Origin of the sequence: Francisella sp. Scap27 (assembly GCF_013394105.1) — a bacterium.
In the GTDB taxonomy this organism is placed as follows: Bacteria; Pseudomonadota; Gammaproteobacteria; order Francisellales; family Francisellaceae; genus Francisella; species Francisella adeliensis.
On the sequence record NZ_CP041326.1, the window covers coordinates 1730143 to 1787813 of the forward strand.

The following is a 57671-nucleotide window of genomic DNA, read 5'->3' on the forward strand; positions in this document are numbered from 1 at the left end:
CAACAGTTTTGCTAAATAAAAGTTAAGATATAAAACTTTCTTTTGGGTCTTAGTTTAGATAAGCATGTTTTTTTATAAATTTATTGTCACCAAATATGTTAGTATAATTTGTATATTAGAAAATGTGATTATAATGATATTTCAATGAATAATTTTATACCTAAATTTGCTCTTCCTATATCTAAACAAGTGTATTTAGATGGTTCAAAAAGTATAGCTAATAGAGTACTAATAATTGCTGCAATGGCAAAAGGCGAGGTTAAACTTAGTAACTTACCAAATAGTGCAGATGTATTAGCTTGTGTACAAGCTTTAAAAGAGCTTGGTTGTAAGCTTGAGCATGACAGGCAAGCAAAGTCGCTGATTATACAGGGCTGTGATGGAGTGTTTCCAAACTCTCAAGCTGAAATTTTCTGCAATGAATCTGGAACTTTGACTCGTTTTATAATACCAATGTGTGCTACTCAAGATAATGCTAGCTATCATGTAAAAGCAACAACTCGAATGATGGATAGACCATTAGCAGACCTTCTAGTACCACTTGAATCTTTAGGTATGAAAGCGTCATACCATACGAAAAATCACTCGATGCCACTTACTATAAACGCAAATTCACTTGCAGGTGGTACGGTAAGTGTAGATGGTAAAAAAAGCTCACAGTTTGCTTCAGGACTACTAATGGCGGCACCATATATGCAAGATGGATTGAAGCTAAAATCAATAACAAACCATAAGCAACCGTACCTTGAAATGACAGCAAAGGTTATGGCAGAGTTTGGTGTGCAGGTATGTATAGATGGTAGTGATTATAGTACAGATAAAACGAGCTATGTATCTCCGCTTGAATATGTCGTAGAGCCTGATGTTTCAACAGCATCATACTTTTGGGCATTAGCTGCAATTACAAATTCAAAAATTAAGGTTATGAATATAACCAAAAATTCTAAACAGGGCGATATCCGCTTTTTAGAGGTACTTGAGCAAATAGGTTGTTCTGTAAATTATTGTGATGATGGTGTTGAAGTTATCGGTACAGAGAATTTAAATGGTATAACTGTAAATATGCGTAATTTCTCAGATACTTTTATGACACTAGCAGCTATTGCTTGTTTTGCTGATAGTGATACACATATATCTGGACTTACTCATACTAGAGGGCAAGAGTCAGACAGGGTATCTGCGATGGCAGAAGGGCTCACTAAGCTTGGTGTATATGTAGAAACTACTGAAGATACTCTACTTATTTCACCAGCTAGAAGTAATCTTAGATCAGCAGAAGTTGATAGCCACAACGATCACCGTATTGCCATGTCATTAGCACTATTAGGCTTAAAGCAAGAAGGTGTAATGGTTACAAATGCCCAAGCTGTTACTAAAACTTGCCCTGATTATTTTGAACGTATGATAAAGCTAGTAGATTGTGATGGAAGCTAAAGAGAAGATTATCTCAAGATATTTACATAATCGATGGTATAAAAAAGCCTTGATTATTAGCTCAAGTGAACCAAAATATTTGACTAAGATACATTCTTTAAGTCTTGTATTTTGTAGTGGGTATTTAAAGCAAGCAAAGTCTATAGGATGTAAGTTTGATGCAGCATCATGGCCATTTGATCATAAGTTTTTTGATTTGATTGTCATTGATCATGCTTTTTTTGATGATAAGGATGATGCAAATATTTTTTTAAAACAACTTCACTTTTGTATGGCTGATGATGGCGATATAATAATTGCAGATACAAAAAACATTCGAGCTTATAATTTGGTATCAAGGTTTTTAGTTAATGGTTTTTTGAGTAAGAACCTTCAGTTGATAAATAAAAGTGATAGTATTGCACTCAACCTTATGAAGAGATTAGTTAGTAAGAATTTTATCGCTGTATTCAAAAAAGATATATTTTTTAAGTTTGATGGTTTAGAGGCAAAAAAACTTATTGAGAGAAAAATTGTTTGTAAGAAAATATATAGCAATGCAAATATAAAACAGGTTAATAAAAAAATATGAAAAAAAGTATAGTTGCATATACTGATGGTGCTTGTAAAGGCAATCCAGGTATAGGTGGTTGGGGTGCCGTCTTGAGCTATGGAGATGTATCAAAAGAAATTTACGGTGCGGAAGAAGAAACTACCAATAATCGTATGGAGATAATGGCAGCTATAGCAACTTTGAGAGCATTAAAAAAAACTCATCCAATAAAAATATACACAGATTCAAAATATCTTCAAAATGGTATAAATCAATGGTTGAAAGGCTGGAAAGCAAATGGATGGAAAACAGCAGCTAAAAAGCCTGTGAAAAATCAAGATCTATGGCAAGAGTTAGATGAGCTTGTACAAAAAAATGATGTAACTTGGGCATGGGTAAAAGGTCACAGTGGTAATGCTGGTAATGACAAAGCAGATGAGTTGGCAAACAAAGCCATAATTGAGCTAATGGAGAGTAAAAAATGAAAGATCTTAGCCATAAGAAGATCCTAGTAATATACACTGGTGGTACCATTGGTATGGTAAGTACAGAGCAAGGTTATGATATTCAAGAAGGTTATTTAACTGGAGCTGTTAAAAATCTTATAACTTCGGCAAACTTCAATATGCCCGAGTTTGTTATAAAAGAATACACAAACCTTATAGACTCATCAAATATCAAGCCTAAAAGCTGGTTCTCTATAGCTTCAGATATTATAGAAAACTATGAGCAGTATGATGGTTTTGTTGTTTTACATGGTACAGATACTCTAGCATATACAGCTTCAGTATTATCATTTATGCTTGGTGAAATTCAAAAACCTGTAATAGTTACAGGTTCACAGATTCCGCTTTCAAAGGTTAGATCTGATGGTGTTTCAAATATAATGAATAGCCTTATTTTTGCCTGTAGTGACTACATAACAGAAGTTTGTGTGTATTTTAATCAAAAGCTTCGCCGTGGTAATCGGACAACGAAAGTTTCAGCTACTGATTTTGATGCTTTTATCTCTCCTAATTATCCGAGTCTTGCATATGTTGGTATTGACCTTGATCTTAAAAAAGAACGACTATGGTCACGTAAAAAAGCAAAGCAGTTACCAAAAATAGAGGCTCTGAGTGTACCAAAGGTGGCTATTTTAACTATATTTCCAGAAATGGATAGTGATATTTTTGATGTTGTACTTAAACCCTCATTACAAGGTTTGATTCTTAAAACTTATGGGGCTGGTAATATTCCAAATGACCCAAATATACTTGAATCTTTAGCTAAGGCTAGTGATAGAGGTGTTGTGATAGTTAACTGTACACAGTGCTTGTATGGAACAGTGAAAATGGGTGCATATAAGGCTGGAAGTGGACTTGCTAAGGCTGGAGTTGTTTCAGGTCATGATATGACGGATGAAGCTGCATTTGGCAAGCTTTTTTATCTTTTAAGTCAACCAAATATATCTCCACAAAAGGTGAAAGATGCTTTTAAGATTTCTTTGCAAGGAGAGGTTAGTTTATAGAATTTCAAATATTAATATGATTTTTAGGATAGTAGAGCGTTTTGATTAACTTTCTAATATTTAATAGGAGCTTTATACTAATTAACTTGTTAATTTAAATAATTGAGTAAAAAAGGATATAAGAATGAATAACTTAGCAAATAGAATATCAATCGGATATGTAGCTGGTCTTGTTAGTGCGTGCGTGATACAGACTCTCAGAGTTATTATTTTTGATATAGATACTTTGCTGACAGATGATTTTAAATATAATTTGTATAGGCAAATGATTTGGGGAGGAGTATGGGCGACTTTATTTATTATCCCATTTCATAAGAATGTTATAGCTCGAGGCTTTATAATAGGTGTTATAGTTATTATGTTTAACTTTATAATTAAAATGCCTGTTGTAGGGTTAGGTTTTTTTGGTGTAGATGCACCAATGATTAAGATATTGGCTAACATAAGTTTTAATATACCTTGGGGAATATTAGCTGGGATAATATATTATCTACTGATGTTACGCTCAAAACCTAAAATTTAGGTTTTGTCCTTTAGCTGAGTTGTTTAAGGTGCTTTATTATTCTTAAGTTTTAAAAAAATATTCGTAAAAAAAAATGCTTATGATAATATGGAGGTTCATGTATATATAATTCAAATCAATATGAGTGTTATAAAACAGAACTTTTCAAATTTTAAAAAATCATTTAAAAAACCTAAAATACATGATTTTGGTGTATGTAAGTTTTTACAGCTAAAATATACTTTCATACCTATTGCACTGCTAGTTATTTATTTATTCTTTAATGTTGATACACCAGTTGAGAACTATATAAAACATGATATGCCTAACTATATACCCCCATATTTTGAGATAATTACTCGTTTTGGGCTGGCTTTATACTTGTTGATACCTTTGGTGATTATAGTGATTGCTAGGTTGTTCATTGATGGTGATAAGTTATCTGAAAAACCACGTAATTTGTTTAACTGTGTAACATCTTATTCTTGGTTTTTGATTGCTACAGTAGCGATAAGTGGAATTGTTGGACAAATACTTAAATTTATAATCGGTAGAGCAAGACCTAAGTTTTTCTTAGAATATGGTTCGCATTATTTTCAGCATTTTCATAAGCCAGGTTACGACTTTGCAAGTATGCCATCTGGACACTCAATAACTATTGCAGCATTTTCTTTGGGATTGTTATATTTATTTCCTAAACTTAGAGTCTTCTGGGTGTTTTGTGCTTTACTTGTGGCATTTAGTCGAGTTGTATTAGGATCTCATTACCCAAGTGATGTGGTTTTTGGCTTATCAGTAGGTTTTTATACAACAATATTTATATATTATTGGATGAAAAATAGAGAATTAATTTAAGATTAGTGCGTAATTTCAGTTATAAGTTTGTTATAATCTTGCTTATCAAAAAGTATTTTAAAAAGTATATTAATTCATGACCTTAATAGATGGTAAAGCTCTCTCATTAAAACTTAAATCTCAATTAAAAGAACAAATCCAAGAATATAAGTCTCAAACTGGTATAGTACCTAAGCTTGTGGCTGTAATTGTTGGTGAAGATGCTGCAAGTAAAACTTATGTAGCTTCAAAAGAAAAAGCTTGTGCTAAAGTAGGAATTGATTCTGATATTATAACTCTACCTAGTAGCACTACAGAAGAAGAGTTATTGAGTTTAATTGAAAAATTAAATAATGATGTTTCTGTTAATGCAATATTGGTACAGCTTCCATTGCCAGAGCATATAAACAAACATAAGGTTATATACAAGATTTTACCAGAAAAAGATGTTGATGGCTTTCATCCTGCAAATGTTGGTAGGCTACAGCTTAGAGATAAAAAGTGCCTAGAATCATGTACTCCCAAAGGCATAATGACTATGCTTAGAGAGTATGGTATTGATCTTGTTGGAGCAAATGCTGTTGTTGTAGGTGCAAGTAATATTGTAGGCAAACCTGTTTCTCAATTACTTCTAAATGCAAAAGCAACTGTAACGACTTGTCATAGATTTACTAAAAACCTTAAAGAAATCACTAGAAATGCGGAAGTGTTAATAGTAGCTGTTGGTAAGCCTGGCTTTATTACAGCTGATATGGTTAAAGAAGGTGTTGTTGTGGTAGATGTAGGTATTAACTATGTAGATGGTAAAATATGTGGTGATGTTGATTTTGATGCTGTTAAAGAGAAAGCTGGTGCAATTACCCCAGTTCCAGGTGGAGTTGGTCCTATGACTATCACCGAGCTTCTTTATAATACTTTCCAATGTGCAAGAGATCAGCATTCAAATACATAAATCTTTTTTCTAAAATTAATGTCAAAATGGTATGATTGTCTTTAGATAAATACTAAGGCATTTCAATGATTAGATCTTTAAAAAAATTAGCGGAACAAGCGGGTTTTGAATATTTTGGTGATGATACTGAGATACAAACTGTAGCGATAAATTCAAATGATATCCAAGATAACTGTTTATTTGTAGCAATAGTTGCTAATCGTGATGGTCATGAGTTTATTCCTCAAGCTCTATCTAGTGGAGCAAAAGCAGTTTTAGTATCGAAAAAACAAGATTTAGATATTCCACAAATAGTTTGTGGCAATACAATAAAAGGCTTGCGAAAGCTTGCGACAAAGTATCGGAAAAGTCTGAGTATGCCGATTATTTCACTAACAGGAAGTTGTGGTAAAACAACGGTCAAAGAGATGATTGTAACACTACTTGGTGATAAAAAAGTACACTTTACAAAAGGCAATCTAAATAACTACTTAGGTGTGCCAATGACAATACTTGAAACTCCACAAGATGCTGAGTATGCCGTTGTTGAAGCAGGTACCAATGTTGGTGGTGAGATAAAAGCAGCAGCTGAAGTTATCCAACCGGATATTGCTTTGATTACAAATGTTGGAGCTTGTCACCTTGAAAATCTAAAAACTCTTGATGGTGTGATGACAGAAAAAGGTGAGCTTCTGAAAGCCTTACCTAAAAATGGCTGTAGTGTTATAAATCTTGATGATGAGAGGATTTCTGACTATGCAGAAAAACTGGAATGTAAAAAAATAACATGCTCAATGCAAAATTCAAAAGCAGATATTTATATAAGAAAATATGAGCTTATTGATAATGTGTATTGTGTTGATATTATTATTTTTGATAGACAGTATAGTTATAAACTAGCAAATATCGGTAAACATAATTTATTTAATAGTATTTTAGCAATAGGATCGCTTATAGCTGCGGGTCTTACTCCAGATGAAGTTTTAGCGAACACACAAAATATTAAGAACTATGCAGGAAGGTTCTCTAGTGAAAAAATTACAAAAAATATAACACTTGTTGATGATAGTTATAATGCTAGTGTTTCAGCTGTAGAAGCTGCTATAGATGATTTGAATGAGTTTGAAGGTAATAGTATTCTTGTACTAAGTGCAATGAGAGAGCTTGGTGAAGAAGCAGAATACTATCATCGACATATAGGTAAAACTCTTAAAAACTCCAATATAGATAATGTTCTTTTATATGGTGATAATGAGTATGTTTCGATGATAGTCGAGGAAGCTAACAAACCATCAGTAGTACAATATAAAGCTAAAGCAGAATTGGAAGAAGATTTATATAGTACCTTAAGAAATGAAAACTCAGAATTTAAAATCATAGTTAAAGGAGCTAGATTTTATAAGATGGAAGAGATTATTGAGTTTGTGAAGATAAAGTTTAGTAAATGAATTATAAATTACATTAGGAATTGAAATGAAAAAAATAGCAATATTAGGTGCAATGGAAATAGAAATTCAACCGATACTATCAAAATTAAGTAGTTATAAAGAAGTTGAATACGCAAATAATAAATATTATATAGCAGAGCATAATGGTAATGAGCTAATTATAGCTTATAGTAAGATTGGTAAGGTATTTTCAGCAATGACAGCTACTATTATGGTTGAGCATTTTGGTGCAGAAACACTACTCTTTACAGGTGTTGCCGGAGGCTTACAAAATTTAAATGTAGGAGATGTTATGATTGCAACTTCTACAGTTCAGCATGATGTTGATATTACAGCATTTGGCTATCCACATGGTAAAATTCCAACTTCAGAAGTAAATATCCCAACTTGTAAGAATTTGTTTGAAAAAGCTCAAGAAGTAGCAAAAGAACAGAATCTTAGCTTAAAAACTGGGGTTATAGCAACTGGAGATCAATTTATACATTCTTTTGAAAGAAAAGACTTTGTTATAAAAGAGTTTCAAGCTAGTGCTATCGAGATGGAAGGTGCGAGCGTAAACCTAGTATGTAATGAATTAAATGTACCGAGCCTTATATTGAGAAGTATATCTGATACTGCAGATGGCGATGCTCCAGATGATTTTGATGAGTTTGCAAAAATGGCAGCTGAAAGGTCAGCAAGCTTTATTCTAAAATTGGTAGATAGGGTTTAAGTTTATGAAAAATTATCTTGTAACTGGCGGATCTGATGGTATTGGTAGAGCGGTAGTTTCAAAACTTATATCTAAAGGTCATAAGGTTATAAACTTAGATATTAAAAAACCTCAAAAGATGCTTACTAATGAGATTTTTATAGAGATTAATTTGAGCCAGTATCATGATGTGGATAAGTATATTCCATTAGGGTTTAAGTATGATGGAGTATTTTTAAATGTTGGGGTGCATACTAGTGGCTCGGTATTTACACAATCATTGAGCAATATTGAGTCTAGCATTGCTATAAACTTGATGTCGAATGTAGCCGTAATTAAGGCACTTGAGCATAATTTTGCACATGGGTGTTCTATTGTTTTTAATGGTTCTGATCAGTGTTTGGTGGGTAAGCCAAATAGTTTTGCGTATGGTATGACAAAAGGAGCTATTGCTCAAATAACTAAATCATTAGCATTAGATTTAGCTGATAGGAATATACGAGTAAATACTATTTGCCCAAGTACAACAAATACAGGGCTTTATAAAGATGCTATAGCAAGGTTTGCTCAAAGGGAAAAGATATCATTAGCTGAGGCTGAAAATATAGAGGCTAATGAATTTCCTTTAGGTAGAATAGCTGAACCTAGTGAAGTTGCTAACGTAGTATACTTTCTTTTAAGTGGTGGTAGTAGTTATATGACAGGAACTCTAATACCTATTGATGGTGGTTACACAGTAAAATGATGAAAGTTGTAGACTCTCATATACATTTTTGGGATATAGCTAATGGCTACAATGATTGGGTTAAAAATACTGATCTGCCAAGACTAGTAACACCTGATAATTTTGATACAAAAGCTTATGTACATATAGAGGCTCATAGTGATGCTTTCTCACCATTGTGTGAATACGAGTGGCTTAAAGAAAATTTTCCAAATAAAAATATAAAAATAGTCGCTTGTGCTGACTTTACACTAGAGCTTCAAGATTTTGAAAATAGTATCTCTAAACTTGTAGAGCATAAAGATATCGTCGGAGTCAGACAAATTATGTCAAGCTCTGATAAATCAAGTTATAGCCCATTTGAAAAAGCTATACCAAAAGATTTGCAAGCTAAGTTAGAAGTGCTTAAACAGTGTGATTTAGTGTTTGAAGCTCAAATGTATCCTGAGCAGTTTTTGCCACTTTTAGATAGTATAAATAACTCAGGCGTGAAGATGGCTATTGAGCATTTTGGGTTACCTTTATATGCTGAAAATGGCAATGTTAAAGAATGGCAGACTTTTATCAAAAGTATATCTCAAAATCAAAACTGGTATCTTAAGCTATCAGGGTTTGATTTAAACAATGATATTTGCGATGTAGATAGAGCTTTAGATTTTATTTTTGATTATATAAATCAAAAGCAACTTTGTTATGGCTCAAACTATCCAGTTTCATATACACAAGATTATAAGTTTTGGCAGAGTTATTTGAGAAAATATATTAATGATGAAAAAGTTTCACAGAATATGTTTTGTAAAGTAGCTAGTGAGATTTACTCAATTAATGATTGATAATAAGGATAAATAATGAAAATAATAGCAGTAGAAGTATTTGATGTTTATTGTGATAAAAGACCTGCTTGGTCACCGGTATTTGTAAAGGTAATTACAGATGAGGGGATTACAGGAGTTGGTGAGGCAGGACTAGCTTATGATTTAGGTCATTCTGCTGCTGCAAATATGATCCAAGAGTTTGCTCAAGCTATGGTGATAGGTACAGATCCGTTTAATAGTGAAAAACTATGGGATAGGATGCTCCGTGAAAGTTTTTGGGGCTTAGGTGGTGGACCTGTTGTTTATGCTGCTATGAGTGCTATTGATATAGCTCTTTGGGACATTAAAGGCAAAGCTTTAGGATTACCTGTTTATGAGCTTTTAGGTGGTAAAACTAACCCTAAGTTGCGTACTTATGCAAGTCAACTTCAATTTGACTGGGATCAGTATGAGAGAAAAGCATTATACAAGCCAGAAGATTATGCAAAAGCTACAGAAAAAGCTGTCACAGAAGGCTATGATGCGATTAAAGTAGACCCTATGATGTTTGATGATAAGGGTGAAACTTTATATGATTGCACTTTACCATTTCGCAGAAGTCATCTTAATCTTATTCGTGAAAGAATGCAGGCTATCCGTGATGTACTTGGTGAAAATGGCGATATTATTTTTGAGTGTCATAGTTTACCAAGTCTTACATCAGCATTACAGTTAGGTGAGATAGCTGAAGACTTTAATTGTCTTTATTTTGAAGAGCCGGTGAATTACTTAAACAGTAAATTACATGAGCCACTTAAACAAAAGCTTGATGTGCCGATTGCTGCAGGTGAGAGGTTATATTTGCGTCATGGTGTGAGAGAATATATCGAAAAACAAACTATAGATATCTTACAACCAGATATCGGCTTGTGTGGTGGCTTAACTGAAGCTAAGAAAATTTGTGACTATGTTGATATGTATGATGTGAAAATTCAAGCACATGTTTGTGGCGGTCCAATAGCTACAGCAGCTAGTTTGCATCTTGAAACAGCTATACCAAACTTTATGATACATGAACATCACACCTATGCTTTAAAAGACTTTAACAGAGAGCTTTGCATTCAAGATCCTCAACCTGTAAATGGCTTTTTTGAGGCTCCTAGTACTCCAGGTTTAGGCATTGAAATAAATGAAAAAGCTTTATCTAAAAAAACAATTAAAGTTGTTGTCAAATAGTACGGAAGATTTTTTTTAAATTTCATCATAGGTAAAAGATTTTTAAATATTTATCTCAACTTCATATGAGCAGTCTTATCATAGCTGTTTGTGAATCCTTATTTTTCTTATATAATTAAGTAAACTTTCTAAGTATTTATATGATATGAAACAAGATAAGCTCCCAGTTTTAGATATATCCAATAAACTAAACCAACTTATAGATCTATTTATTAATGATCTTCGTCAAGATGGTTTTAGAGGTGATCTTCACGAAGATTACGCTTCTAGAATATCAACATCAATGGATAACAGTGTCTATATGGTGGTTCCTGAGCTAGTTGTTTTTCCAAGCTCAAAATCAGATGTTGAAATTGTATTTAAACTAGCAAGTTTAGAAAAGTATCGTGAAATGAAATTTGCACCAAGAGGTGGGGGCACAGGAACAGCAGGGCATTCATTATGTGCGGGTGTGATAGTTGATAGCAGTCGTTATATGAATCAAATTTTAGAAGTTAATCTAAAAGATGAGTTTGTTGTTGTGCAGCCTGGTGTGGTTTTAGATCAGTTGAATGATAAGATCGCTGATAGTGAGTATTTCTTTGCACCAAATCTTTCACCAAGTAATCGTGCTACTTTAGGTGGTATGGTTAATACTGATGCGTGTGGTAAAGGTTCAAGAATTTATGGTCGTACTAGTGCTCATATTTTAGAGCTAGAATGTATGCTAATAACTGGACAAAATATTCGTACAAAAACTATCTCAGTTGATGATATTCATAGTAGTGATTTAAGTGATGTTGAGAAAAATATTTATAATACTATAGAAGAACAAATAGTAGATAATTATTATCAAATAGAAGCAGAAATGCCTAAATTAAGTAGGTTTCTTACAGGATATAATCTTTCTAAGACTTATGATAAACCAAGTAATAAAATAAATCTAAGCTATCTGATTTCAGGATCTGAAGGTACGCTTGCATTTGTTACAGAGATGAAGTTAAAACTTACTAAAAAACCGAAGTTTAAAGCATTGTTTGCTGTATCGTATGCTAAGTTTGATGAGGCTTTAAAAGCTGCTAGAGATTTATTGGTTTATGAGCCATCAGCGATAGAAACTATTGATGATAATATTGTAAGACTAGCAAAAGAAGATGAAGTGTATCATCGTATCAAGCATATGATAGAGAAAGATAGTTCTCAAGAAGTTGCTGCAATAAATTTCATTGAGTTTATCGGTGATACTCAAACTACTGTAGATAATAAAACTGCCGGATTAGAAAAACTGCTTTTAGATGATAATAAGATTTATCATTTAACTGAAGATACTGCTGAGATGAACAGCTTATGGGAGTTGCGTAAAAAAGGAGTTGGCTTGCTTGGTGCTATGAAAGGAAACCGCAAACCAATACCTTTTATTGAAGATACAGCTGTTGCTCCAGAAAATTTAGCAGACTATATTAAAGATTTATCTAAACTTTTAGATAGTTATGATGTTAAGTATGGGATGTTTGGTCATGTAGATGTTGGTTGTTTACATATTCGACCCGCGTTAGATATGAGTGATGAAAATGATGCTAAAAAAGTCTCAGAAATCACTAAGAAAGTAAGCCAGTTGGTAAAAAAACATGGTGGTATACTTTGTGCGGAGCATGGTCATGGTTATCGTAGTGAATATCTTAAAGATTTTTTTGGTGAAGATCTGTATAAGAGTCTAGGGCATATTAAACAAGCATTTGACCCATATAACCAACTTAACCCTGGTAAAATCACAACTCCAGCAGATAGTAAGGATGATATAGTCAAAGTAGCAGGTCCTTTTAGGGGAGCTGTAGATAACAGTGTTTCAAAAGAAATGCGTGAGCAATTTTCAGGTGCTTATAATTGTAATGGTAATTCTCAGTGCTTAAATTATGATTATGATACTGCTATTTGTCCATCTGCTAAGGTAAGTAGAAACTGGCTGTATTCACCGAAAGGTCGCTCAGCGGTATTACGAGAGTGGTTAAATCAACTTTCAGCTAAAGGGTATTCAACAGTAAGTAATGATTATAAAGTAGGCATAGATAGACTAAAAGATTTTAAGGAAGACTTTTCACATGAAGTTTATGATTCATTAGATAAGTGCTTAGGTTGTAAGGCTTGCGTTACAGGGTGCCCGATAAAAGTGGATATTCCAAGTATGAAGTCGCAATTTTTAGCACATTACCATTCTAAATATCGCCGTCCAGCAACTGATTATTTCGTGAAATTTAGTGAGAGTATACTTAGTATGAACTTATCTGCACCAAAGATGTTTAATGATATTTTTAATACTCAATTTGTGAGAGCTGGCTTAGGGAATATTATTGGATTTGTGGATACTCCTGTTATTAGTAGCTTAAATCTTCGCAAAGAGCTTAGTCGTCGAGGTGCATTTGAATTTGATCTTAAAGAAATGCAAAAATTAACGGAAGATGAAAAGTCAAAATCAGTATGTATTGTGCAAGATATTTTCACATCTTTATATGACACGCATATAGTACTAAGTTTATATGATCTACTTACAGCTTTAGGTTATCGGGTATATTTAGCACCATTTAAAGTAAATGGTAAGCCTTCACATGTAAAAGGTTTTTTAAAGTACTTTGATAAGCAGGCAAATAAAGCTACGAAACTTTATAACAAAATATCTGGTATCGGTATAGATATGATTGGAGTCGATCCTGCTATGACCTTAGTTTATCGAGATGAATATAAGAAATACTTGAAAGGTAAGGTCGAGTTTAAAGTTAAAATGATTCAAGAATGGCTGTATGAGCAATTACCAAATTTACCAACAGTATCAACTAAATATGAAGGTAAGATAAATATATTTAATCACTGTACCGAAAAATCATTATCTCCAATATCGGTGGATCAGTGGCAAAAAGTCTTTAAACATTTTGGTATAGAAGCGGAAGCTGTAAAAGTTGGTTGTTGTGGAATGTCTGGAAGTTTTGGGCATGAAGTTAAGCACCTTGAAGCATCAAAACAAATTTATAATTTAAGCTGGAAAGATAAAATTGAGAGGTTCGGAATTAGAAATTCTGTGGTCACAGGTTTTTCTTGTCGTTGTCAAATTAAAAGGGTTGAAGGGCACACTATAAAACATCCGATCGAGTTATTAGAATTAAATTATAAAAAGTCGCAAAAAGCGTTGACATAAAAAAATTAAAAAGTATAATACTTCTCATCTACCGGGATGTTAGCTCAGTTGGTAGAGCAGTTGGCTTTTAACCAATTGGTCACAGGTTCGAATCCTGTACATCCCACCATTATTTTCAAAAAATCCCCCTTTAAAATAAATAGAAAACAAGTAGCAATTTTAGTGTCTAAAAATAGATGCATTATTCTGTTATTGATAATTATAATGTTATTCAAGTATAAATCTATCAGGTAGCAATTCATCAATTGTAGTTTCTTTTATATCTGATTTTGCATTATTTGAAAATAGTACAACACATTCAGTAGTTAGTAGTTCAGCCATTACTTGTCTACAAGTTCCACATGATGATGAAGCTTTTGGAGTATCTGTGATAGTTGCTATCATTTTGATATCTTCTTTTCGAAAGCCTTGGCTGTAAGCCGCAAATAAAGCAGACCTTTCGGCACAATTACTTGGACCATAAGCACAATTTTCGACATTAGCACCTAAAATATAGCTACCATCTTTCATAAGAAGGGCAGCACCTACTTTAAAGTTTGAATATGGAGCATAAGCATTCGCTGAAGCTTCGATAGCTTTGTCTATTAGTTTGCTTTTATTTGCTGATGTCATTTTTAATTATATTTATATGATTCATAAATTCCATTCTATCTTATGTTGTAATTAATACAACTAATTTAGTCTAAACCAAATCCAAAAGTTTAAAATATTTTTAATTGTAATTAAATTTCGCTTGTGATAGTTTTGATATCAATAATTTTTCCTAATTTTAAGTAAAGAGTCGTGCCAATTATTAATTCAATACTACCAATTTTGGTACTTTTGATTTCAGGCTTTATGATAGAGAAATTTTGGCTTAAAGATAAAGCTTTTTGGTCAGCTATAAATAAACTTGTTTACTGTATATTTTTTCCATCACTAATAGTTTATGATGTCGCAAATGCTAGTATTGCATATTCAAGCTCGGGATTTATTGTAGTCTTAATCGTTCTAGTTTTTATTCTACTGTTCTTTTTAAGAGTATTTAAGTTTCTTTTCAAAGATGAAAAGTTTTGGGTGGTTTTTGTCCAAGGTTCTTTTAGGTACAACAGTTATGTCTTTATAGGTGTTACGGTTTCGTACTTCAACCCTGCAGAAGCTATGCCTGTTATTGCAATTATTACAGCATCTATGATTTCATTAGCAAACATTGTTGGCTTAATAATGCTTAATGAAAAGGATCCTAAAAATAAAAAAACTCTATTTGTAGTGATTATCGAACTTTTAAGGAATCCTTTGATTATTGCGTGTATTTTAGGTTTTGTGCTTAATGTTCTAGCTAAGTATGCTCCTATAATTCTTGATATAGAGCCTTTAAACCTAGTATTAAGTAACTTTAGTTCAGCTTCGATTGTTTTAAGTATTATGGCTGTTGGAGCTAGTATTAAATTTAATATTAATATGCTTAAGATCGTTGGGATTATTAATTGTTCAATCGTTAAATTAATAATATTTCCAGTTGCAGTGGTGTTGGTACTAAGTCCTTTAGGTTTTGATAAAACTCTTGTAGCTATTTGCATGATATATGCTGCATCACCTGCTAGTACAAGTGCTTATGCTATGGTATATCTTTTAAAGGGAGATCATGAATCAATGGGAAATATTATAAGTATACAAATAGTAATGTGTATTATTACAATTCCAATATTACTATTGGTATTTCCATATTTGTTTAATCTATGGCATTAAAAACCTATTACTTAAGATTTTGTACACAAACTATATATTATTCAAAATATCTTTTATAATAAAACCAAAATATTTTACCCTAAAGACTAATGTCAAAAAAACTATATGCTGATTTTATAACGATAGAAGATTTCTTACCATGTGAAACACCAGAAGAGTGGGTTGATAAGGCTTTAGCAAATCAGGAGCTGATGCTTATTGATCATGCGCACTGTGAAATGAAAGCAGCCTCATCAGCGATGACTTATCTTTATAAATACTCAGATAAACCAGATCTTATAACTAAAATGTCAAAGATTGCTCGAGAAGAGTTGGTACATTTTGAACAAGTTATGCGAATACTTAAAAAACGCAAAATTGAGTTTAAAGCGATTTCAGCATCTAGGTACGCAAGTGAGCTTATAAAAAATACTCGTACAGATAAGCATGGTAGATTTATTGATGCTTTAATTGTCGGTGCATATATTGAAGCACGATCATGTGAAAGATTTGCAAAAATAGCATCTCATCTTGATGCAGATTTACAAAAGTTTTATAACGGATTACTAGAGTCAGAGAAAAGACATTTTACAATTTATTTGGATTTTGCACAGAAATACTCTTCCACAGACATAGCACCAAGCATTGAGAGATTAGCTAAAGTTGAGCAAAACTTGATTTTATCAAAAGATCATGAGTTTAGATTTCATAGTGGAATTTAAAGAAATTAATTTATTTATAATAATTTTAAGTATAGTATTAAATGCAAGGGTTTTAAATCAATAAGGTTTTGCATGAAGATTAAAATATTAGCAGGAACTATTGCTGTAGTTTGTGGTGTTGTAGCTATTGGAGTTTATAATACAAAAAAACAAGAAGATCATGGAGTTACACTAAATACTCATAAAGATCTATATCAACCATATATTAAGAAAGCAAAAAATATAGTTTCGAAGATGACTCTTGATGAAAAGATTGGGCAGATGATAGTCCCAACTACAACTATTTTGATACCTAACCCACAAGATGCCAAGTATTTAAATACACTTTCTGACAAAGAGTTAATTATAAAGTTTGGTTTAGATAAGATAAAAAAATATCATATCGGTTCAGTCTTAGTCGGAGGTAATGATGTACCGTTTGATGCAAATGATCCATCTTTAAAAATGTGGCAGAAAATTGCTCGACTAGCAAAAAGTCAATATTCAGGGCCTAAAGGAACAGAGCTTTTATTAGGAACAGATGAAGTGCATGGCAATCAACATGTTTTAGGATCGCCACTTTTTCCTCAAAATATAGGTTTAGGCGCTACGCATAATCCAAAATTAGTCAGAGAAGCTGCAAAAATGACAGCTGCAGGAACGTTGAAGTCTGGTTTTAACTGGGTTTATGCGCCTACTGTAGCTATTGCTCATGATTATAGATGGGGTAGAGCTTATGAGTCATTTTCGCAAGATCCAGATGTTGTGAAAACAATGGCATATAATTTTGTACAAGGCATGCAGGATGTTCAAAATAAACATGTAACAGGTACTTTAGCTACAGTTAAGCATTTTATAGCTGATGGAAGAACTATTAATGGTCTTGATGAAGGAAACGCTGAGATTACTGATTTCGATGAATTATGGAAAACTGATGGAGCAGGATATCGTGGAGCTATAAATGCAAATGCTGGTAGTATGATGCCTTCATATAGTAGTTTAAATGGTATTCCAATGCATTTTGGTGGAGATAAAGGTCTTCTTAAGAAAATCACTACAACAGGTATTGATGGTTATAAATTCGATGGTTTTGTTGTATCTGATTATGCAGCAATATCAAAAGCTCAAGCAAAATATAATATGTTAAACAAGCAAAGTAAAATTTCATTTATAGATGCGTTATCTATGTCAATCAATAATGGTGTAGATATGATTATGTTTGGTATATTTAATACAGGTATTCCTAATCATTATCCTAAAGAATTCTTGGGAGAACAGCCAAAAAATATTAGTAAAAATTACACTGAAATACAAAATAAAGTAGCATGGCCAAGAACCATGGAGGGTTACAATTATAGTAATGCAGAAGATGTGCTAAAAGCTATAAAATTTGCAGTAACACAACACAAGATTCCGATGTCGCGAGTAGATCAAGCGGTAACTAGAATTATAGCGGTTAAATTAGCTATGAAACCAAGTATGAAACCCATTATGAATGAGAAGATTAAGCAAACAGCTCTAGAGGCTGCAGAACAATCATTAGTACTACTTAAAAATAAAGATAAAACACTACCTGTGAAAATTAGTAAAATTAAAAATGTAGTGTTGATGGGTGCTTATGATGATATAGGTCGCCAAAATGGTGGGTGGACTATATTATGGCAAGGCTTTACTGGTAATAGATGGTGGATGCCAGGAGCTTATGATAAGGAGCATAGTGGAGCTACAAGTACACTTGATGGGTTAAAGTCAGATTTACCAAAAGGTACTAGATTTATTACAAACCTTAAAGAAAATAAATTACGGTTAAGTAGAGCTGACACTATAGCTGTTATAGTTTTGTCAGAAAATCCTTATGCTGAATATCATGGGGATGTTGCAAATAACAACCCTCTATTTACAGATGAGCATAAGGAACCACAAAGTAAATTCTTAGGTTTGAAGTTCAGTGAAAGCCAAGCTACTCAAATCAAAGAACTAAAAGCTAAAGGAATACCTATAATTACAGTGATTCAATCAGGTAGACCAATGGTTATAACAGCTGGTGCAGATAAAGCACCTTTACAAAATAGTGATGCTCTAATTGCTGCATGGCTACCAGGTACTAGTGGGGGGCAAGCAATTGCAAACACTATTACAGGAAAATATAAACTTAAATCTTTCCATACTTTTATAAATGGTAAACAATACAGTAGTAATACTCTTCCATTTGCTTGGCCCAAAGATATGCATGAAGTTAGAAATCATAACTATAGTCTATTTAAAGAGGGTTACGGTTTAAATAACTAAAGTTACGGTAATTAATATCTTAAAATATATTTTTCACAGCATAAGGCGTTTTCTATCTTTGGCAAATATGCTATCTTAGTATTGATGAAATTATCGAGGTAAGTATGCTAAAAAAAATTATTTTAACAGGTCTTGTACTATCTGGTTTTGGTACGGCATTTAGTTTAACAAATACAGAAAAACAATACTCACAGCAAGCTCTGAAGGCTCTTGATAAAGGTGACTATAAGTCGTATTACTATCTAAAATCTAGGCTGAAAAATGCAAGTATTTATCCGTATCTTCAATACAGGGAAATAAGTAAAGATCCTGGTATGTTTGAGCAATCGACTATAGACCGTTATCTTAAGCAAAATAAAGGTAAATATTGGGATACTAGGTTATCTGAAGATTTAGCAACTTATTATGCTAAAAATCACAAGTGGAAAAAGTTTAACGAATACTATAATAATGATCTTGGAGTATCTGGTAAATGTTGGGCAATTCAATCAGAGCATGAGTTGGGCGATAAAAATAAAGCTTTAGATGATTATGGACAATTATGGCAAAATCGTGTTTATATGTCTTCAGGCTGTACGGAAATGCAAAAGCTTTGGGATAAATCAGACAATAAGCCAAAGCCTTATATTGTAAGTAAGGCTTATAACTTAGCATTTGCAAACAAATTTAAAGATAGTTTGTGGCTCTTAAACACATATGTTGATAACAATAAAGACTATGTAGACTATATAAATGCATGGAAAGCTGCTACAAAAGATCCAAGCAAACTTGATAGCTTTATTGCAAAGTACCATAACTATAGATATTTCGATAAAATCTTCGTAGATATATCAAAAGATTTAGTTAAAAAAGATGATCAAGCATATGCAAAACTTTGGGATAACCTTAAAAATAAAAAATATCTAGATAAAAAAACTAAGGCTGAATGTATATCTGCTATAGCTGTAAGTTTTGCTAGGTCACAATCACCGCAGGCAAAGCAATGGTTAGCTAAAGTAGATAAGAGATATCTTACAGCTATAGCTTGGGAATGGCTACTTAGAGTTGATTTATATAATAATAATTTTAATGATTATATAAAAACATATTATCAATTACCTAAAAAATCTCAGCAAGATGAGGCTTGGAAGTACTGGCTTGCATATAGTTATAAAAAAACAAACCAAAAATCAAAAGCTAAGCCGATATTTGAAGAACTAACAAAAGTACCTTTAGACTATTATTCATTTCTAGCATCTGATGAGCTTGATAAACCTTACAACTTTGGTAATCAACAAGCTGATGATATAACTTCTAGCGAAGCAAAAGACTTGCTTAACCAAGATCCTATTTTAGAAGCTATTGATTTATACAGAATTGGTGAATATAAAGAATCTACAAATATCTGGAAATGGGATATAAGAGCGAAGCTAAAAAACAGAGAGATAACACAAATTAAGGAGTTATCTCGTTTAGCGGAAAGTCACAATATGTATTATGCTGCGATATTTAATATGGCTGTAATAGGTAAGTTCTCAAATATAGAATTACTTTTCCCTAAAGCATTTATATCTGAAGTTAATAAAAATGCTGATAAATTCGATATAAACAAAGATTTAGTGCTTTCGATAATGCGTAAAGAATCTTTGTTTGATGTTGAGGCTGGCTCGTATGCTGGTGCTAAGGGTTTGATGCAAGTTACAGAACCTACAGCTAACTTTATTGCTAAAAAATATAAACTACCTATGGTTGGCGATAAATCTAAAGGTATGTCTACTCAGATTTATATTCCTGCAAATAACATCAAGTTAGGTACAGCAAACTTATATTTCCTAGAGAAGCTTTTTGATAAAAATCCAATACTTGGAATAGCAGCCTATAACGCTGGACCTGGTAATGTTAATAAGTGGCTTGGTAAAGAGGTGACAGCTCCAATATGGATTGAAAATGTTCCTTATGGAGAAACTAGGCATTATGTGCGTAAAGTACTTGTGTATATGGTGGTTTATAATAATTTTATTTTCAAAGATAAGAAAAGTAAGATTAGCGATTTCTTAGACTATAAAATATCTTCTAAGCAAAAATTTAGGTAATTCTTATATTACCTAAGACATAACTCATTAGTAATATTGTAATTTTAAATTTCTAGAAGACTTCTATTAAATACATTATACTCTTGACAGAAACACCTACCAGCTTACATATAAGTGAAAAAAATTAACTTATTATCTTATGTTTTGACATGTGTTGGATATATGACTTTGACAATATCAATGTCATGCATTCCATCTTTATCTAAAGCATTAAATCTAACGAGCTATACAACGCAGATAGCTATGAGTTTGTCATTTTTTATGTTTAGTATTTCAGCGATACTATTTGCAACTTTATCAGATGTTTTTACAGCTAAAAAAGTTCTATATGCATCACAAGCATTGTCAGTTTTTGGGTTATGTTCGTTAGGATTGTCTAATAATGTGAATGTGATGTATATGGGGTTTGTATGTCTTGGTTTAGGGACAGGATGTTATTCATCTATAGGAAGAGCTCTTATTTCAAGGAATGCTATTGATACAAATGCAATGAAAAAATCATATGCCATAATGTCATGTTGTATTATAGTAGCTCCAATAATAAGCACATATTTAGCATTGTTTTTAATTCCTATTTCTTGGCGTTTTGCTTATATAGCAATGGCGATGATAGAGCTTGCTTTATTTATATACTCATTGGATATACTAAAGATTGATGCAAAAACTCAAGTAGTTATAGCTCCTACTAAGATAGTATCAGGTTTTAAACACGCATTATCAAACCCTCAGTATGTATTAAATGTAGCTATAGTTGCGACTTTTTTCTCTTTTTATCTTGCTGTATTGATGAGCTCATTTAAGGGTTTAGTTGTTGACGAACTTGGAATGTCTATTAACTACTTTACTGTATTGTTTTTAATGGCTTCTATGTCTTATATAGTAGGTATTTTCACATATAGATATAAAGCGGATAAGGTTCATAAAAAAAGATACAATGTGGGCATAATTATAGTATTCTTGGTGTTGGTGGTTTACTATACAGAATCATCTATAAATTCATTTTATGTAATATTTTCACTCCATGCAATTTGTTTTATACTTGGATTTTTTATACCGCTTGCGACAGGTGTTGCTATGAGTAATATTACAAAAGGGCATGGGTCTGCAGCTGCAATGATAACTTTTTCTGTATCAATGACTATGGCTGTTTGGGAAGCTATTCGGGCACATTTAAATTTATCTAACTATGAGTTTATATTATTAGCATTATGGATTAGCTTGACTATTGTTATAGTTTTAAAAATATTATTGTTTTTTATAGAGAATAAAAGCAAAATAACTAATGGTTAGTTTGTCTACTTAGTTGTAGTTTACCAAATTTTAGATATTAAGGGTTATGTATGAAAATAGTGAAAATTTTGGCTGGGACGATTCTAGCTTCTTCAATTTATGCTAGCGATACTGATAAGTATAATTTTTGTGGTTATAAGCAAGTTATAACAGATCCAGAAAAAAGTCAGCAGTTTAAAGATCTGAAAATGGATGATAACTTTGTAGTAAAACCTACTCCAACAAAATCAACGAGTAATAAGATTTTAGATGATGTGATTTTAGGCTATGGTAAAACCTTGAAGAAGTATGTAGTTAATCCTTACAATAAAGATAACGCAAAAGCAGACTATATAGATCTTCCAGAAATGAGTCCATTTATGATGGCGTATTATAAAGACTTTAAGAAAACTGCAATTCCAGCAGCATGGGTATATTGGGTAGGTGATGGTGAGACAAGTATAGATCATAACTTCCAACCAACTCATAGAGTGCTAGAAGTTATAAACTTTATATTTGTAGTTAAGGGAGCTAAAGATAGAGTCCAAGCAGATAAAACAGTAGTAGATGAGCTTGAGAAAACAAGTTTTACAAAAGATTATTCTGATCAGCATTCATCAGGTTATGCAGGTTTATTTAAACAAGATGGTAAACTACAAACTTTTGATCAGATAGGTGGTCAAGTTAATGGTGACTACCATGGTTATACTTTTGAGGATGTTGATAATCCTGATATCGGAGGGAGTCATTTTAGAGTCTTAGGCCCAGTATATAACAAAGAGCAAAATACTTATGTTTATACTGCATCTTTGTCTAAAGAGTCACCTCGCTATAGAGCTAAACAAGGTATGTGTGGGCATATGTTCCAATCTTTTACTCTTGCAAAAACAAAGCTTGCTCTTGATCTTTTAAATAATAAAACTGCTCATGTATATACTACAAATCTACATACTACAGTAGAAGATAATTATGCAGATAAATACCCATCTAACGAAACCTATTTTACAGGGGATCAGCAAGTTACAGGCAATCAGCTAACAGATGTAGCATTTGTTGCAGTTATGGATGCTAATTAACAAACAACTTTTATCTTTAAAATCAGCCATGATTTTCACCTTTAAATGTAGTAGTATTTATACCTAGTTTTATTAATAAAATATTTCTTTATGATTTCTCATCTTCGTATCCATACAGGTTTTTCTGTAGTCGATAGTACAGTTCGTTTAAATGATCTTTTTGAATCGGCTAAACAGAAAAATATAGTAGCTTTAGCTCTAACAGATGTATCTAACCTTTTTGCTGCAGTTAAGTTTTATAAGCAGGCTATAAAAACAGGCATTAAGCCAATTTTTGGAGTTGAATTAAAAGTAGAAACTGAGTTTGGAGTTTGTGATTTAGTTCTTTTAGCTGAAACTAATGATGGCTATCAAAATATGGTGAAGCTAATCTCAAGAGCTTATGAAGAGGGTGAAAGATTTGGCTCTATACCGTTGGTACCTAGAGCATGGCTCAAAGAAATGTGTTTAGAAGATATTATCTGCTTAAATGGTGGGCAAAATGGCGAGATTGGTAAAGCAATCTTACAAAAAGCTAATAACTTGACTGAAATAGTAGATTATTATATTGATTGTTTTGGCAAAGATAATTTTATAATAGAAATTCATAAGCTTAATTACGAAAACGAAGGCTTATATAATGAGCAGGCTTTAGCTATAGCAAGTGATTATGACTTATTAGCAGTTGCTACGAATGTTGCAGTATTTATGGAAGCAGAAGATTTTGATATCCATGAAATACGAGCTTGTATAAATGAAAAAACTACAATACTAGATGAGACTCGTAAAACAAAGTTTACTCATGAACAGTATCTTAAATCTGCTGATGAAATGTATCAGACATTTAGCTCATTGCCTGTGTTAGTTGATAACGCTTTAGTTATTGCAAAAAGATGTAATGTGACATTTGACCTAGGAAAACCTTGTTTACCACAGATGGATATTCCTGAAGGATTAACTGAGAGGGAGTATTTCTCAAAGCTTTGTTATGAGGGTTTAGATAAACGTTTAGAAAAAATATTAGCTAATAAGCCAATAGATAAACATGATCATGTAACTAAAGTTTATAAAGATAGGCTTCAAGTTGAGATAGATATAATCTGCGATATGGGATTCCCAGGGTACTTCTTGATTGTAGAAGATTTTATCCGTTGGTGTAAGGAAAATGATATTCCCGTTGGTCCAGGGCGTGGTTCTGGTGCGGGCTCACTAGTGGCGTACTCTTTGCTTATAACCGACATAGACCCGCTACCGTACGGCTTGCTTTTTGAGAGATTTCTAAATCCTGAGCGTGTTTCTATGCCTGACTTTGATATTGATTTCTGTATAGAAGGTCGTGATAGAGTTATCAAATATGTAGAGCAGAAGTATGGTAAGCAAAGTGTTGGGCAGATTATTACTTATGGTACTATGGCAGCTAAGGGTGTGGTGCGAGATGTAGTACGTGTGATGGGGCAAGGTTATGGCTTTGGTGATATGATTGCGAAGATGATTCCTGAGACTCCTGGAACTACATTTAAGAAGATACTAGTTAAAGAAAAAGATGGTGAATCAAATAAAAATTTCTGTGAAGAGCTTTATAATGAGATACAAAATAATGAAGATGTCGCTGAGATAATCGAAAAGGCTGAAAAACTTGAGGGTTTGCCTAGGAGTTTAGGTAAGCATGCTGCGGGTCTTGTTATATCTCCAACAGTTATCTCTGATTTTGCCCCTGTGTACTGTGAAGATAAAGGTGGCGATATAGTCACACAATTTGACAAAAATGATGTCGAAGATGTAGGTCTTGTTAAGTTTGACTTTTTAGGTTTAAAAAACTTAACGATTATTAAAAAAGCACTTATAAGTATAAACGCTAAAAAAAATGCAGATGAAGAGCCACTTGATATAGCAGATATTCCTTTAGATGATAAGCTAACATTTAAGCTTTTACAGGCTGGAAATACTACAGGTATATTTCAGTTAGAGTCTCAAGGAATGCGACAAATTGTCAAAGATTTAGGTACTTCAACTTTTGAAGAGATTATCGCACTAGTAGCTTTGTATAGACCTGGTCCGATGGAAAATATCCCGACATTTGTTGATCGTAAGCATGGCAGAAAACGCACAGTATATTTGCACCCATTATTAGAGCAGGTACTACAAGAGACTTATGGTATACCGGTTTATCAAGAACAGGTTATGCAAATGGCTCAAAAACTTGCTGGATATACACTTGGTGGAGCAGATTTACTGCGTCGAGCAATGGGTAAGAAAAAGCCTGAAGAGATGGAAATGCAGCGTAAAATCTTTAAAGAGGGTGCGTTAAAGCATAATGATATTGACTCTGGTTTAGCAAATGAAATATTTGATCAAATGGAAGCCTTTGCAGGTTATGGTTTTAACAAATCTCATGCTGCAGCTTATGCTCTTATTGCATATCAAACAGCGTATTTAAAAGCACATTTTCCTGATGAATATATGGCAGCTTTGATGTCTGGGGATATGGGAAATACAGATCAATTAGTTAAGTTTATGCTTGACTGTAAGGATATGAATGTCTCGGTTAAACTGCCTGATGTAAACAAAAGTATTTATGATTGTAAGGCAATTTCAAAAGGGGTTATATTACTGGGGCTTGGTGCGATTAAAGGCTTAGGTGGTGAGGCAATTAAAAGTATACTTACTGAGAGAGAACAAAGTGGTAGATTTAACTCAATATTTGACCTTACTCGTAGAGTAGATTTGCGTAAGGTAAATAAAAAAGCCTTAGAAGCGCTTTGTTTTGCAGGAGCTTTAAATGAAATAACTGAAAATAGAGCCACAGCTTTTAATAGTATCGAAAAAGCCATTAAAAATGCAAGTTATGTAAATGATATGAATGCAGCGGGTCAAGATGATTTATTTGGATTTAATGTCCAAGAAGAAGATACTGACAAAGAGCTTGAGAAAGAATGCTATATAAATGAGTGGTGTCTGAAAGAGCTTCTTATAAATGAGAAAAAAGCTCTAGGAATGTACTTTAGTGGGCATATTATAGATGAGGAAAGTCATTGGCGTAATCATGTGAGCTTTAGTGATTTAGCAAGAATCCAACAACCAAGTGCAGATGGTACTTCAGTAAGGATTATTGCTAGTATGATAACTCCAGCAATGCGTCGTCAAACAAAAACTGGTCGAGTGCTTTATATACTAAATATTGATGATGAGAAAAATAGAGCAGATTGTTTGATTAGTGAAGATGTATTTGCCTCTGTTAAAGATAATATCAAAGTTGATGATGTAATTGTAGTTGAAGGTAAAGTTAGTCGCGATGTTCAACGAGATAATAATAAACTGAGTGTAGATAAGGTTTTGCCAATAGCTGATTATATTGATGAAACATTTAGTAAGGTTAATATCACTTTAAAAAGTAACCTTATTAATTCAACCAACCTTGAGAAAGTACTTCATTCTTTAAAGGATAATATTGCTAGTGATTCTGGTGATCAAGAGCGGTCATTGAATATCTGTATCTCGTTAGATGGAGTTGATGCTAGCTTTAACTCATTGACTGAAAATTTTTCAATCTACTCACTTGTCAACAATATCAATCACTTGATTGCTGAGGGTAGTACTATTAAGTTGGAAGGATAAAGTGTTAGTTTTCTTATCTCACCACATCGTTGCTTTGTGTTTATTTTTAGTCGTTATGGGATTTTTAGCAAGTTTCATAGATGCTATCGCAGGTGGTGGAGGGCTTATTAGTATACCGGCTTTAAGTATGACAGGTCTGCCCATTGCAATGGTGCTAGGGACAAATAAACTACAAGCTAGTATAGGTACAGGCACTGCAGTTTTTAAGTACTATAAAAATGGGCTTATAAATTTTAAAACAGTGATACGAGGCTTAGTTGCAGGATTTATAGGAGCATCTTTAGGAACTATATTAGCATTAGTAATTGATAATGAATTTATGAACTTTGTTGTTCCAGTACTATTGGTTTTTGTCTTTGTCTTTAGCCTATTTAATAAAAATCTTGGTGTAACTGCTGGCAAAAAAAGAATGTCAGAGCTTGTCTTTTTTACACTATTTGGGTTTCTGCTTGGCGCCTATGATGGTTTCTTTGGACCTGGAACAGGTAATTTTTGGATTATAGCTATTGTGTACTTTTTAGGTTATACATTTTTACAAGCTTCAGGTTATGCAAAAGTACTTAATCTCAAGAGTAATGTCTTTTCACTGATAGTTTTCTTATTGGCAGGTCATGTTAATATACTTTATGGCTTGGTGATGGCAGTGGGGAGTTTCTTTGGCGGTATGGCTGGCTCTAAGATGGTTATATTAAAGGGATCAAAACTTGTTAGACCGATATTTATGATAGTTGTTGGGGTTACGATTTTGGTCTTTATAGTTTCAAAGTTTTAGGTATGAATTTTGGAGTTACTATCATTACGATGTTTTAAGACTCTTTGTAAGTTGTTAAAAGACTTATTCCTGAAACTGCAGGTAAAACTCTTGAGGGAGAATTTGAAATAATTAACTCTGATCACTTAACTCTGATCACTTAACTTTGAGATAGAAGGTTTTACTGTGTGGTAATATCATCTTTCTTTTATAAACTCTTCTTTAAGTATTGCAAATAGGTATTCATCCCCCCAACTACCTTTAAAGAATATATTTTTAATAAAATGAGCTTCTTTCCTAAATTTAAGCTTTGACAGTATTTTAATTGCAGAAGTATTTTTAACATCTGTAATAGCTATTATGCGATGAATATCATAGTTATTAAATAGGGTTTTACAGATTGCAATTATTGCTTCTTTTGCAAAACCTTTATTTTGTGCTTGAGGACTCAATGTAAAGCCTATCTCTATTTGCTTATCACAGTCTTTTAGAAAGTGTATGGCTAAATCTCCAATAAGGATATCTGGATTTGTTTTAGTTGATATTGCTATTTGTACCCAAGAATCAGATTCACCAAAGTGTATATTTTTTTGTCGAGTATACAATTTATAGGCATCTTCGATGGAAAATGTACTCCAGCTTTGATATTTGGCAATGCTAGGATTATTTCTATATTCGGTAAAGTTTAATAAGTCACTTTCTTTAAAACTTCTCAATATTAATCTATTTGTAATTATTTTATTAAACATTTCAGGTTACTTATTTTATTATAGTTATGGCGCACTCAGCGGGACTCGAACCCACGCCACCGCCTTCGGAGGGCGATACTCTATCCAGTTAAGCTATGAGTGCAAAACCATAATGTATAATATAGATTATAGAATGTTTTCTCTAGTCTTTAATATAAGTTGTTTATGAGATTAGCTAATTTTTGAGGGTATTCCCAATCTATAGCATGTCCAGAATTTGTAAAGTAGATAACATTAAGTGTAGACTTATCTTTCAGTTCGTTTATAGTGTCTTGGTTTAGATTGTAGTCCAAAACTACATCATTTTTTGCAAGAAATATAGTCGTTGGCGTTGTGATTCTTTTGAAGTTATAAACATTTTCCTTATTTTCCATCCAATTCTTTAGTGCTATTTTTTGTGTTGCATATATTTTGGGGCCTGGAAATAGTTTATCTATAGTAGGATCTATAAACCGTTTAATCTCATCCTTAAGTTGCTTTGGTCTATAACTATATATATTATTAGTGAAGACATAGTTGTATATATCGTCAGAGATTCGAAATTTTGGTTTTTCCTGAAGTTTTTTTGGCTCTTTATAATTCTCTTCTGGTAAAGCCGGAGATATAAGCAGTAGACTTTTAAAAAGCTTTTTATCATCAAAAACCGACTGTAAAGCCACGCTGCCACCCATTGACCAACCTAATAGAGATACATTTTTTAGTTTTTTGATCTTTATGAAATCATTAGTATCATGTGCTAAATCTTTAATTGTAAAGTCTATGTTTTTAAGAGGCTGCGAGGTATTTATTCCTCTATAGTCAAGTATATATAGATTATATTTCTCAGATAAAAATAAAATAAAATCCCTTGGCCAGAAGTTTGCAGTGGTTCCTATTCCTGTAAGCATAATAAGATCTTGTTTAGCTTTGTCAGGAGTTGTTTGATAATAATGAATATCAGTATGATTAGTTGTAATTTCTTTACTTTGTAACTCAAGAGAAAAAGCATTAATCGTGAGTAAGCAAAGTAATATAGAGACTATTTTTTTCATTAAAATTATTTAAACAATTCATGATAAAATATACCTTAACATATTATTTATTTTTTTACATGAAAAAAATAGGTTTTTAAAAGCATTAGCTAATGTTTGAAAAAAAGAGCTTGAGCATGCTATAGATTATTTATATTATCTGCAAGTTTTTGTGACCGATCCCAGGCAATTGCATGACCAGAGTTTTTAAAGTACTTAACCTTAATTCTTTTCTGATCTTTTACTTCTGTGATCGTAGCTTTAATTTGATTAACACGCTCTACTTTATCATCTAGAGAGATATAAATATCAATTGGAATTTTGATTTGTTTGAACTTTTTCAAATTATCATCATCAGCTCGCCACTTAGTAACACTAGTTATTTGTCTAGCTAAAACATCATTAGAAGGAAAAAGTTGCTTTATATCAGAATTTATAAATCTGTTTCGTTCAACATCTAAGTTTTCTTTTGAGTAGTTATATAAGTTTATGCTAAAAACATAATTATAAATATCATCATCTGTTTTAAACTTTGGAGGTTTTGGGATTTTTTGTGTTGATGTCTTAGGCAAAGCTGGAGATAGAAGTATAAGGTGAGAAAAGTCTTTAGGATAATCAGAAACTGTTTCAATAGCTATAGCTCCGCCCATAGACCAGCCTAGTAGATATGGATTAGAAATATTGAGTTTTTTAACAAATTTATCTACATCAGTGGCCGTATCTTTAATTGCATAGCTTGCACTAGAGGTATTTTTTGTATTGATGTTTCTATAGTCAAGAATGTATAGATTATATTTTTCAGATAGCTTATCTATAAAATCCTTTGGCCAAAAGTTAGTCGTAGTACCACGCCCAGTAAGCATAATAAGGTTTGGCTTAGCTTCATCAGAGCTAGTTTGATAATAATGAATATCAATGTTTTTATTTATATTGATAACTTTGCTTTTTAAGTCAATCGAATAGCCAAAGCTAATTATTATCAGTAAGAATAATACGCCTACAGTTTTTTTCATAATCTGTAAATATAGTATTTGATATGTTCAATATACTAAACCTTTTAAATAAATATCTCAAAAAAAATCTTGAAAACAAGTTTTTAGTCTCAATATAGATGACTGTAGGGAAGCAGAGTTAGGTATACGGCTTTGACCTGCAAAAAAATTAAAATATCATTTAAAAAAATAAAGTAAATCAACAAAGGAGTAAGATTGTTATGAATATTCGTCCATTACAAGATAGAGTATTGGTTCGCCGTAGTGCTGAAGAAACTAAATCAGCTGGTGGGATTATCTTAACTGGTAGTGCTCAAGAAAAGCCAAGCCAAGGTGAGATAGTTGCAGTTGGTAACGGTAAAAAATTAGACAATGGTTCTACACAACCTATGGATGTAAAAGCAGGTGACAAAGTACTTTTTGGTAAGTTCGCAGGCTCTGAAGTAAAGGTTGGTGATGAGACTCTACTAATGATGGTAGAAAATGACATTATGGGAATTATTGGTTAATTAGTTTTAGAATATTTATTTAAAGGAGAATAACAATGGCAGCTAAAGAAGTTTTATTTTCAGATGAAGCTCGTGCAAAAATGCTTGATGGTGTAAATACACTAGCAAATGCAGTAAAAGTAACTCTAGGTCCTAAAGGTCGTAATGTAGTTTTAGATAAATCGTTCGGTGCTCCGACTATCACTAAAGATGGTGTTTCTGTTGCTAAAGAAATCGAGCTTGAAGATAAGTTTGAAAACATGGGTGCTCAAATCGTAAAAGAAGTAGCATCAAAAACTGCTGATGTAGCAGGTGACGGTACTACTACTGCTACTGTACTTGCTCAAGCACTTCTTACGGAAGGTTTAAAAGCAGTTGCTGCAGGTATGAACCCCATGGATCTTAAGCGTGGTATCGATAAAGCCGCTATCAAGCTAGTAGAAGAGCTAAAGGTTCTTTCTAAGCCTTGTTCTGATGCTAAATCTATCGAGCAGGTTGGTACTATCTCTGCAAACTCTGATGCTAGAGTTGGTAAAATTATCGCTGATGCAATGGCAAAAGTTGGTAAAGAGGGTGTAATCACTGTAGAAGAAGGAAAAGGCTTTGAAGATGAGCTTGATGTTGTTGAAGGTATGCAGTTTGATCGTGGATATTTATCTCCGTACTTTGCTACAAACCAAGAAAACATGACTACTGATTTAGAAAACCCATACATCTTATTAGTAGATAAAAAGATCGCGAATATCCGTGATTTACTTTCTATACTAGAAGGTGTATCTAAGTCTGGTAAAGCGTTATTAGTAATTGCTGAAGATGTAGAGAGCGAAGCACTAGCGACTTTAGTTGTAAACAACATGCGTGGCGTAGTAAAAGTATGTGCTGTAAAAGCTCCAGGTTTTGGTGATAGAAGAAAAGCTATGATGGAAGACATTGCAATCCTAACAGGTGCAACTGTTATCTCTGAAGAGCTAGGTATGAAGTTAGAAGAAGCTGGTATGGAAAGTTTAGGTACTGCAAACCGTGTTCAGGTAACTAAAGATGATACTACTATCATTGATGGAGCTGGCGATAAAGATGCTATAGCAAATAGAGTTAAGCAGCTAAAAGCAAATGTTGAAGAAGTATCTTCAGATTATGACCGTGAAAAACTTCAAGAAAGGTTAGCTAAGCTTTCTGGTGGTGTAGCAGTAATCAAGGTTGGTGCTATTACAGAAGCTGAGATGAAAGAGAAAAAAGATCGTGTAGATGATGCACTTCATGCAACTCGTGCTGCTGTAGAAGAAGGTATAGTTGCTGGTGGTGGTGTAGCACTTATAAGAGCTCAAAAAGCTTTAGAAGGCTTAACTGGTGATAATGAAGATCAAAACCATGGTATTGCATTACTTAAAAAAGCGATTGAATCTCCACTTAGACAAATCGTACAAAATGCTGGTGGTGAAGCATCTGTGGTAGTGAATGAAGTAAAAGCTAAATCTGGCAGTCATGGTTATAATGCTGCTAATGATACTTATGGTGATATGGTAGAAATGGGTATATTAGATCCAACTAAGGTTACTCGTTCTGCTTTACAACATGCTGCATCTATTGCTGGTCTTATGATTACTACAGAAGCTATGGTTGGTGAAATTAAAGAAGACGCTCCTGCTATGCCTCCTATGGGTGGCGGCATGGGCGGAATGCCAGGCATGATGTAGTTGAAAAATATTATGTGCTAATTCTTAACATCTGATTAGCATTTCTTTGAAACTCGTAAGGGCTTTTCTCAATATTATACTTATAGTTATTTTTGTCTAATACTTCCAATATTTTATCTAAGTGTTTGGATTTGTTTGATTCTAAATCAAGTATTGGAAATATTCTTACTTCAGATTTTGCTAATCTACACATTTCTAAAATTGATTTTATGTGAAAATCTAAATCTAGGTGTTTGCTATATAGGAATAGAAAGTGAGAGCATAAGACTATATTGAAAGATTTATCTGTAAAGGGGGATAGGTCTGGCAGCGTATTATATATGTACCTACCTTTAGACTTACCTTGTTCATAATCTCTAAGAAAATTATCCATAGACTTTGTACGAAGATCATAGAGAGCTTCTACAGACTCTATATTTCCCCATACATATTTATCTTTATTTATACTAAGTTGCTCTATTACTTCTTTTGAAGTCTCAATAATTCGTTGTTTTATATTTTTTTTAGAAAACTTATAGATTGGGTCTATGGAAGTAATATCTCCACCCATATTAGTTCCTTCATAATTGAAGCTTGAAGGTCCGTCACCACAGCCTAAGATCTTTGATCTTAGATCATCTTCTGTGAGCAAAAACATTTGTCTATATTCTTCAAGACTTCGTCCCCATGGTACAATATTTTTCAATTCCATTTATAAAGCTCATTAATCTATTAAAGATTAATTATTCTATATGTTTGTAACTATTTAATCTTTAGTTTATAGCAACTCTATAAATTAACTTCATAATTTAGCTTTATTTCATCTCCTGTAATTCCTCGAAACCCCCAGTTAGAAGGTTCACTCTCTATAATACAAATTTCTATGTCACTAAGAGCGATCTTTAATTCTTTATTTATATTTTGAAATAGTGACTTTATTAGATTTTTCTTTGTATTAGTTTCTCTTCCTTTCATCATTATAATTTCAATAATTATATATTGCTGGCTTTTATCATCGGGGAATATCATATTCTCCTGATCAAAAGAGATAAAACGATGAAACTTTTTATTTTTAGGAAAGGATAACATATCAACTATTGTTGTATGAATTATCTCAGATAATTGTTCTCTAGTTTCTTTTAAATTCTCTCTTAGTCCAAACACTTTTACTTGTGACATTTTTACACTTTGTGTTATCTATTTTAAATATATATGATAATTATTTGTTTGAATATTTTCACCTATCTTTTTTTAAATATTTACTTATAATATTTTTATGTTTATTTTATAGGGATACGATAATGGGTGGAATTTCCACAAATGATGATAAAGTTTTAGGCTTTAAAGATGTAACAATTATGGCTGTGACAGCTAACTTTGGTATCAGATGGATACCTGTAGCAGCTTGTCTTGGTGCTTCAGCAGTATTTTTTTGGATACTAGGAGCATTGATATTTTTTCTACCTTTAGTCGTTATAGCAGTTCAACTGTCTAGAAAATATCCTGATGAAGGAGGAATGTACGCTTGGACAACTAGAGCAATGGGTGAAAAATCTGGCTTTATGGTTGCATGGTTATATTGGATAAACACCATATTTTACTATCCAGCGGTGCTTATATTTTTAGCGACAAACTTTGCTTACTTTATCGGTCGTCCTGATCTTGTGGATAATCATTACTATATTACTGTAGTTGTTTTAATAGCTTTTTGGCTGATTACAGCTGTAAGTTTTTATGGCTTAAAAGCTAATAAGTATTTGGTTGATATCGGTGGGATACTAGGATCATTTATACCAGCTATTGCTATTATAGTTTTAGGTTTTGCAGCTTATTTTATGTCTGGAAAAAGTGCGACTGATTTTTCAGCATCAAATTTCTTACCGCATGATAATATTTTAAACAACCTTTCTACCTTAACAATAATTATGTTTGCGATGGCAGGAATTGAAATTATCCCAACTTTTGCAAACTCTGTTAAAGATGTTAAGAAAAACTTATTTTATGGTTTGATAGTAGCGTCAGTGTTATTGATAGGGTTGTATGTCTTAGCAACAGTAGCTTTAAACTTAGTTGCTTCACCAGATAGTATCGGTAGTGCATCAGGACTTATGACTGCTTTTGAGATTATTGGGCAAGAGTTTGGTTGGGTATGGTTTCCTAAACTTATGGCTTTTCTACTTACTTTTGCGGAGTTTGCAGCTGTTAGTATATGGCTTTTAGCTCCTGTGATTATGTTTTTTAAATGTACTCCAAAGGGGATTTTACCTGCTTGGTTACATAAGACAAACAAGCATGATTCACCTAAAAATGCTCTAATTTTTATGGGGATATTAGTAAGTATTATTGTATTGTTGACTAACTTTTTACCATCAGTAGATACTATGTATCAAGCTTTGATTTTGATGGCTACAGTACTTTATTTTATACCATATCTTTATTTGGTTGTTTCATATATAAAACTTAGCAACACTAAGTTGAAGTATATATTTGGTGTTTTAGTGTTTATATCAACAACGCTAGGCATTATTTTTAGCTTTCAGCCGCCTGCAGATTTAACAGCAACTAGCGATATTTTAACTTATGAGTTAGAGTTGATTTTAGGTCCGGTTATATTTATATTGATAGGATACTTACTTTATAAATTCAGAAGATGATAAATGCTTAAAAAAATATCTCTATTTTCAATAATAGTAATCCCTTTAATTTTTTCATTTGGTTATAGTTCTTCTAAAGAAATGAATTTTGCAAAAGCTGATGCAATTATTAATAATGATGTAGCAAATGGCTTTGGTGGAGCTGTTTTACTTGTTATAGATGGTGACAAAATTGTAAAACAAAGTGCATATGGCTATCAGGCAATGTTTAAGCCAGACTGTGAAACAAGTGCTGACTATAACATACCAAAGAACTGTTATTTGGCAGATAAAGATAGAACCTTGATGAATACAGATACTATTTTTGATTTAGCTTCTTTGACTAAAGTTTACTCAACGGTTATGGCAATGATGCATCTTTCATATATTAGTAAACTTGATATAAACAAGCCCGTTGCTTTTTATATAAAAGATTATCCATATAAAGATATAACTGTAAAGCAAGTTGCTGAACATACAGCAGGTTTTGCACCTGAGGTAAATTTTTATAATAAAAATGCTGTTATGACAAATGGTAAAACTGTTGCAGAAAATGGTTTTTATTCTCAAGATAGGGCGACAACTATAGACTTTATTACAGGCAGAAACGATAGTGGTAATAATCCTAAGCACCTAATCACACCGCGTGTGTATAAACCAGGTACAGAGAATGTTTATAGTGATACGGACTTTATGTTGCTTGGTATTATTGTTGAAAATATCGTAGGTATGCCACAAAATGAATATGTAGAGAGTGAAATCTATAAACCTTTGGGCATAAGTTTAAAATATCATGCCGAAGGCATGAAGGTACAGCCTAAAAACATAGCTCAAACAGCTGTTGGGAATTGGTCTGTAGATGCTGATAATAAAAAATCTCCTTATGACAACATGCGAGTTAATCCTATACAAGGGCATTCTCATGATGAAAAACTATTTTATAGTATGGGTGGGGTATCAGGACATGCAGGTCTATTTGGTAGTGCTAAAGATTTGACAGTGCTTGTTAAGCTATTACTAAACAACGGTAGTTATAATGGAGTTACACTTTTTGATAAAGCTACTTTGGATAAATATATAGCTCCGGAAGCTCATAATGATACTTATGCTACAGGTTGGCGTCGAGCTGGCTCTAAAGGTACTATGGCATGGATGATGGGTGAGTATGCTAGCTCAAATACTTACGGACATACAGGCTTCACAGGAATGGATACTGTGATAGATCCAGATAATAAATTTGGGATAATTCTACTAACGAATAGGCTACAGAGTCAGCAACTATCGAAACCTAAATTTGCATCAGCAAAGTATCAAACGCCTAATTATGGTGCAGTGATGGATGCTGTAGAAGATGTGATCTTAAAAACTAGAGTTACTGACTAAATATATTTTGAGTGTTATAAGTCTGTGACTTCAGTTAAAAATTAAGAATTAAAGAAGAGAATAAAATATCACTTGTGAAATCAAAGCCATTTGAATTATGCACATACTGATTCATATAACCAATTTCAACATGAGCTGTTTTATTGAAGTTATAACCTAAGCCAGCAAATGCACGGTTTTGTATTAAGGTGGCATTTTCTATATTGCCATCACCATTGAAGTTGTTAAAAAACTCATTAAAAGCTATGATTTCAGTCTTACGATTTTCAGATATAGGATAAGCCCCTCTAAGCATATATCTACCTCGTAAAACTGTGAATTTTCTAGTAGATATGATTAATTCTTCAAGACGAGCACGAAAAAAATATTTTAGATCATTGTACTTATTTTTATATAAGTACTGTTGCCAAATACCACTAGTATTTACAAGCTCAGGGACAAGGTCTCTAGTTTTAATATAGTCTGCCCCTAACCATAAACTATGTCGTTCATTTAGTTTATATCCTATACCACCTCTTAGTAGTGTCTGATAGTGTCTACTTGCATCATCACCAAATCTTTCTTGATAAGTAAGCTCGTATATAAAGTTTGAAAGTCTTGGGTCAACTTTATCAAAACCACCAAAAGCTGTAATATTATTCCATGATTGAAAGTCGCGACCAATTTCTTCTCTTCTCTTAGAGAAAGCTACTCCTATAAATATAATTAAAAAGAATATTGTAACTATCAACTTTTTCATAGGTGTATCGAATACTTAAGTAATCAGTATTTATTTAAAATATTATCAAGAATACTTGTAGGTAGTATTCTCTTGAATATACCCATAAACCAAGTAGCTTTAGTTATATAATATCTTGGTTTAGGCTTGTCAGAGTTCATGATTTTTTCAACAACTTTAACTACAGAAATAGCTTCCTCATTAAATGGAACTTTTTTATTTTGTCTTGCTAATATTCTTTCATAGTCTTTTTTATGTGCAGAATTTTCAAAGTTTACATTTTTGATGGTTTTTATAGAGTTTTCTCTAAACTTGCTGGTTATAGGTCCTGTATTTAGTAGACTCATATAGATATTTGAGCCTTGTAGTTCAAGCCTCATAGTATCTGCTATACCCTCAATAGCATATTTACTAGCGTTATAAGCACCACGATATTTCATAGAAATAAGTCCAAGAACAGAGCTATGCTGAATAATTTTTCCAAAGCCTTGTTTACGCATAATTTTTACAGCTTTATTCGTTATGTAATGAAGCCCAAAAACATTAGTTTCAAATTGCTCTTTTAGATACTTCGTATCAATATCTTCTAAAGCACCAGCTTGACCAAAGCCGGCGTTATTAAAGACAACATCTAGCTTGCCATTGGTTTTGTTGAGAATATCTTCTAAAGCATCATCTATTTGCTGATAATTTGTAACATCAACAAGATATACATCAAAGCCCTCTTCTTTCAGCATTTCAAAATCTTTATTTTGTCTTACAGAGGCAAAAACTTTATGCCCTAGGTTTTTTAGGTATTTAGCTGTTTCATAACCAATACCCCCATGAGAGCATCCTGTTATAAATACTGATTGTTGTTTCATTAAGATTATTTATTTGTAAATTGCTAGGATGATTTTATCATTTTTTAGTTTAACTTATTAGGTCACAATTTCAAAACAGGGTAATTAGTATATTTAATTTTAGATTAGTGTATCTATAAACTTTATTTGTAGTCATTGATATTTAAGGTTTGACTTTATTTTCCACCTGCCATATCTATAAATGTTCCTGTGCAATAATTAGCACCATCAGACAGTAGCCAAATAACGCCACTTGCCACCTCTGTTGGAAATCCACCTCTTTTAAGAGGGATTTTATCTTTTAATTTTTCTATTCTATCAGGATCGCCAGATAATTTATGAATATCTGAATGTATAAATCCTGGTCGAATACTGTTTACTAAAATTCCATCATCTGCAAGCTCAAGAGATAATCCTGTTGTGAGAGTGTCCATAGCACCCTTTGTACAAGCATAATCAATATATTCATTAGCAGATCCAAGCCTTGAAGCAGCTGAAGAGATGTTGATGATTTTACCACCATTATTGCCATGTTTTTTCGACATATATTTTATGGCGTTCTTACAGCAAAGCATAGTACCGAGTACATTAATATTGAAAATACTAGAGAGTCGGTCATGAGACATACCCTCGAACCTTGATGCTGGAAATATAGTACTAGCGTTATTTATAACAGCATAAATACTATCAAATTTACTATAAAAATCTTTAAACATTTCTATAACATCATTTTCATTTGATATATCTGCCTGAAATACTTCAGCTTTTACACCAATATTGCTTATTTGCTTAACTAAGGTATCTATCTCATTTGAATTTTTGTGGTAATGTAGTCCAATATTGTAACCCTGATTAGCAGCTTGAAGAGCTATAGCTGCACCTATCTTGCCATTAGCTCCAGTTATAAGAATATTTTTTGTCATGAGCTTGTTATTTGATTGCTATATCTTGTCATTATAACTTTTTATGATTGTGATACCATATAGTTTTGATTTAAAATTTTATCTTATAGAGAGTTTATGAGTTTCTCAAAAAAGCATATATTCTGTGCATCTGCAAGTACTGTGGTTGAGTGGTATGACTTTATGTTATTTGCTTATCTTACTACTATATTTGCGCATAATTTTTTCCCGTCTGCTAGTCCATCTAGTGCAATTTTGATGACTTTTGGCGTGTTTGCTGCAGGTTTTTTTATGGGACCAGTTGGAAGTCTAGTAATAGGGAGTGTTGGAGATAGATTCGGAAGGAAAGTTGCTTTAGTACTTTCTATATCATTGATGATTATACCAATGATTGTGATAGCTATTTTACCTACATATAATAGTATTGGCATTTTAGCTCCTATAATTTTAGTCTTAATGAGATTAGTGCAAGGTTTTTCAATAGGAGGATCTTATGGAGGAGTTATGGTTTTGATGATTGAATCAGCTAAACCAAATCGTAGAGGGTTTGTAGCAAGTTTCGCAACGATGGCTTCGGGGACAGGAGTTTTTATAGCATCTTTAATAGTAATGCTTTTAACCTATAAACTAGGTAATCAAGCATTAGAAAGCTGGGGGTGGAGATTAGGTTATTTTATAGGCTTAGTACTAGCTGTTTTAGCTTTAATCATGAGGCTTAGCATACCAGAGAGTAGTTCCTTTGAAAATCTTGAAGAACAAGGAGAGTTATCAAGCAAGCCAGTAAGATCGATGTTGAAAAAACAGTTTAGACCATTATTTTTTGCAATATCAATATCTGCTTATGGAAATATTGCTTACTATCTTGTTTTATCATATTTGGAAACACATTTTATACAAATTGGTTATGATGAATTTACATCTTTGGCAATTATAACTATTTTTAGTTTATTGTTTTCATTCTCAGCACCATTTTGGGGATGGTTAAGTGACTTATGTGGACGTAAAGCTCTTATCAAAGTTGCTATTGCTTTGTATATATTAGTATCTTATCCAGCATTTATGATTATGGGTAGTAGCTTGGCAATGCTAGTTTTGGCAGTGATTTTACTTAGTTTGCCTCTTATGTTGATATGGGGATCTTATGGTGCAGCAGCTCCAGAGCTATTTCGAGCTAAATATCGCTATAGTGGAAATGCGTTAAGTTACAATATTGGTAATTCTTTTTTTGGAGGAACAATTCCTTTTGTAGCAACTTTACTATTTGTCTCACTAGGGTTTAATGCACCTGCTTGGCTGCTTATAGTTTCCTCAGTTATAATGGTTCCAATAATTTATTGTATGCCAGAGACTAGGCAGAAAAGTGTCTGAAAAATGTGAGGCTATAGTTTTTTCGAATGAAAAACATATCAAGTGCAGCTATTATTAAAATAAATGCTTCTTACTGAGAGCAATCTTCAGCTGAAATTTCTTAATAGCTTCTTGTGGTAATATATGGCGTATACCGTATATTGGAAAGTCCATAGAGTTATATAGATATGTGTTTATAGCATCAATCAATTTCATTTTATTACCTTCGCTGATAGTACCTGGTTCATATTTCATCAAATTAGTAATTGTTAGTCTTGATAGTTCTTTCTTAGCAATACACTCAACAGTTAATTCTTTTAAGCAAATACCCCAAGTTCCATCTACCCAATAGCCCCATGCTTGATCAAAATTTTGACAACCTGGAGTTTTTATACCTTTGAATTCTTTTTCTAACTGAATGCGAAAATTTATTTTAAGTTGTTGATTTATTTCTGTTAGCTCGTGAAACTCAGATAAAGCAAGAGCTTCTTTTGCCAAGTTTATAATTGATGGATGATAATAGCCTACTCTAGTTGAAACAAGATGGTCTTCTGCAACAGGACTTGAAAAGATGTCAGTAGAGCGTACCTCGTAAGAAGGTCTCGGAATACATTGAGCTCTTTCTAATTTACAAATATCTAGTTCATCGACATTACATTTTTTAGCAAGCTCTGATAATGTTATATATTTTGCCGTGATAAATTTTTTCATTTTTTCTTGTTTCAACTGTTGCATATAATTGTCCTTATTTACTAAGCGTAATATTTTTTTCATGATTGATGAGCCATTGTTTTCGTATGATGCCTCCGCCATAACCACCTAAGTCACCATTACTGTTTATAACTCGATGGCAAGGAATTATAATTGATATTTGATTTGCACCATTTGCTTGAGCAACAGCTCTACATGCAGTAGGTTTGTTTATGCATTTTGCAAGATCTGCATAAGATAGCGTTTCTCCGGTTGGAATATCTTGAAGAGTTTTCCATACTTGTTTTTGAAATGGAGTACCAACTAAGTTGATAGGCGTTTTAAAAATTATATTTTCACCTTGGAAGTATTGTTCAAGCTCAATTTTTAATTGTTTGGTAATATGTGTTTCTCCAGGGATAATAGCAGCACTTAATCTTTTTCTAAGACGCTCGACCTCAAGCTCTAAGCCACGACGGTCAACAAATTCTAATAGATACAAGCCCTGATTATCAGTAATGGAAACCATAGGTCCAAGTTCAGTATCTAGCCAAGTAGCATTCAATATGCGACAATCGGATTTTGTCGGAGCTGCCCCCATAATTTTTGAAAATGCATCACGAAAGCCGCTTCCAGATTCATAGCCTGAGGAGAGTTGAGCATCGATAACTAAGTTTCCTTTCCGAATATGTTTCATGGCTAACCCCATTCTTCTTGCTCTAGCATATTCTACAAAAGTCATACCAAATCGTTTTTTAAATTGGCGTCTTGCTGTTGATGCATCAATAGATAGTTTAGCAAAGTCTTTATCCTTCCAACGCTTTTCAGGATCAGCTTCCACGGCTTCTACAAGTTTTTTTATGGCTGGTGAAACTTGGTTAGGGTGTGAAAGAGGTTGACAACGTTGACATGCTCTATAAGAAGCTAGCATAGCTTCTTTAGCAGATTTAAAAAACTCACAGTTGATAAATTTTGGTTTTCTGGCAGGGCAGGTCGGTCGACAAAAAACTCCTGTTGTCTTTACACCAACAAAAAAAGTTCCTTCAAACTCAGAGTTCTTATCTAACAGAGCCTGATAGTATATTTTTTTATTATTTTTTGAAATCACATTTAGAGCCAAGATTGTTTTTTTGAAAGCAATTATATCCATTAAAAAAAAATACATCACCGAAAATCAGGCATTGATTTTTATCATTTAAGATTTGTTAGTTTATTGACTATATCAAAGAAAAAATTATTTGTTAATCAAGGGAGAGATTTAAGTGAAATAATAAAATTTGGGATTTAAGGATTTGAGTCATAAGTTAAGGATATTATGTTTTATTGATTTGTCCTCTAAGATATCAACTAGTCTTATAAAATTTAGGTTCAAATTCTACACCGTATTTTACATTCATCCACATTCTACTGATAAAACTTTGCATTTTAGCATCATGAATATTTAGCACATACATTTTCTCAATTTGCTCATCTGTAGGTCTGATGTTTGTATCGTCAAAAATCTTATCAAGATATTTTTCATTACCAGTCATAGCATTTGGCTGATATATGTAATTGCTATTTTTAGCAGCTACATAAGGGTCTATGATATAGTTCATAAGCTCATAGGCACTATCAACATCTTTGGCACCTTTTGGAATCATAAGCATATCAAACCAAATATTTGTTCCTTCTTTAGGGGTTACATAAGCTAGCGTTACGTCAGGATTAATTAATTTAGCTCGCTCAACAGATCTTACTACATCACCAGAGTAGCCCATTACAAGGCATAAGTTACCAGCAGTAAAGTCATTTTGGTATTTGTTACTATCAAAATACTTTATGTGAGGGCGAATATGTTTGATGATATCTAAAGCAGCTTTTTCATACTCGGCTTTACTATCAGTGTTTGGATCAATACCGTGATAAAAGAAATAGTTACCAAAGATTTGTTCAGGCTCATCTAGAAGAGATACTCCGCAACTTGAGATTTTTTTAAGATACTTTTCATTAAATACATATTCCCAGCTGTTTGGGATAGTCCCTTTGCCAAGTTTTTTCTCAATTTCTTGTTTGTTGTAAGCTAACCCAGTTGTACCGTAAGTATATACTACGGCATATTTGTTACCCGGATCATTAATTTGAGAAACTTTGTCATATATAGTTTTGTTAGCATACTTGAGGTTTGGAAGTTTTGATTTATCTAATTCAACTAGAGCTTTAGATGCAATTTCACTATTAAGATAAAGTGCACCTTGTTCAACTAAGTCAAACCCTGATGAACCTGTCATAATTTTTGCTCTAGTCATATTGTCATCGGATGTATATATGTATTTAATACGAGTATCAGTTAGTTTTTTAAAGCAAGGCATAATGTCAGGAGAGATGTAATCAGCCCAGTTAGTAAAATTCACGGCAGATTTATATTCACTAGAAGTCAAAGGGGTTTTTAGAATCTCGTTATTGCAAATATAAGAACTATTTTTTGCATAAACTTCACCTGCTAAAAATGGTAATAAACTAATAAGAATTGTTCGTAGTTTCATTTACTTTGTACGGTTGTCATCATTTAGTTAAAAGTATATACTAGGCGGGCGAATCGTAGAAACAAAATCTCATCCTTATGGAACAAATAATCTCTAGTAAAAAGTTTGGTTTAGTAAGACTTATTATGATAAATATTATCGCTGTTGATAGTCTTAGAAATATCTCAATTACGGCTCAAGCTGGTTGGATTGTGATAACTTTTTATATATTAGCGGGCTTGGTGTTTTTAATCCCTTGTGCTTTACTAACAGCGGAAATGTCTACAGGTTCAGCAAATGAGACGGGTGGTATTTATATATGGGTCAAAAAAGCCTTTGGTAAAAAAATGGGCTTTCTTGTAATATGGCTTCAGTGGGTTTATAACTTAGTATGGTTTCCCTCAATATGTGGGTTTTTTGCAGGAGTTATAGCTTATGTCATGGGACCACTAGTCGGTGATAGTGCCAATGATTTAGTTGCAAATCCGTGGTATATGATCTCTATGAGTCTGGTGATGTTTTGGGGTGCTACTGCTATCAATCTATTTGGTGTGAAAACATCTAGTACAGTAAGTACGCTAGGAGCTATTATTGGGACACTTTTACCAATGATAGTAATCATAATAATTGCTATAGTTTGGTCTTTTTCTCATTCTCAAGATATAGTTTTGCCAACGGTTAAAAGCTTTATTCCATCTGGTGATAATATGAGTAGTTGGGCGTTGTTTATAACTGCGATGTTTAGTTTGTTTGGTTTAGAAATGAGTGCTATTCATGCTGCAAATGTTAAAAATGCTAAGAAGAATTACCCAAGAGCTTTACTAATATCAGGTAGTGTTATTTTAGGTTCATTGATACTGTCAAATATTGCTGTCATTATAGTAAGTAGTCAGCTTGATGTAGGGGATGTTGATATAGTTACAGGTCTTATGGTTTCTTTTAACTATTTCTTTAGCCAGATTCATATGGAATGGATGACTTATCTTATTGCTATTACGCTTATATTTGGAGCATTTACAACTACTGCTACATGGATTATGGGATTATCTCGTGCATTTATGGTGGTAAGTAATGATAATATTTTGCCTAAAATGTTTGGTAGTACCAATAAAAATGATGCACCCGATACGATGTTGATTACACAGGCTATAGTCTTTACGGTATTTTGTTTTTCTTATATATTTATGCCATCAGTAAATGAGGCGTATTGGTATCTTAGTGATCTTACTGCTCAGCTTGCTGTTATAGCATATATCTTGATGTTTGTTACTGCTATAAAGCTGAAAATCAGTTATCCACGTCAAGAGGGTCAATATGAAATTTATAAAGGCTTATTTGGTACGACTGTAATGGCAGTATTAGGTTGTATTGGTTGCGTAATAGCGATTGTTGTAGGTTTTATTCCTCTTGGTGATCAAGATATGTCGGCATTAGAGTTTGATTTGCTTTTAGTAGCTGGAATAGCAGTAGCTTTAATAGTACCAGTAATAGTGAGCCTCAAAAGAAATTAATCAGTAATTCAATTATTTTCAAAAACTGCTAAAATAACCTCACTTTTACAGTTAATTATATAGTTTAAATGATTTTACGCGTTTTTAAAGGTTGGTACCAAAAAAAGTATCTTAATAATGAGCCTATCATCTTTGTTGTGATGATGTTGTGTTTTTACCTTATCTTAAAGTTTTTAGGTAATTATATAGCACCGATTTTAGCAGCATTAGTTATTGCTTATTTACTTGATACATTTGTGAGTATTTTGCACAAAGTTACAAAAATAAAAAGGATATTTTTAGTATATTTTGTATATATAATATTTTTGCTGATTTTATTGTCAGTAATATTTGTTCTTTTTCCAATAATTATTAGCCAAACTATAGATTTTGTAAAACAAGCATCACATACACTTTCTAGTTTAAAAGCAAGCTTAGAAGAGTTATCTGTTAAGTATCCAAAGTTACTTACTGATGAGAGAATAAACTCTATAGTTAGTTGGTTTAATACAGTAGATTGGCAGAAGATTAGTTCTAATGTAGGCACATATTTACTACAAAATACAGCAACAACTTTGCCTATATTATTTTCCATACTAATTTATTTATTTTTAGTACCACTGATGATTTATTACTTCTTGAAGGATAAAGAGATCATAATCAAATGGTTTAAAAGCTTTTTACCAAAACAAAATGCTGCGATGTACTATGTTTGGAATGATTTAAAACCTAAACTTGCAGACTATGTAAGAGGCAAAGCAATAGAGTTTGTTATTGTTTCAATTGCCACGTATGCAGGATTTGCCTACTTTAATCTAAACTATGCAATACTGCTGGCATTTGGTGTAGGTCTTTCAGTTATAATTCCTTATGTTGGAATGGCTTTGATTACAATACCTGTTGTAATGGTTGGGATACTTCAGTTTGGTTTGAACGGTACTTTTGTTTCAATGTTGGCAGTATTTTTCATTATACAAGCATTAGATGGTAATTTACTTGTACCATTATTATTTTCAGAGGTTTTAAATATGCACCCTGTAGGTGTGGTATCTGCTATCCTGATATTTGGTGGAATGTGGGGGTTATGGGGAATATTTTTTGCTATTCCATTAGGGCTTTTATTTATGTCTGGGGTAAATATGTTTCGTAATCATCTCAAAGGCAGAAGAGAAGGTGCTAATATAGTTGTATGATTATACAAAGATTAATTAATCAGACTATTTATCAAAAGCTTACAGCTCAGAATAAAGATCCTTTTTTAGCTAAAATAATAGCTGCACGAGTAACTGATTATGCCGATTTAGATTTGGTTTTAAATGGTGAGATTAAAGATTTATCATCACCTTTTTTATTTAAAGATATTGAAAAGGCTACAAACAGACTTTTTACTGCGTTACAGAATGGTGAGGTGATTGGCTTAGAGACTGATCATGATTGTGATGGACAAACGTCTCATGCAATATTTTACGAGGCTTTAACTAAAATATTCAATCACCCTAAAGAAAAAATTCGCTCATATATTGGGCATAGAATGAAAGAGGGGTATGGGCTTTCACAAGCGTTGATGACGAGAATTTTGACTGATGAAATTCGTCCAACTTTAGTCATAACAGCAGATAATGGTTCAACAGATGAGCCAAGAATATCTACCCTCAAGCAAAATGGTATAGATACTATAGTTACAGATCATCATGGTATACCACCAGAAGGATCACCAAAAAGTGCAGTTGCGGTACTTAACCCAACACAAGCAGATTGTAACTATCCTGATAAAGCTATAGCAGGGTGTATGGTTGCTTGGCTTTTTATGGCGGCTTTACGCAGAAAATTTATTCAAGAAAATATGCCAATTTCAACGAGCTTTGCTTTGAGTAATCTTTTTGATTTAGTTGCTATTGGTACAGTTGCAGACTGTGTAAGTATGGCAAATAGTCATAATAATCGGATTGTGACTAAGCTTGGGTTAAAGCAATTAGCAAAAAGTGATCGTGTTTGTTGGGACTTTTTTGAGAAAGAAAAATTGTCTTCTGAATATGTTGGATTTAGTATAGCACCAATCTTAAACAGTGATGGTAGAGTAGCTGATGCCTTAGGTTCGGTGAGTTTTTTACTAGAACAAGATGAACTAAAAGCTGCGGATATTTTTGAAAACTTGAAAGAGCAAAATACAAATCGTAAAGAGATACAAAAGCAAATAACTACAGATGCAATGAAACAAGCTAGAGTGCTTGATAAAACCAAAAGCTCGCTATGTATACTGCTTGAAAATGGTCACGCTGGAATACATGGCATCTCTGCAAGTAGGCTAAAAGATACCTTCGGTAAGCCAATAATTATATTTTCTGAAACTCAAACAGATAGCTCATTAGTAGCAGGGTCAGCTCGTAGTACAGATGATATTCATATTAAGAGTATTTTAGATGAGGTTGCTAAGCGATCACCTGATCTTATAATCAAATACGGTGGCCATAAAGGTGCTGCAGGCTTAACCATCAAAAAATCTGATTTTAAGAAATTTTATGAGTGTTTTGAGAGTTGTATACTAGAAGAAATAACAAAGCAAAATTTAAAGCTAGAACCATTTGTAGAGTATGATTTTGAGCTTGAAGAAAACGAGTTTAACTTAGCAACATTTTCTAAAATAGAATCACTAGAACCATTTGGTAGAGAGTTTGATAAACCAGTATTTTGTAATGATTTTACAGTAGAAAGCTTTCGACTTGTAGGTAAAGATAAAATCCATGCTCAAATGGTTTTACGAGTTGGTAATACGTCTGTTAAATCTATATGGTTTAATGCTACGGATAACCCGATTGTTGCGGAGATAAGTATTGGTGATAATATCAAAGCGTGTTATCAGCTTCAAAAAGAAGAGTTTCTTGGACAAGTTAATTTGGGCTTGAACATAAGGGCTATAGAAAAAAATGAAAAATCATAATTTTATCAAAACAGAATTGACTAAATTTCTTAAAGACATTGAGCTTGAGTATTTTGAAAGTATTGGTTCAACAAATGATTATCTTTTAGATAAAGTTTTTACGCATAAATACCATTTATGTTATGCAGGTGAGCAAACAAAAGCTCGAGGACGCCGTGGTAATAAATGGTTGGCCTCAAGCCATGAAAATATTTATGCAACGATCGGTTTTCGATGTGATTTTAGTGCTAATCAAACAGCATTAGCAAGTTTAAAGATAGCGCTAGGTGTTGCAGAGGGACTTAAGAAGCTCATACCAGTTGAGCTACAACAAAACCTCAAGATAAAACTACCTAATGATATTTACTACAATGGCAAAAAACTTGCTGGAATACTTATTGAAACAAAAAATATCAAAAAAGATAGTTTTGATGTTGTGATAGGTGTTGGAGTTAATGTAAATATGACAGCCTTAGGTGAGAGCATAAATAGAGAGTGGACTTCGTTAGCTATTATAAATGAAAAGCCTGTAGATTATGCAAAAGCATTAGTGAATGTATTTAGTTATATTGTTAGAAATATAGATTTAAATCAAGGGTTAGCTTTAGAGAAATTTGGTAATTATGATTATCTATTAAATCAAAAAATCTCTTTTAATTATTCATCAGAAAGAGTAGTTGGTATTGCTAGAGGTATTTCTAAGGATTTGAAGTTATTAGTGGATATAAATGGTTTAGTTCAGCAACAAGAGTTTGACATAGCTAATATAAATACTGTTAGGTTAGCTGGTTAATGAATTTAGTAAATATAAAAAAACGAGCAGAATATCTTGAGAAAATCCGTCAGTATTTCAGGGATTTAAATGTACTAGAAGTAGATACTCCTTTAGCTTATGAGTATGGCGTTACAGACCCATTTATCGATGTTTTTTCAATAGATACTGTTTCGGGTAAGAGGTATCTACAAAGCTCACCAGAATATGCAATGAAAAAACTACTTGCTGAGGGTAGTGGAAGTATCTATCAAATATGCAAAGCTTTTCGTGATGAACCATGTGGCCGACTGCATAATCATGAGTTTACAATGATAGAGTGGTACAGGGTTGACATCGATTATTTTGAGCTTATGCAAGAGATGGAGCAATTGTTCGCTATTCTCAAACCGAACTTAAAGTTTAAATACTTGAGTTATCAAGAGGTTTTTGAGGTATATTGTGGCTTTAATCCTCATACTGCTAGTTTAACTGAGCTAAAGGACTATGTTTTTGAGGTTTTGGGTGATATACAAGGTTTAGAAAACCCATCAGTTGCAGATTGTCTAGATATACTGTTTAGTTATAAAATTGAAAAAAATTTAAATGCAGATAATACAGCTTATTTTATATATGACTATACTGTACACCAATCAGCTTTAGCTAAGAAAATCTCAAATAAAGATGGGCAACTAGTTGCTGCAAGATTTGAAGTATTTATAAGTGGAGTAGAGCTAGCAAATGGCTACTATGAACTTATAGATAAGGTTGAGCAATTAAAGCGGTTTGAAGCAGATTTAAATATTCGTAAAGAGCAAGGCAAATATCTGCCAGAGATAGACTATGGTTTAGTCGACTGTTTAGATGATATTCCAGAATGCTCGGGTGTGGCATTAGGCTTTGATAGGTTATTTATGAGCTTAGAGAAAGGCATAACAATTAATCTTGAATAATCTTCTAGCTTAAGTTGCTATGAAGTTAAGTATAATTTATCTGGCAAAATATGCTTAGAAAACTAATCTTAATAGTATCTGTTGTTGCTAGCTGTTATGGATATTCTATGATGGCTCAAAATGATAAACTTACAATTAGCAAATCTAAAGAATTAAAAGCTCTTAAAGATGATTGTCTATCGTATTATGAAGTATATGAGTCGATTCTAGGAGAACATATAGACCCTGGAGATCGAAGTGAGCAGACTAATATAGGAGGTATCAAATGTCATGATGCTACTAAGGCATGCATTGTAGGAATTAATAGTACAAGATCTTTCTCTAGTGTTCAGCTTAAAGTATCAGGTGGATATGAAGATACTATAAGAATTACTACCGATATAGTTGGAGAAAAAACTTCATCAATGATTCATGTGACAGCAAACTCTACTTCAGGTATTAAGCTTCAAAAGGATTGTCCACTTAGTATAAAGTATATATTAGTTAATGGGCCTATAAATGATCGGTTTCACATACGTTGTGTAGAGAGTTAGTTCGTGCTGAAGTTGATTATTAGCCATAGTATAATTTTTATAGTATAGGTGTTTTATATGCTCTATGCTAATATTGAGTCATTAAATTAAATAAATCTTACTTGTAGAGTAAATGAGCAAAATAAAAAAAAATCTTTCAAAAAGAGCATTGAGGCAGCAAGGTATTACTTTAGTAGAATCAATGGTATCTATAGCTATATTAATGTTTTTGTTATTTGCTTTTTTTTTAGTTTTCAATAGCACAATTTTATCATCGAGCACTTTAAATAAGCAGGTTGATATGACGAGTGACCTAGATCAGAGAATTGATGATTATGTTTTAACGGGAAGTTTTAATGATACATCGTCAGGTTCGATGATGTTTTCTCAAGAGGCTACAGATGATCCAGCTATTGTTAAGTTTACAGTTACTGGTGATGGAATTACTGTATCAAAAGATAAAGCTGTTTTTAATAGCTAATATTTAAAATCATATTTTAACTTTATTTTCACTAAATTTGCGATATAAATTATTTGTGTTACAATCATGCGTGTAAAGACTGTATTAATAATTAAGGTTTAACACCTCATAAATAAAAGTTCTAGTGTCACTTCGTTGTGGTGCGTTTAAAAAATATAATATTTTTCTACTTCGAACGGTCTTTAAGAAAACATAGAGAGCTTGTAAGTAGAAGACTATGTCTTATCTATGTTATAAGAGGGTAGTATTGTAATTTTTAAAGATTATATCTTTAATTCAATTGTCGCTAGCGTTATAGTGGCCAATGTTGCTTTTACTAATTATCTAAACCTCATTAGGTAGTGATGCTTAATGAAGTTTGATGTGTGAAAAGGTTGGGTTAAGAGTGAGATTTTCATTAAAATCAAATAATAAAATATCAGGTTTAAGTTTAGTAGAGCTTTTAGTGGCATCTACTATTTCATTGCTTGTGATCGGGATGAGTGTAACAGTGTTTGCTTCTGCTAAGAAGAACTATGTGGCAGTAAGCACATCTGTCAAAGCTAATGTAGATCAGCTAAATGTGAAAAGAATTCTATATAAATCGGTTAGAACAGCAGGTATATCATGTAGTTATGGTACTAGTTTAGCTAGTTTTCATAATAGTACATCAGATACTATTGCTGCTAATAGCTTCTTACTTGATAGTTCTAATATTCAAGTAGGAAACGTATCATCTTTGGCAGGGAAACTTGATAATCCTGGGATTACATATGAGCCAAATACTAATTACATAATGGTTAAAACAGAGACAGGTTCTTCAAAGTTAGCAAATAAAGTAAATAACTTAAATGTTGAATTAGAGTCTAGTGATGATCTTAGTGATGGAGATTATCTGGCCTTATGTAGTGATGATAGTGTTGATTTAGTAAAGGTTGAATCTGAGAATTCATCAAGCAATATTGTTAAATTAGTGCAAGACCCATCAAATAGTTATAATGCAGGTGATTATGCAGGTAAATATCAAATTGAAACTTTTTATACCGCAAATACTGGGGAAGTAGATGAAAATGGTCAGGCTATATATGCTTTATATATGCATATACAAGATGGTCAAAATACAAAGAATGAAGAGCTTGTTGAAGGTATCAAAGATTTAAAAGTTAAATCTGCTAATGTTTCTGGTAGTAGTGTTACATGGAACTCTATTACTTCAGATCAGAATTTTGATAGATCAGATACAAAAGCGCTACAAGTTGAGTTTACTTTAAACGGTAAGAGCTATAAAAAAACTATATTTCTATAAGGCAATCACATGAGGTTAACAAGTCATAAGATAAAAGGTTCTGCATTACCTATGGTGATTATATTATCTTTTGTTATTTTAGTTTTTATGTCAGCAATGGCTTATAATTTTAAGATGGATCTTGAAAGCATAAGAGTATCATTAAATTATGAAAACCTTGAAAGTTTAAATCAAGATAATATTGATGGTATTGGTGATGAAATAGATAATTTACCAGACTCTGACTATACAATAGGTATACATGAGGTTGATGGTTATGTTTTTCATAACGTTCTTGTGTCTAGTGAACCATCACTTTATAAGACTAATTCAGATGCATCTTTATATAATGCTCAGCCGCATGTTATAAACTTTATAGTAAATCATAGAGTTATTAAGGATGATAAAGTCTATAAGGAAGAACAAATTTCTATTAATAAATTACCGCTTTCCAATACAAAAATATCTTATGATGATAATATCGTCGAGCTAAATATTCCTTACATAAAAACATCTGGTTTGACTGAGTCACAGCAACAGTTAATGCTCGCTGATGGTAAAATTTTAGGGTCTAGAGAAGGAAATATAGGCTATCTTGAAAAAGAGGAAGGTAAGCTTTCGCTTGTTATAGGTGATACTTCTCAATCGATAAATGTTGAAAAACTAGGTTTATCTTCTGATTATGAGGTATCTGTTGGGTGGAATCTAGTAGATGGTAAGTGGCAGGTATTATTAGCTCTTTATGATAAAGATCATCTTTACATTTCATCAACAGGTTTGGAAAATTTAAATTCAGAAAATTTATCAAAAGCCACATTGGATTTATTAAATGTAAATACTGTTAAAAACGACAAGCATTTGAAGGATATTGTATCAGCTAAGTGGTATTTTAATGAGGATCAAAATGACCCAAGATTGGTTGTTGCTACTGGCGAGCAGTCTAAAAAAAATGAAGCTAAGGTAAAAATTCTTGATATTAGCTATGATGAAAAAAAGAATGTTTATAAGGCATCAAATAAGGGTGTGATTAAAGATTTGGGACAAATCTCTAAAGATGAGTTTCACTTATCAATATTAGATCCTACGGCGACTTTTGCACCAAGTAATATCCTTATGTTTGCGGGAGATAAGCTTTACGATATAAGTGCTCTTTCAGAGGGTGAAAAAGTTGATAAAGTAGAACCTACTATTTTGAAAGGTTCTACAACTAATACGCCGATAGTAGTTAAAAAAGATAATGAAAATTTTTACATCATAACATATGATGACAACGGCTATTATCAATACAACTATACTCTTGGGTCAAATACTGCTTCAGGAGAGCGTATAGAAAAATTTGAAGAAGAAACTATAGAAAGTATAGTTGTTAAATACGGTGTTAAATTTATAACAACTGATAAGCATTTATATGTTGTTGATTTTGATAACAAGATACTAAATAAGTTAGAACCTGCAGATAGTCAAGATGGGCATAGTGATGAAGGCAGTGATAAAGTAACTATTTGTCATAAACCAGGCACTAGTGCTGAGAAAACTATGACTTTACCAGAATCAGCGATAAAAGGTCACTTAGGACATGGTGATTATCTTGGAGCATGTAGAGATGAAGCTGTTGACTCTGCTGATGATCTCGATGACCATGATCATGATGATAGTACTGATAGCGACTTAGATACTACAGAAAATAATAACGCAAACGGTAAAGGAAATAATGGCCACGGCAATAATGCTGACGGCGTAGACTCATCTAATCCAGGGAAAGGTGGCGGCGGACCGAATGGTCAAGTTGATCCGTCTGGTGATGTTGATGACGAAAATAGCAACAGTAATGAAAATAGTAATAATAAAGGAAATGGTAATAGTAAAGGAAATAATGGAAAGTCTAAAGGGAATGGTAAAAAATGATGATTTTAAGAAAAAATGATAATTTTGCCACTAAGTTTTTGTCTATGCTAATAAAGTCTGTGCTTACACTATTTTTATTTACCTTATCATTTAATAGCTTATATGCATCAAGTTGTAAACTAGTTAAGTCAAAGGCTGATTTTACTGGGGAAGTTACATTTAAGTGTGATAAAGATACAGATTTATCTTTAGCTGATAATAAGCTTAGCTTTGAAATTAAATCAAATAATAGCTCTAGTCCAGTAACAGGGGTTAGTAATCTATATACTGACAAAGCTTATACTTCTTACAAAATCGAAGAGGTAAGTAAAGGAGTGTTCAAGGTTGAGTTTAATGTTTATGATACATGGACAGAGAATAACCCTTATATAGCTGAAGAAGATAAAGATATAACGTTTGAATTTGATGTAAAAGATAAAAGCTCGAAAGATTATGAGATTATATCTGATGAAGACGAGGCAAATCCTTTTGAAGTTGTACAAAATAATAAAGATGCCTATGAAAATAATGGATCAAATACTAATCTACTTTTAAGATCTGGTAGTGATGAACCTGTCGCTGATGATAATGCTATAATACTTTATATAGATTCAAAAATTGATAAAAAAGGTAAGCCTGTTGTTAAAAAAATTAACAATCTCTGGGTAGATGGCTTTGATGCTAAATATAGTGTGGAAGATGTATCTGACACACGTAAAAAAGTCACGATAGAGCTGTATAAATGGTGGCCAAAAAATCAACCAGCTACAATTGCTGATGGTAATACAGTGCAGATAGGAATTTCATATCATTTCAATAGCTGGCCACATGAATATAAAGTCAGTTTACATAAAGAAGAAAAGCCTGTAAAAGATGAAACTGATGAGGATAAGGTAGATGAAAATTTAGTCAGTAAATATCAATTCTACCGAGGTTTAGGCAGTTTGATTTATGCAGCTACTGATAGCTCATATTGCACAGATGATGAGAAGTGCGATGATGCTAAGTTATCTATAGCAAAAGGTTGTAAAGAATTTGGTAGTTGTGATGCTATCTCTGAGTTAAATACTTTACGACTAGGAATAGTTGGTGAAAAAGAAGCGTAATGAAGTATCGTTTAATAGCTAAACTATATTATCTTATATTTAATAATTAAATAATGCTTTTTTCGTTTTCAGTTGCTTTGCATATTCTGCAATTAATACAGGTAAAATGAGTAGTTCTCAAAAAATGAGTAAACTACAAGAAGGTGATAAGCTAAATATAATATATCAACCACCTTCAAAAGTTGAATCTTTCGAGTCCGTAGACTGTACTAATTGTCATATCTCATGTGATGACCTTCAAGATTCCTGTAAAGTTCTTATCTTAGATAAAAAATCTTATACTAAAGCAATTATAGAAAACAATTATAGAGAAAAACCTAAAGAAGAGTATGGCATTTCTACAGAAGTTGTGGGAAATGGAGCATCAGCTAAATTGAAAATAAGCGTACTACCTCCAGGTGAAGTATCACAGAAAATTGAGCGAGAGTGTGATACTAATACTCGCTTTGTTAGAATTCATGGTGTTTCTATTCATTGTCAAAATAATTGATAGTTATGTATCAAATCTAAAGTTGTATATGATTGATCGGATGTAAATCAATATCAGTCATATTTCACAAGATTACACTACTTCGAATCAAAGCAATATTATAAAACTAGCAACTATCATATACATTATTAATGTTTGAGAAAATTTCTGACTAAACATCCTGATATAGTTGGTATAGGATTGCCTCAAAAAAAGCAATATTACTGTAGCTTATATGCCTCTTTTTTAATAACAAGAATTAGCTTACTAATAGATGATTTTATAAGTATCTTTAGCTAGCTTTATGCTAGAATCAATATACAACTTATATCAAAATAGTGTAGTAATGAGTAGAGAAAAAGTTTTAGATAAAGTCAAAAATAACTCTAACCCTAAAGTTAAGCTGGCAGTCACAGATATAGATGGCGTCTTGAGAGGGAAATATATTCATAAAGATAAATTTGCTAGTGCACTAGATAACGGTATGGGTTTTTGCAGCGTAATCTTTGGTTGGGATAGTAGTGATGTCACTTATGATTATGTAAAGCACACAGGTTGGCATACCGGTTTCCATGATGATGATGCATTTATTGATCCGGATACTTTTAGAACTGTACCTTGGGACAATGATGTACCGTTCTTTTTGGCAGATTTTTCAGATAAAGATAAAAGCCATCCAGCTTGTCCAAGAAGTTTGCTCAAAAAGATTAAAAAACAAGCTAAAGGCATGGGCTACGATGCTTTGTTTGGGCAAGAGTTTGAATGGTTTAATTTTAGAGAAACATCTGAAAGTATATTAGATAAACAGCCATCAGAGTTAAAGCCTCTCACTCCTGGCATGTTTGGTTACTCGTTACTTAGAATGAGTGAAAATAAAGATTTTTTTAACGATATTTATGATTTATTAAATGATTTTGATGTACCAATAGAGGGTCTGCATACTGAGACAGGCCCAGGTGTGATTGAAGCAGCTATACTGTTTGGAGATATTTTGCAAGCAGCAGATAGAGCGGTACTTTTTAAATCAGCAGTCAAAGAAATTGGTGTTAAGTATGGTATTAAGCCTACTTTTATGGCTAAACTAACAGCTGATCTACCGGGTTGTTCTGGGCATATCCATCAAAGTTTATCTGATGGTAAAAATAATCTTTTTTATGATGCTAATGAAAAAAATGATATGAGTAAACTAATGCAAAGTTACCTTGCAGGGCAGTTATTATGTTTACCCGAAATACTACCGATGATAGCTCCCACAGTGAATAGCTATAAGCGTCTTGTTGAAGGAATGTGGGCACCAACTAAAGTAAATTGGGCTGTAGATAATAGAACGGTAGCTTGTCGAGTCATTAATGGTAGTCCAAAGGCTACAAGAATTGAATTTAGAGTTCCTGGTTCAGATGCTAATCCATATCTAGCGATGGCAGCGTCATTAGCTAGTGGACTTTATGGTATCAAAAATAATCTATCATTAGATCAAGAAGCGATAAAAGGTAATGGCTACTTAGATGAAAGTGCCGTGAAACTAAGCCCTACTCTTTGGGATGCTACTCAAAAAATGAAAAATTCAAGTATCGCAAAAGAGCTATTTGGTGAAGAGTTTGTTGAGCATTTTACTTCTACACGAGAATGGGAATGGAAAGAGTATCTTAAATCAGTAAGTGATTGGGAATACCAAAGATATTTTGAAATAATTTAAAGAAATATTGGATGTTTTAGGAGAGACAAAAATGAGTATTAAGCAGTTTAATTTCCCAACTGTTATTAGGTTTGGTGAAAATGCAGTAAAAGAAGCACCTATGCATTTAACAAACAACAACTGTAGTAATGTTTTGATAGTTACTGATCCTGTTTTAGCTACTATGGATATGATTAGTGACTTGCAAAATCATTTGTCTGAAAGTGGCATTAAAGCTAGCGTGTTTTCAGATATAGCAGCTAACCCTTGTGAAGCAGATGTGATAAATGGTGTAAAAGCATTTCATCAGAATAATTGCGATAGCATAATCGGTATAGGCGGAGGTGCTGCTATGGATACAGCTAGAGCTGTACTACTAATGGCAAATCATCCTGGTAGTGTGATGGATTATGAAGATGGTACTGGAGCTGATGAAACAGTTGAAGATAGCAAAATTCCATACTTTATAGCTATACCAACAACTAGTGGAACTGGTAGTGAAGTTGGTAGAAGTGCTATTATTTCAGATGATAAAACGCACCAAAAGAAAGTTATCTTTGCACCTCAATTATTAGCAAAAATCATATTAGCTGATCCATTACTAACAGTTGCTTTGCCTAAGCATATAACAGCTGCAACAGGTGTTGATGCGTTGGTACATAATGTTGAAGCTTATCTTGTGAATAGTTTTCATCCGATGTGTGATGGCATTGCACTTGAAGGTATAAGGCTTATAGATGAGTCTTTAGTTACAGCTGTAAATGAGCCAACTAATGTAAAAGCGCGCACACAAATGCTTATAGCATCTACTATGGGAGCTGTAGCATTCCAAAAAGGTTTAGGTGTAGTACATTCATGTGCTCATGCCTTATCTGCCTTTAATAATATGCATCATGGTCTTGCAAATGCTTTAATGTTTGCAGAAAGCTTAAAGTTTAATAAAGAGGTTTGTGCTGATAAATATTCTCGACTAGAAA

General features: G+C 32.7%; 51 protein-coding genes and 2 tRNA genes (1 of these 53 running past the window's edge). 40 read left to right on the top strand and 13 right to left on the bottom strand.

Going from position 1 to position 57671, the window contains the following annotated elements; translation table 11 throughout:
* Positions 1 to 144 precede the first annotated feature (144 nt).
* From aroA to FLM55_RS08335, 14 genes are all read left to right on the top strand, one after another.
* On the top strand, positions 145 to 1434 hold the full coding sequence (aroA, locus tag FLM55_RS08270) for a 3-phosphoshikimate 1-carboxyvinyltransferase (RefSeq protein ID WP_178948831.1): 1290 nt from the start codon (positions 145 to 147) through the stop codon (positions 1432 to 1434).
* Positions 1421 to 2005: a class I SAM-dependent methyltransferase gene (locus FLM55_RS08275; protein WP_178948832.1), complete on the top strand. Its 585-nt coding sequence runs from the start codon at positions 1421 to 1423 to the stop codon at positions 2003 to 2005. Before aroA ends, FLM55_RS08275 begins: the two co-directional genes overlap by 14 nt.
* Positions 2002 to 2451 (top strand): ribonuclease HI, encoded by a 450-nt coding sequence (gene rnhA / locus FLM55_RS08280; RefSeq protein WP_178948833.1) that lies wholly within the window; start codon positions 2002 to 2004, stop codon positions 2449 to 2451. The genes FLM55_RS08275 and rnhA overlap by 4 nt, the downstream gene beginning before the upstream one ends.
* The gene (gene ansA, locus FLM55_RS08285) at positions 2448 to 3476 is read left to right on the top strand and encodes an asparaginase (RefSeq protein WP_178948834.1); all 1029 of its coding nucleotides are present in this window, start codon (positions 2448 to 2450) and stop codon (positions 3474 to 3476) included. The genes rnhA and ansA overlap by 4 nt, the downstream gene beginning before the upstream one ends.
* Positions 3477 to 3600: 124 nt before the next feature.
* Positions 3601 to 3999, top strand: coding sequence for a membrane lipoprotein (locus FLM55_RS08290; protein ID WP_178948835.1), 399 nt, complete (start codon positions 3601 to 3603; stop codon positions 3997 to 3999).
* Between the two features lie 120 nt (positions 4000 to 4119).
* A complete protein-coding gene (gene lpxE, locus FLM55_RS08295) occupies positions 4120 to 4833 on the top strand; it encodes a lipid A 1-phosphatase LpxE (RefSeq protein ID WP_178948836.1) in 714 nt (237 codons plus the stop codon).
* Between the two features lie 76 nt (positions 4834 to 4909).
* On the top strand, positions 4910 to 5764 hold the full coding sequence (gene folD / locus FLM55_RS08300; RefSeq protein ID WP_178948837.1) for a bifunctional methylenetetrahydrofolate dehydrogenase/methenyltetrahydrofolate cyclohydrolase FolD: 855 nt from the start codon (positions 4910 to 4912) through the stop codon (positions 5762 to 5764).
* A 65-nt stretch (positions 5765 to 5829) separates the two neighbouring features.
* The gene (murF, locus tag FLM55_RS08305; RefSeq protein WP_178948838.1) at positions 5830 to 7191 is read left to right on the top strand and encodes a UDP-N-acetylmuramoyl-tripeptide--D-alanyl-D-alanine ligase; all 1362 of its coding nucleotides are present in this window, start codon (positions 5830 to 5832) and stop codon (positions 7189 to 7191) included.
* Between the two features lie 25 nt (positions 7192 to 7216).
* The gene (locus tag FLM55_RS08310) at positions 7217 to 7903 is read left to right on the top strand and encodes a 5'-methylthioadenosine/adenosylhomocysteine nucleosidase (RefSeq protein ID WP_178948839.1); all 687 of its coding nucleotides are present in this window, start codon (positions 7217 to 7219) and stop codon (positions 7901 to 7903) included.
* A 4-nt stretch (positions 7904 to 7907) separates the two neighbouring features.
* Positions 7908 to 8627 (top strand): SDR family NAD(P)-dependent oxidoreductase, encoded by a 720-nt coding sequence (locus FLM55_RS08315; RefSeq protein WP_178948840.1) that lies wholly within the window; start codon positions 7908 to 7910, stop codon positions 8625 to 8627.
* A complete protein-coding gene (locus tag FLM55_RS08320; RefSeq protein WP_178949096.1) occupies positions 8627 to 9439 on the top strand; it encodes an amidohydrolase in 813 nt (270 codons plus the stop codon). The genes FLM55_RS08315 and FLM55_RS08320 overlap by 1 nt, the downstream gene beginning before the upstream one ends.
* 15 nt (positions 9440 to 9454) lie before the next feature.
* Positions 9455 to 10636 (top strand): mandelate racemase/muconate lactonizing enzyme family protein, encoded by a 1182-nt coding sequence (locus FLM55_RS08325; protein WP_178948841.1) that lies wholly within the window; start codon positions 9455 to 9457, stop codon positions 10634 to 10636.
* A 145-nt stretch (positions 10637 to 10781) separates the two neighbouring features.
* Positions 10782 to 13802: an FAD-binding and (Fe-S)-binding domain-containing protein gene (locus FLM55_RS08330; RefSeq protein WP_178948842.1), complete on the top strand. Its 3021-nt coding sequence runs from the start codon at positions 10782 to 10784 to the stop codon at positions 13800 to 13802.
* Between the two features lie 33 nt (positions 13803 to 13835).
* Positions 13836 to 13911 (top strand) — tRNA-Lys (locus FLM55_RS08335).
* 98 nt (positions 13912 to 14009) lie between these two features.
* Here the strand turns inward: FLM55_RS08335 and cdd are convergent.
* A complete protein-coding gene (gene cdd, locus FLM55_RS08340) occupies positions 14010 to 14414 on the bottom strand; it encodes a cytidine deaminase (protein ID WP_178948843.1) in 405 nt (134 codons plus the stop codon).
* A gap of 171 nt (positions 14415 to 14585) precedes the next feature.
* Between cdd and FLM55_RS08345 the strand changes: the two genes are divergently transcribed.
* The 8 genes from FLM55_RS08345 (at position 14586) to FLM55_RS08380 (ending at position 27282) form a co-directional block, all read left to right on the top strand.
* Entirely contained in the window at positions 14586 to 15530 is a 945-nt protein-coding gene (locus FLM55_RS08345; protein ID WP_373193957.1) for an AEC family transporter, read from the top strand.
* 89 nt (positions 15531 to 15619) lie between these two features.
* Positions 15620 to 16231, top strand: coding sequence for a tRNA-(ms[2]io[6]A)-hydroxylase (locus FLM55_RS08350; RefSeq protein ID WP_178948845.1), 612 nt, complete (start codon positions 15620 to 15622; stop codon positions 16229 to 16231).
* 72 nt (positions 16232 to 16303) lie between these two features.
* Positions 16304 to 18499 carry a glycoside hydrolase family 3 protein gene (locus tag FLM55_RS08355; protein ID WP_178948846.1) on the top strand — a complete coding sequence of 732 codons (2196 nt, stop codon included), beginning with the start codon at positions 16304 to 16306 and terminating at the stop codon, positions 18497 to 18499.
* Between the two features lie 104 nt (positions 18500 to 18603).
* Positions 18604 to 20571: a lytic transglycosylase domain-containing protein gene (locus tag FLM55_RS08360; protein WP_178948847.1), complete on the top strand. Its 1968-nt coding sequence runs from the start codon at positions 18604 to 18606 to the stop codon at positions 20569 to 20571.
* Between the two features lie 114 nt (positions 20572 to 20685).
* Complete coding sequence (locus tag FLM55_RS08365) at positions 20686 to 21861, top strand: MFS transporter (protein WP_256868872.1); 1176 nt, start codon at positions 20686 to 20688, stop codon at positions 21859 to 21861.
* Positions 21862 to 21911: 50 nt separating this feature from the next.
* Positions 21912 to 22916, top strand: coding sequence for a hypothetical protein (locus FLM55_RS08370; RefSeq protein ID WP_178948848.1), 1005 nt, complete (start codon positions 21912 to 21914; stop codon positions 22914 to 22916).
* A 90-nt stretch (positions 22917 to 23006) separates the two neighbouring features.
* Positions 23007 to 26510, top strand: coding sequence for a DNA polymerase III subunit alpha (gene dnaE / locus FLM55_RS08375; RefSeq protein WP_178948849.1), 3504 nt, complete (start codon positions 23007 to 23009; stop codon positions 26508 to 26510).
* Between the two features lie 55 nt (positions 26511 to 26565).
* Complete coding sequence (locus FLM55_RS08380) at positions 26566 to 27282, top strand: TSUP family transporter (RefSeq protein WP_178949098.1); 717 nt, start codon at positions 26566 to 26568, stop codon at positions 27280 to 27282.
* 176 nt (positions 27283 to 27458) lie between these two features.
* Here the strand turns inward: FLM55_RS08380 and FLM55_RS08385 are convergent, their stop codons facing one another.
* From FLM55_RS08385 to FLM55_RS08400, 4 genes are all read right to left on the bottom strand, one after another.
* Positions 27459 to 28010 carry a GNAT family N-acetyltransferase gene (locus FLM55_RS08385; RefSeq protein ID WP_178948850.1) on the bottom strand — a complete coding sequence of 184 codons (552 nt, stop codon included), beginning with the start codon at positions 28008 to 28010 and terminating at the stop codon, positions 27459 to 27461.
* A gap of 27 nt (positions 28011 to 28037) precedes the next feature.
* Positions 28038 to 28113, bottom strand: a tRNA-Arg gene (locus FLM55_RS08390).
* 46 nt (positions 28114 to 28159) lie between these two features.
* On the bottom strand, positions 28160 to 29041 hold the full coding sequence (locus FLM55_RS08395; RefSeq protein ID WP_178948851.1) for an alpha/beta fold hydrolase: 882 nt from the start codon (positions 29039 to 29041) through the stop codon (positions 28160 to 28162).
* 119 nt (positions 29042 to 29160) lie between these two features.
* Entirely contained in the window at positions 29161 to 30033 is an 873-nt protein-coding gene (locus tag FLM55_RS08400) for an alpha/beta fold hydrolase (RefSeq protein WP_178948852.1), read from the bottom strand.
* A gap of 200 nt (positions 30034 to 30233) precedes the next feature.
* Between FLM55_RS08400 and FLM55_RS08405 the strand changes: the two genes are divergently transcribed.
* Both FLM55_RS08405 and groL read left to right on the top strand, forming a co-directional pair.
* Positions 30234 to 30521: a co-chaperone GroES gene (locus FLM55_RS08405; RefSeq protein ID WP_178948853.1), complete on the top strand. Its 288-nt coding sequence runs from the start codon at positions 30234 to 30236 to the stop codon at positions 30519 to 30521.
* 35 nt (positions 30522 to 30556) lie between these two features.
* Positions 30557 to 32194 (top strand): chaperonin GroEL, encoded by a 1638-nt coding sequence (gene groL / locus FLM55_RS08410; protein ID WP_178948854.1) that lies wholly within the window; start codon positions 30557 to 30559, stop codon positions 32192 to 32194.
* Positions 32195 to 32204: 10 nt separating this feature from the next.
* Here the strand turns inward: groL and FLM55_RS08415 are convergent, their stop codons facing one another.
* Together FLM55_RS08415 and FLM55_RS08420 are read right to left on the bottom strand one after the other, a co-directional pair.
* Entirely contained in the window at positions 32205 to 32885 is a 681-nt protein-coding gene (locus tag FLM55_RS08415; RefSeq protein ID WP_178948855.1) for an SAM-dependent methyltransferase, read from the bottom strand.
* A 77-nt stretch (positions 32886 to 32962) separates the two neighbouring features.
* Positions 32963 to 33352, bottom strand: a complete 390-nt coding sequence (locus FLM55_RS08420; protein ID WP_178948856.1) for a tautomerase family protein — start codon at positions 33350 to 33352, stop codon at positions 32963 to 32965.
* A gap of 122 nt (positions 33353 to 33474) precedes the next feature.
* Here FLM55_RS08420 and FLM55_RS08425 point away from each other — a divergent pair, with 122 nt between their 5' ends.
* Positions 33475 to 34827, top strand: a complete 1353-nt coding sequence (locus FLM55_RS08425; RefSeq protein ID WP_178948857.1) for an APC family permease — start codon at positions 33475 to 33477, stop codon at positions 34825 to 34827.
* Between the two features lie 3 nt (positions 34828 to 34830).
* Entirely contained in the window at positions 34831 to 36189 is a 1359-nt protein-coding gene (locus FLM55_RS08430; protein WP_178948858.1) for a serine hydrolase, read from the top strand.
* Positions 36190 to 36223: 34 nt separating this feature from the next.
* Here FLM55_RS08430 and FLM55_RS08435 read toward each other — a convergent pair whose 3' ends face one another.
* The 3 genes from FLM55_RS08435 to FLM55_RS08445 form a co-directional block, all read right to left on the bottom strand.
* The gene (locus tag FLM55_RS08435) at positions 36224 to 36928 is read right to left on the bottom strand and encodes a DUF2490 domain-containing protein (protein WP_178948859.1); all 705 of its coding nucleotides are present in this window, start codon (positions 36926 to 36928) and stop codon (positions 36224 to 36226) included.
* A gap of 23 nt (positions 36929 to 36951) precedes the next feature.
* Positions 36952 to 37770 carry an SDR family NAD(P)-dependent oxidoreductase gene (locus FLM55_RS08440; protein WP_373193958.1) on the bottom strand — a complete coding sequence of 273 codons (819 nt, stop codon included), beginning with the start codon at positions 37768 to 37770 and terminating at the stop codon, positions 36952 to 36954.
* Positions 37771 to 37925: 155 nt separating this feature from the next.
* The gene (locus tag FLM55_RS08445) at positions 37926 to 38672 is read right to left on the bottom strand and encodes an SDR family oxidoreductase (RefSeq protein ID WP_178948860.1); all 747 of its coding nucleotides are present in this window, start codon (positions 38670 to 38672) and stop codon (positions 37926 to 37928) included.
* Positions 38673 to 38768: 96 nt separating this feature from the next.
* Here FLM55_RS08445 and FLM55_RS08450 point away from each other — a divergent pair, with 96 nt between their 5' ends.
* Complete coding sequence (locus FLM55_RS08450) at positions 38769 to 40019, top strand: MFS transporter (RefSeq protein WP_178948861.1); 1251 nt, start codon at positions 38769 to 38771, stop codon at positions 40017 to 40019.
* 54 nt (positions 40020 to 40073) lie between these two features.
* Here FLM55_RS08450 and FLM55_RS08455 read toward each other — a convergent pair whose 3' ends face one another.
* From FLM55_RS08455 to FLM55_RS08465, 3 genes are all read right to left on the bottom strand, one after another.
* Positions 40074 to 40733, bottom strand: coding sequence for a DUF6058 family natural product biosynthesis protein (locus tag FLM55_RS08455; protein ID WP_178948862.1), 660 nt, complete (start codon positions 40731 to 40733; stop codon positions 40074 to 40076).
* A gap of 10 nt (positions 40734 to 40743) precedes the next feature.
* Entirely contained in the window at positions 40744 to 41838 is a 1095-nt protein-coding gene (locus FLM55_RS08460; RefSeq protein WP_178948863.1) for a bifunctional transcriptional activator/DNA repair enzyme AdaA, read from the bottom strand.
* Between the two features lie 193 nt (positions 41839 to 42031).
* Entirely contained in the window at positions 42032 to 43213 is a 1182-nt protein-coding gene (locus FLM55_RS08465; protein WP_178948864.1) for a polyamine ABC transporter substrate-binding protein, read from the bottom strand.
* Between the two features lie 77 nt (positions 43214 to 43290).
* Between FLM55_RS08465 and FLM55_RS08470 the strand changes: the two genes are divergently transcribed.
* From FLM55_RS08470 to FLM55_RS08530, 13 genes are all read left to right on the top strand, one after another.
* The gene (locus FLM55_RS08470; RefSeq protein WP_178948865.1) at positions 43291 to 44703 is read left to right on the top strand and encodes an APC family permease; all 1413 of its coding nucleotides are present in this window, start codon (positions 43291 to 43293) and stop codon (positions 44701 to 44703) included.
* Between the two features lie 68 nt (positions 44704 to 44771).
* Entirely contained in the window at positions 44772 to 45875 is a 1104-nt protein-coding gene (locus FLM55_RS08475; protein ID WP_178948866.1) for an AI-2E family transporter, read from the top strand.
* Positions 45872 to 47620: a single-stranded-DNA-specific exonuclease RecJ gene (recJ, locus tag FLM55_RS08480; RefSeq protein ID WP_178948867.1), complete on the top strand. Its 1749-nt coding sequence runs from the start codon at positions 45872 to 45874 to the stop codon at positions 47618 to 47620. The genes FLM55_RS08475 and recJ overlap by 4 nt, the downstream gene beginning before the upstream one ends.
* Positions 47607 to 48392 carry a biotin--[acetyl-CoA-carboxylase] ligase gene (locus FLM55_RS08485; protein WP_178948868.1) on the top strand — a complete coding sequence of 262 codons (786 nt, stop codon included), beginning with the start codon at positions 47607 to 47609 and terminating at the stop codon, positions 48390 to 48392. Before recJ ends, FLM55_RS08485 begins: the two co-directional genes overlap by 14 nt.
* Positions 48392 to 49303, top strand: coding sequence for an EF-P lysine aminoacylase EpmA (gene epmA, locus FLM55_RS08490; RefSeq protein WP_178948869.1), 912 nt, complete (start codon positions 48392 to 48394; stop codon positions 49301 to 49303). Before FLM55_RS08485 ends, epmA begins: the two co-directional genes overlap by 1 nt.
* A 50-nt stretch (positions 49304 to 49353) precedes the next feature.
* Positions 49354 to 49836, top strand: coding sequence for a hypothetical protein (locus FLM55_RS08495; RefSeq protein ID WP_178948870.1), 483 nt, complete (start codon positions 49354 to 49356; stop codon positions 49834 to 49836).
* A gap of 112 nt (positions 49837 to 49948) precedes the next feature.
* A complete protein-coding gene (locus tag FLM55_RS08500) occupies positions 49949 to 50296 on the top strand; it encodes a prepilin-type N-terminal cleavage/methylation domain-containing protein (RefSeq protein WP_178948871.1) in 348 nt (115 codons plus the stop codon).
* A 361-nt stretch (positions 50297 to 50657) separates the two neighbouring features.
* A complete protein-coding gene (locus FLM55_RS08505) occupies positions 50658 to 51581 on the top strand; it encodes a PilW family protein (RefSeq protein WP_178948872.1) in 924 nt (307 codons plus the stop codon).
* A gap of 9 nt (positions 51582 to 51590) precedes the next feature.
* Positions 51591 to 53465: a hypothetical protein gene (locus FLM55_RS08510; RefSeq protein WP_178948873.1), complete on the top strand. Its 1875-nt coding sequence runs from the start codon at positions 51591 to 51593 to the stop codon at positions 53463 to 53465.
* Positions 53462 to 54550, top strand: a complete 1089-nt coding sequence (locus tag FLM55_RS08515; protein ID WP_178948874.1) for a hypothetical protein — start codon at positions 53462 to 53464, stop codon at positions 54548 to 54550. The genes FLM55_RS08510 and FLM55_RS08515 overlap by 4 nt, the downstream gene beginning before the upstream one ends.
* A 124-nt stretch (positions 54551 to 54674) precedes the next feature.
* Entirely contained in the window at positions 54675 to 55040 is a 366-nt protein-coding gene (locus FLM55_RS08520; RefSeq protein WP_178948875.1) for a hypothetical protein, read from the top strand.
* Positions 55041 to 55365: 325 nt separating this feature from the next.
* Complete coding sequence (locus tag FLM55_RS08525) at positions 55366 to 56715, top strand: glutamine synthetase family protein (protein ID WP_178948876.1); 1350 nt, start codon at positions 55366 to 55368, stop codon at positions 56713 to 56715.
* A 31-nt stretch (positions 56716 to 56746) separates the two neighbouring features.
* A protein-coding gene (locus FLM55_RS08530) for an iron-containing alcohol dehydrogenase (protein WP_178948877.1) crosses the window boundary here: on the top strand, positions 56747 to 57671 show its 5' portion. The gene runs 206 nt beyond the window's last position; the window shows 925 of its 1131 coding nt (coding positions 1-925); its start codon is at positions 56747 to 56749; its stop codon lies beyond the right edge, outside the window.

Coding starts and splice junctions, on each gene's coding strand:
- aroA (WP_178948831.1), top strand. CDS start 145: ATGAATAATTTTATACCTAAATTTGCTCTTCCTATATCTAAACAAGTG.
- rnhA (WP_178948833.1), top strand. CDS start 2,002: ATGAAAAAAAGTATAGTTGCATATACTGATGGTGCTTGTAAAGGCAAT.
- ansA (WP_178948834.1), top strand. CDS start 2,448: ATGAAAGATCTTAGCCATAAGAAGATCCTAGTAATATACACTGGTGGT.
- FLM55_RS08290 (WP_178948835.1), top strand. CDS start 3,601: ATGAATAACTTAGCAAATAGAATATCAATCGGATATGTAGCTGGTCTT.
- lpxE (WP_178948836.1), top strand. CDS start 4,120: ATGAGTGTTATAAAACAGAACTTTTCAAATTTTAAAAAATCATTTAAA.
- folD (WP_178948837.1), top strand. CDS start 4,910: ATGACCTTAATAGATGGTAAAGCTCTCTCATTAAAACTTAAATCTCAA.
- murF (WP_178948838.1), top strand. CDS start 5,830: ATGATTAGATCTTTAAAAAAATTAGCGGAACAAGCGGGTTTTGAATAT.
- FLM55_RS08310 (WP_178948839.1), top strand. CDS start 7,217: ATGAAAAAAATAGCAATATTAGGTGCAATGGAAATAGAAATTCAACCG.
- FLM55_RS08315 (WP_178948840.1), top strand. CDS start 7,908: ATGAAAAATTATCTTGTAACTGGCGGATCTGATGGTATTGGTAGAGCG.
- FLM55_RS08320 (WP_178949096.1), top strand. CDS start 8,627: ATGAAAGTTGTAGACTCTCATATACATTTTTGGGATATAGCTAATGGC.
- FLM55_RS08325 (WP_178948841.1), top strand. CDS start 9,455: ATGAAAATAATAGCAGTAGAAGTATTTGATGTTTATTGTGATAAAAGA.
- FLM55_RS08330 (WP_178948842.1), top strand. CDS start 10,782: ATGAAACAAGATAAGCTCCCAGTTTTAGATATATCCAATAAACTAAAC.
- cdd (WP_178948843.1), bottom strand. CDS start 14,414: ATGACATCAGCAAATAAAAGCAAACTAATAGACAAAGCTATCGAAGCT.
- FLM55_RS08350 (WP_178948845.1), top strand. CDS start 15,620: ATGTCAAAAAAACTATATGCTGATTTTATAACGATAGAAGATTTCTTA.
- FLM55_RS08355 (WP_178948846.1), top strand. CDS start 16,304: ATGAAGATTAAAATATTAGCAGGAACTATTGCTGTAGTTTGTGGTGTT.
- FLM55_RS08360 (WP_178948847.1), top strand. CDS start 18,604: ATGCTAAAAAAAATTATTTTAACAGGTCTTGTACTATCTGGTTTTGGT.
- FLM55_RS08370 (WP_178948848.1), top strand. CDS start 21,912: ATGAAAATAGTGAAAATTTTGGCTGGGACGATTCTAGCTTCTTCAATT.
- dnaE (WP_178948849.1), top strand. CDS start 23,007: ATGATTTCTCATCTTCGTATCCATACAGGTTTTTCTGTAGTCGATAGT.
- FLM55_RS08380 (WP_178949098.1), top strand. CDS start 26,566: ATGGGATTTTTAGCAAGTTTCATAGATGCTATCGCAGGTGGTGGAGGG.
- FLM55_RS08385 (WP_178948850.1), bottom strand. CDS start 28,010: ATGTTTAATAAAATAATTACAAATAGATTAATATTGAGAAGTTTTAAA.
- FLM55_RS08395 (WP_178948851.1), bottom strand. CDS start 29,041: ATGAAAAAAATAGTCTCTATATTACTTTGCTTACTCACGATTAATGCT.
- FLM55_RS08400 (WP_178948852.1), bottom strand. CDS start 30,033: ATGAAAAAAACTGTAGGCGTATTATTCTTACTGATAATAATTAGCTTT.
- FLM55_RS08405 (WP_178948853.1), top strand. CDS start 30,234: ATGAATATTCGTCCATTACAAGATAGAGTATTGGTTCGCCGTAGTGCT.
- groL (WP_178948854.1), top strand. CDS start 30,557: ATGGCAGCTAAAGAAGTTTTATTTTCAGATGAAGCTCGTGCAAAAATG.
- FLM55_RS08415 (WP_178948855.1), bottom strand. CDS start 32,885: ATGGAATTGAAAAATATTGTACCATGGGGACGAAGTCTTGAAGAATAT.
- FLM55_RS08420 (WP_178948856.1), bottom strand. CDS start 33,352: ATGTCACAAGTAAAAGTGTTTGGACTAAGAGAGAATTTAAAAGAAACT.
- FLM55_RS08425 (WP_178948857.1), top strand. CDS start 33,475: ATGGGTGGAATTTCCACAAATGATGATAAAGTTTTAGGCTTTAAAGAT.
- FLM55_RS08430 (WP_178948858.1), top strand. CDS start 34,831: ATGCTTAAAAAAATATCTCTATTTTCAATAATAGTAATCCCTTTAATT.
- FLM55_RS08435 (WP_178948859.1), bottom strand. CDS start 36,928: ATGAAAAAGTTGATAGTTACAATATTCTTTTTAATTATATTTATAGGA.
- FLM55_RS08440 (WP_373193958.1), bottom strand. CDS start 37,770: ATGAAACAACAATCAGTATTTATAACAGGATGCTCTCATGGGGGTATT.
- FLM55_RS08445 (WP_178948860.1), bottom strand. CDS start 38,672: ATGACAAAAAATATTCTTATAACTGGAGCTAATGGCAAGATAGGTGCA.
- FLM55_RS08450 (WP_178948861.1), top strand. CDS start 38,769: ATGAGTTTCTCAAAAAAGCATATATTCTGTGCATCTGCAAGTACTGTG.
- FLM55_RS08455 (WP_178948862.1), bottom strand. CDS start 40,733: ATGCAACAGTTGAAACAAGAAAAAATGAAAAAATTTATCACGGCAAAA.
- FLM55_RS08460 (WP_178948863.1), bottom strand. CDS start 41,838: ATGGATATAATTGCTTTCAAAAAAACAATCTTGGCTCTAAATGTGATT.
- FLM55_RS08465 (WP_178948864.1), bottom strand. CDS start 43,213: ATGAAACTACGAACAATTCTTATTAGTTTATTACCATTTTTAGCAGGT.
- FLM55_RS08470 (WP_178948865.1), top strand. CDS start 43,291: ATGGAACAAATAATCTCTAGTAAAAAGTTTGGTTTAGTAAGACTTATT.
- FLM55_RS08475 (WP_178948866.1), top strand. CDS start 44,772: ATGATTTTACGCGTTTTTAAAGGTTGGTACCAAAAAAAGTATCTTAAT.
- recJ (WP_178948867.1), top strand. CDS start 45,872: ATGATTATACAAAGATTAATTAATCAGACTATTTATCAAAAGCTTACA.
- FLM55_RS08485 (WP_178948868.1), top strand. CDS start 47,607: ATGAAAAATCATAATTTTATCAAAACAGAATTGACTAAATTTCTTAAA.
- epmA (WP_178948869.1), top strand. CDS start 48,392: ATGAATTTAGTAAATATAAAAAAACGAGCAGAATATCTTGAGAAAATC.
- FLM55_RS08495 (WP_178948870.1), top strand. CDS start 49,354: ATGCTTAGAAAACTAATCTTAATAGTATCTGTTGTTGCTAGCTGTTAT.
- FLM55_RS08500 (WP_178948871.1), top strand. CDS start 49,949: ATGAGCAAAATAAAAAAAAATCTTTCAAAAAGAGCATTGAGGCAGCAA.
- FLM55_RS08505 (WP_178948872.1), top strand. CDS start 50,658: ATGTGTGAAAAGGTTGGGTTAAGAGTGAGATTTTCATTAAAATCAAAT.
- FLM55_RS08510 (WP_178948873.1), top strand. CDS start 51,591: ATGAGGTTAACAAGTCATAAGATAAAAGGTTCTGCATTACCTATGGTG.
- FLM55_RS08515 (WP_178948874.1), top strand. CDS start 53,462: ATGATGATTTTAAGAAAAAATGATAATTTTGCCACTAAGTTTTTGTCT.
- FLM55_RS08520 (WP_178948875.1), top strand. CDS start 54,675: ATGAGTAAACTACAAGAAGGTGATAAGCTAAATATAATATATCAACCA.
- FLM55_RS08525 (WP_178948876.1), top strand. CDS start 55,366: ATGAGTAGAGAAAAAGTTTTAGATAAAGTCAAAAATAACTCTAACCCT.